The 57,671-nt window shown below is 34.5% G+C and carries 39 protein-coding genes and 5 pseudogenes (2 of these 44 cut by a window edge); 26 read left to right on the top strand and 18 right to left on the bottom strand.

What is annotated here, in order from left to right; genetic code table 11:
* From iolC to L3X37_RS10450, 17 genes are all read left to right on the top strand, one after another.
* A protein-coding gene (gene iolC, locus L3X37_RS10525; protein WP_223552112.1) for a 5-dehydro-2-deoxygluconokinase crosses the window boundary here: on the top strand, positions 1-889 show its 3' portion. The gene continues 125 nt to the left of window position 1, outside the view; only the last 889 of its 1,014 coding nucleotides appear in the window; its start codon lies off the left edge, out of view; the stop codon is at positions 887-889.
* An 86-nt stretch (positions 890-975) separates the two neighbouring features.
* Positions 976-2,451: a CoA-acylating methylmalonate-semialdehyde dehydrogenase gene (locus tag L3X37_RS10520; protein WP_237240132.1), complete on the top strand. Its 1,476-nt coding sequence runs from the start codon at positions 976-978 to the stop codon at positions 2,449-2,451.
* A 10-nt stretch (positions 2,452-2,461) separates the two neighbouring features.
* The gene (locus L3X37_RS10515; protein ID WP_237240131.1) at positions 2,462-3,367 is read left to right on the top strand and encodes a TIM barrel protein; all 906 of its coding nucleotides are present in this window, start codon (positions 2,462-2,464) and stop codon (positions 3,365-3,367) included.
* A 14-nt stretch (positions 3,368-3,381) separates the two neighbouring features.
* On the top strand, positions 3,382-4,416 hold the full coding sequence (gene iolG / locus L3X37_RS10510) for an inositol 2-dehydrogenase (RefSeq protein ID WP_237240130.1): 1,035 nt from the start codon (positions 3,382-3,384) through the stop codon (positions 4,414-4,416).
* 35 nt (positions 4,417-4,451) lie between these two features.
* On the top strand, positions 4,452-6,329 hold the full coding sequence (iolD, locus tag L3X37_RS10505; protein WP_237240129.1) for a 3D-(3,5/4)-trihydroxycyclohexane-1,2-dione acylhydrolase (decyclizing): 1,878 nt from the start codon (positions 4,452-4,454) through the stop codon (positions 6,327-6,329).
* A gap of 78 nt (positions 6,330-6,407) precedes the next feature.
* On the top strand, positions 6,408-7,985 hold the full coding sequence (locus L3X37_RS10500) for a solute:sodium symporter family transporter (protein WP_237240128.1): 1,578 nt from the start codon (positions 6,408-6,410) through the stop codon (positions 7,983-7,985).
* An 83-nt stretch (positions 7,986-8,068) separates the two neighbouring features.
* On the top strand, positions 8,069-8,710 hold the full coding sequence (locus L3X37_RS10495; RefSeq protein WP_237240127.1) for an HAD family hydrolase: 642 nt from the start codon (positions 8,069-8,071) through the stop codon (positions 8,708-8,710).
* A gap of 194 nt (positions 8,711-8,904) precedes the next feature.
* The gene (locus L3X37_RS10490; RefSeq protein WP_237240126.1) at positions 8,905-10,674 is read left to right on the top strand and encodes a metallophosphoesterase; all 1,770 of its coding nucleotides are present in this window, start codon (positions 8,905-8,907) and stop codon (positions 10,672-10,674) included.
* A gap of 266 nt (positions 10,675-10,940) precedes the next feature.
* Positions 10,941-13,907 (top strand): SusC/RagA family TonB-linked outer membrane protein, encoded by a 2,967-nt coding sequence (locus L3X37_RS10485; protein WP_237240125.1) that lies wholly within the window; start codon positions 10,941-10,943, stop codon positions 13,905-13,907.
* An 18-nt stretch (positions 13,908-13,925) separates the two neighbouring features.
* Entirely contained in the window at positions 13,926-15,668 is a 1,743-nt protein-coding gene (locus L3X37_RS10480) for a RagB/SusD family nutrient uptake outer membrane protein (RefSeq protein WP_237240124.1), read from the top strand.
* A 255-nt stretch (positions 15,669-15,923) separates the two neighbouring features.
* Entirely contained in the window at positions 15,924-17,519 is a 1,596-nt protein-coding gene (locus L3X37_RS10475) for an alkaline phosphatase family protein (protein WP_237240123.1), read from the top strand.
* 12 nt (positions 17,520-17,531) lie between these two features.
* Positions 17,532-19,796: a GH92 family glycosyl hydrolase gene (locus L3X37_RS10470; protein WP_237240122.1), complete on the top strand. Its 2,265-nt coding sequence runs from the start codon at positions 17,532-17,534 to the stop codon at positions 19,794-19,796.
* 7 nt (positions 19,797-19,803) lie between these two features.
* Positions 19,804-20,028 carry a glycoside hydrolase domain-containing protein gene (locus L3X37_RS15305; protein WP_262910807.1) on the top strand — a complete coding sequence of 75 codons (225 nt, stop codon included), beginning with the start codon at positions 19,804-19,806 and terminating at the stop codon, positions 20,026-20,028.
* On the top strand, positions 20,021-20,302 hold the full coding sequence (locus L3X37_RS15300) for a glycoside hydrolase domain-containing protein (protein ID WP_369409896.1): 282 nt from the start codon (positions 20,021-20,023) through the stop codon (positions 20,300-20,302). The genes L3X37_RS15305 and L3X37_RS15300 overlap by 8 nt, the downstream gene beginning before the upstream one ends.
* Positions 20,303-20,407: 105 nt before the next feature.
* Positions 20,408-21,550, top strand: coding sequence for an acyltransferase family protein (locus L3X37_RS10460; protein ID WP_237240121.1), 1,143 nt, complete (start codon positions 20,408-20,410; stop codon positions 21,548-21,550).
* A gap of 49 nt (positions 21,551-21,599) precedes the next feature.
* A complete protein-coding gene (locus L3X37_RS10455; RefSeq protein ID WP_237240120.1) occupies positions 21,600-22,526 on the top strand; it encodes a hypothetical protein in 927 nt (308 codons plus the stop codon).
* Between the two features lie 141 nt (positions 22,527-22,667).
* Positions 22,668-25,034 carry a GH92 family glycosyl hydrolase gene (locus L3X37_RS10450; RefSeq protein WP_237240119.1) on the top strand — a complete coding sequence of 789 codons (2,367 nt, stop codon included), beginning with the start codon at positions 22,668-22,670 and terminating at the stop codon, positions 25,032-25,034.
* A 170-nt stretch (positions 25,035-25,204) separates the two neighbouring features.
* Here L3X37_RS10450 and L3X37_RS10445 read toward each other — a convergent pair whose 3' ends face one another.
* The 16 genes and pseudogenes from L3X37_RS10445 to L3X37_RS10375 all read right to left on the bottom strand — a co-directional run bounded on the left by L3X37_RS10445 (position 25,205) and on the right by L3X37_RS10375 (position 45,564).
* Positions 25,205-25,645 (bottom strand): transposase, encoded by a 441-nt coding sequence (locus tag L3X37_RS10445; protein ID WP_237240160.1) that lies wholly within the window; start codon positions 25,643-25,645, stop codon positions 25,205-25,207.
* Between the two features lie 70 nt (positions 25,646-25,715).
* Positions 25,716-26,033 (bottom strand): IS630 transposase-related protein, encoded by a 318-nt coding sequence (locus tag L3X37_RS10440; protein ID WP_237240118.1) that lies wholly within the window; start codon positions 26,031-26,033, stop codon positions 25,716-25,718.
* Between the two features lie 175 nt (positions 26,034-26,208).
* The gene (locus tag L3X37_RS10435) at positions 26,209-28,440 is read right to left on the bottom strand and encodes an alpha-L-fucosidase (RefSeq protein ID WP_237240117.1); all 2,232 of its coding nucleotides are present in this window, start codon (positions 28,438-28,440) and stop codon (positions 26,209-26,211) included.
* Between the two features lie 18 nt (positions 28,441-28,458).
* Positions 28,459-29,178 (bottom strand): annotated as a pseudogene (locus tag L3X37_RS10430) (inositol oxygenase family protein); the annotation flags it as partial.
* Positions 29,179-29,762: 584 nt separating this feature from the next.
* Positions 29,763-30,347 carry a sodium:solute symporter family transporter gene (locus L3X37_RS10425; protein WP_369409895.1) on the bottom strand — a complete coding sequence of 195 codons (585 nt, stop codon included), beginning with the start codon at positions 30,345-30,347 and terminating at the stop codon, positions 29,763-29,765.
* A gap of 343 nt (positions 30,348-30,690) precedes the next feature.
* On the bottom strand, positions 30,691-32,340 hold the full coding sequence (locus tag L3X37_RS10420) for a beta-N-acetylhexosaminidase (RefSeq protein WP_237240115.1): 1,650 nt from the start codon (positions 32,338-32,340) through the stop codon (positions 30,691-30,693).
* Between the two features lie 278 nt (positions 32,341-32,618).
* Positions 32,619-33,068, bottom strand: a complete 450-nt coding sequence (locus tag L3X37_RS10415; RefSeq protein ID WP_237240114.1) for a hypothetical protein — start codon at positions 33,066-33,068, stop codon at positions 32,619-32,621.
* Positions 33,069-33,175: 107 nt separating this feature from the next.
* Positions 33,176-33,472 (bottom strand): fibronectin type III-like domain-contianing protein, encoded by a 297-nt coding sequence (locus L3X37_RS15295; protein ID WP_262910811.1) that lies wholly within the window; start codon positions 33,470-33,472, stop codon positions 33,176-33,178.
* A 72-nt stretch (positions 33,473-33,544) separates the two neighbouring features.
* Positions 33,545-33,751: pseudogene (locus L3X37_RS15290) on the bottom strand (glycoside hydrolase family 3 C-terminal domain-containing protein); the annotation flags it as partial.
* 23 nt (positions 33,752-33,774) lie between these two features.
* Positions 33,775-34,872: pseudogene (locus L3X37_RS10405) on the bottom strand (ISAs1 family transposase).
* A 405-nt stretch (positions 34,873-35,277) separates the two neighbouring features.
* Complete coding sequence (locus L3X37_RS10400) at positions 35,278-36,396, bottom strand: phosphatidylinositol-specific phospholipase C1-like protein (RefSeq protein WP_237240112.1); 1,119 nt, start codon at positions 36,394-36,396, stop codon at positions 35,278-35,280.
* Between the two features lie 676 nt (positions 36,397-37,072).
* Positions 37,073-39,007, bottom strand: coding sequence for a glycoside hydrolase family 97 protein (locus tag L3X37_RS10395; protein ID WP_237240111.1), 1,935 nt, complete (start codon positions 39,005-39,007; stop codon positions 37,073-37,075).
* A gap of 176 nt (positions 39,008-39,183) precedes the next feature.
* Positions 39,184-40,629: a sugar porter family MFS transporter gene (locus L3X37_RS10390; protein WP_237240110.1), complete on the bottom strand. Its 1,446-nt coding sequence runs from the start codon at positions 40,627-40,629 to the stop codon at positions 39,184-39,186.
* A gap of 1 nt (position 40,630) precedes the next feature.
* Positions 40,631-41,806 carry a n-acyl-d-glucosamine 2-epimerase gene (locus L3X37_RS10385; RefSeq protein ID WP_237240109.1) on the bottom strand — a complete coding sequence of 392 codons (1,176 nt, stop codon included), beginning with the start codon at positions 41,804-41,806 and terminating at the stop codon, positions 40,631-40,633.
* 99 nt (positions 41,807-41,905) lie between these two features.
* The gene (locus L3X37_RS10380) at positions 41,906-43,318 is read right to left on the bottom strand and encodes a sulfatase family protein (protein WP_237240108.1); all 1,413 of its coding nucleotides are present in this window, start codon (positions 43,316-43,318) and stop codon (positions 41,906-41,908) included.
* Between the two features lie 32 nt (positions 43,319-43,350).
* Positions 43,351-45,564, bottom strand: coding sequence for a hypothetical protein (locus tag L3X37_RS10375; protein ID WP_237240107.1), 2,214 nt, complete (start codon positions 45,562-45,564; stop codon positions 43,351-43,353).
* 181 nt (positions 45,565-45,745) lie between these two features.
* Here L3X37_RS10375 and L3X37_RS10370 point away from each other — a divergent pair, with 181 nt between their 5' ends.
* The 4 genes and pseudogenes from L3X37_RS10370 to L3X37_RS10355 all read left to right on the top strand — a co-directional run bounded on the left by L3X37_RS10370 (position 45,746) and on the right by L3X37_RS10355 (position 49,898).
* The gene (locus L3X37_RS10370; protein WP_237240106.1) at positions 45,746-46,621 is read left to right on the top strand and encodes an AraC family transcriptional regulator; all 876 of its coding nucleotides are present in this window, start codon (positions 45,746-45,748) and stop codon (positions 46,619-46,621) included.
* A 246-nt stretch (positions 46,622-46,867) separates the two neighbouring features.
* Entirely contained in the window at positions 46,868-47,065 is a 198-nt protein-coding gene (locus L3X37_RS10365) for a hypothetical protein (RefSeq protein ID WP_237240105.1), read from the top strand.
* A pseudogene (locus L3X37_RS10360) lies at positions 47,061-47,321 on the top strand (Asd/ArgC dimerization domain-containing protein); the annotation flags it as partial. The gene L3X37_RS10365 and the pseudogene L3X37_RS10360, both read left to right, overlap by 5 nt.
* Before the next feature lie 186 nt (positions 47,322-47,507).
* Positions 47,508-49,898: a TonB-dependent receptor plug domain-containing protein gene (locus L3X37_RS10355; protein ID WP_237240104.1), complete on the top strand. Its 2,391-nt coding sequence runs from the start codon at positions 47,508-47,510 to the stop codon at positions 49,896-49,898.
* A gap of 7 nt (positions 49,899-49,905) precedes the next feature.
* Here L3X37_RS10355 and L3X37_RS10350 read toward each other — a convergent pair whose 3' ends face one another.
* Positions 49,906-50,862, bottom strand: coding sequence for a M28 family metallopeptidase (locus L3X37_RS10350; RefSeq protein WP_237240103.1), 957 nt, complete (start codon positions 50,860-50,862; stop codon positions 49,906-49,908).
* Positions 50,863-50,957: 95 nt separating this feature from the next.
* Here L3X37_RS10350 and L3X37_RS10345 point away from each other — a divergent pair.
* The 3 genes and pseudogenes from L3X37_RS10345 (at position 50,958) to L3X37_RS15430 (ending at position 54,102) form a co-directional block, all read left to right on the top strand.
* Positions 50,958-53,113: pseudogene (locus L3X37_RS10345) on the top strand (prolyl oligopeptidase family serine peptidase).
* A 78-nt stretch (positions 53,114-53,191) separates the two neighbouring features.
* On the top strand, positions 53,192-53,803 hold the full coding sequence (locus L3X37_RS10340) for an ABC transporter ATP-binding protein (RefSeq protein WP_369409893.1): 612 nt from the start codon (positions 53,192-53,194) through the stop codon (positions 53,801-53,803).
* On the top strand, positions 53,800-54,102 hold the full coding sequence (locus L3X37_RS15430) for a hypothetical protein (protein ID WP_369409892.1): 303 nt from the start codon (positions 53,800-53,802) through the stop codon (positions 54,100-54,102). The genes L3X37_RS10340 and L3X37_RS15430 overlap by 4 nt, the downstream gene beginning before the upstream one ends.
* Here L3X37_RS15430 and L3X37_RS15425 read toward each other — a convergent pair.
* Positions 54,097-55,818, bottom strand: coding sequence for a WYL domain-containing protein (locus L3X37_RS15425; RefSeq protein ID WP_369409891.1), 1,722 nt, complete (start codon positions 55,816-55,818; stop codon positions 54,097-54,099). The two genes, L3X37_RS15430 and L3X37_RS15425, sit on opposite strands and share 6 nt — an antisense overlap.
* A 529-nt stretch (positions 55,819-56,347) precedes the next feature.
* On the opposite strand from L3X37_RS15425, the gene L3X37_RS10325 reads away from it, so the two are divergent.
* Positions 56,348-56,866 carry a tetratricopeptide repeat protein gene (locus tag L3X37_RS10325; RefSeq protein WP_237240102.1) on the top strand — a complete coding sequence of 173 codons (519 nt, stop codon included), beginning with the start codon at positions 56,348-56,350 and terminating at the stop codon, positions 56,864-56,866.
* Between the two features lie 137 nt (positions 56,867-57,003).
* Positions 57,004-57,671, top strand: partial view of an RtcB family protein gene (locus tag L3X37_RS10320; RefSeq protein WP_237240101.1) — the beginning only. 721 nt of this gene lie beyond the right edge of the window; 668 of the gene's 1,389 nt are visible here — the first part of the coding sequence; its start codon is at positions 57,004-57,006; the stop codon falls past the right edge of the window.

Raw genomic sequence — 57,671 nt, 5'->3', positions numbered from 1 at the left:
TAATATAGCAGTGGGTTGTGCCAGATTAGGAGTTAATGCAAGCTTATTAACAGGTGTTGGAAATGATAAAGTAGGAGAGTTTATTGTTAATTTTCTGAATAATGAAGGAGTCAATACACATTGTATACCTACAAAAAATCAGTCAAGAAGTAGTGCTGTTGTGTTGGGTATTGAACCTCCAAATAAATTTCCTTTGGTTTATTATAGGGATAATGCCGCCGATAGTCAAGTATCAATAGACGACGTTATTGACGCACAAATCGAAGATTATAAAATATTATTGATTAACGGAACCGCTTTAAATATAGAGCCTAGTAGAAGTGCTACTTTTTTTGCTACTGAAATAGCAGAAAAAAATGATATAGATGTTGTATTAGATTTAGATTTTCGTGCAGATCAATGGCATGATTACCGTGCATTTGGTTTAACAGTAAGAGCCATTCTTCCTAAAGTTAAAATAGCTATTGGTACAGAGGAAGAAATATTGGCTGCTACAATGAGTAGTGCTTCACAGGTAACAATTAAAGATCAACAAATTTCAGCACCCGAAATTACAGGTGACATTGATGCTTCTATTGAACAATTATTGTCTTCAGGCATAGAAGTTTTAGTTGTAAAAAGAGGAGAAGAAGGAGCAAGTATATATAAGGCAGATGGTTCTAGAGAAGATGTTCCTGGTTTTCCTGTTGAGGTATTAAATGTTTTAGGAGCAGGCGATGCTTTTGCAAGTGGGTTCTTGTATGGAATATTACAAGGGTGGGACTTATATAAATCTTGTAGAATGGGTAACGCAAGTGGAGCCCAAGTAGTAACAAGAAAAGGTTGTGCTAATTTCATGCCCTATTTAGAAGAATCTTTAGAATTTATAAAACAGCGAGGGGGTTTTTAATAACATATTAAAACTAGGTTAGTTTTAAGAGCAATACAAAATGAAATAAGAAAAATAAATTAAGAAAAGAGATAAGTAAAAATAAAATGAAAACATTAAAAAATTATATAAATGGAGCTTGGGTAAATAGTGCTTCAGTAGACACTATTGAAGTTTTAAATCCAGCTAATCAGGAAGTCTTGGCAAAAGTACCTTACGGTAAAGATACAGCAAAGGATGTTGCAGTAGCAACAGAAACTGCATTTAAGGCTTACAAGGAGTGGAGTAAAGTTCCAGTTATGAGGCGAGTTCAAGTGCTGTATAAATTAAAATCTCTTTTTGAAGAGAATAAAGCTGAAATAGCTAAAATAATAACCAATGAGTCCGGAAAAACAAAAGGTGAATCATTTGGAGAAATTCAAAGAGCAATAGAAAATATTGAAGTAGCCTGTGGCACTCCCATGTTAATGGCTGGAGACGTTATAGAAGATATCGCTACTGGTATTGATGAAATGATGATAAGGCAACCTGTTGGTGTAACAGCTTGTATTACACCATTTAATTTTCCAAGTATGATTGTTTTTTGGTTTTTACCATATGCCATAGCAACAGGAAATTCATTTATAGTTAAACCATCAGAGAAAGTTCCTTTAACAATGATAAAGATTTTTGAACTTTTAGATCAATTAGATATTCCTAAAGGATTAATTAGTTTGGTTCATGGAGGTAAAGAGTCGGTAGATGCTATACTAGAACATCCAACAATTAAAGCCATTAGTTTTGTAGGGAGCACGCCAGTTGCTAGATATATATACTCTAAAGGTACAGCAAATGGTAAAAGAGTACAGGCACAAGGAGGCGCTAAGAACCCTGTAATAGTTTTACCAGATGCAGATATTGAAATGTCATCTAATATTATTGCAGATTCAGTATACGGTTGTGCAGGCCAGCGCTGTCTAGCAGCCTCAACTATAATTACTGTTGGTGATGAAAAAAGAGAAATTAAGGATTCTATATACGAAACAGTTAAATCTAGAACTACAGGATATGGATGGGATGATAATATAAGTATGGGGCCGGTTATAACAGTAGAAAGTAAAAGTAGAATTACGGGTTTGATTCAAAAAGGAATTGATGAAGGAGCAACACCATTATTAGATGGTAGAAATACCTCTGTTTCAGGATATGAAAACGGAAATTTTCTTTCTCCAACAATCTTAGAAAATGTGGCATTAGATAAAGATTTAATAAGAACTGAAATATTTGGTCCCGTAATGAGTCTTATTTCAATGAACAACATTGAAGAAGCTTTGCAATTTGTAAATAGTGGGAATTATGGAAATATGGCATGTTTATTCACTAGTAGTGGTGCCAGCGCTAGGAAATTTAGAAATGAAGCAGATGCCGGAAATATTGGAATAAATATAGGGGTAGCTGCACCCATGGCGCAATTTCCTTTTAGCGGGTGGAAAGACAGCTTTTTTGGAGACTTACACGGCCAAGGAAAACATGCAATTGAGTTTTTTACTCAAACAAAAGTAGTGATAGAAAGATGGCCAAACATTTGGTCACGTAAATTTTAATATCTGAAAAATGATCAAGATTGCAAATGCTCCTTGTTCATGGGGAGTCCTGGAGTTTGACTTGGAAGAAAAATCGAAGCAAATGGGTTTTGAACAGGTTTTAAATGAAATTAAAGAAACAGGGTATATTGGTACAGAATTAGGAGATTGGGGTTTTATGCCAACAGACCCAAATCAACTCAGGGATGAAATTCAAAAAAGGAACCTTGAGTTGTTAGGAGCATTCGTGCCTGTTGCACTTGCTAATTTAAATAAACATGATGAAGGAGTTTTAATGGCTTTAAAGGTCGCCGAATTAATGTATAAAGCAGGCAGTAAAGATGCGTTTATTGTTTTAGCAGATGACAATGGTTCGGTATCAGAGCGAACTCAAAATGCAGGTAGGATACAGCTTAAAATGGGACTTTCTGATGACCAATGGAAAGATTATGCCCAAGGAGCAGAAAAAATTGCCAAGGCGGTTAAGGATGCTTTTGGTATAAGAACAGTTTTTCATCATCATTGCGCTGGATATGTAGAAACACCTCAAGAAATTGAAAAATTATTATCGTTAACAGACCCAAATTTGTTAGGGTTGTGTTTAGATATGGGGCATTATGCATTTGGTGGAGGCGACCCAGTAGAAGCATTAAAGCTTTATTCTAATCGAATATGGCATGTACATTTTAAAGATTTTAGTCCAGAAATAGCAAAATCATCAAGAGACGTTAATGGAGATTATTTTGATGCAATAAAAAGAGGTGTGTTTTGTGAACTAGGGAAGGGAATGATTGACTTTAAGACAATTGTAGATTTATTACATCAACTAAAATATGACGATTGGATAGTTGTTGAACAAGATATATTGCCAGGTATGGGGCATCCAAAAGTTTGTGCCCAATCAAATAGAGATTATATAAAAGCTTTAGGTTTATAAATAAAAAGACACGAATGAAGATATTAAAGTTTGCCTTGGCGGGCCTTGGAAGAATTGGAAAAATTCATTTAGATAATTTACTTCAAATGAATAGTATAAAAGTGGTTGCTGCTATGGATCCTGTGGAAGAATCACGAAAGTATGCCGAAGAAAAAGGCGTTTTAAATGTAACATCTACATATGAAGAAATGTTATCGTCAACAGATATTGATGTCGTTGTAGTTTGTTCTCCAACTGATACTCATGCTGATTATGTAGAAATAGCCGCAAAAATGGGAAAACATATTTTTTGCGAAAAACCATTAGACCTCTCCTTACAGAGAATTGTTGAAGTATTAGATGTTGTTGAAGGTTCAGGTGTAAAGTTAATGATAGGATTCAATAGACGTTTTGATAAGGAATTCAAAAAAGTTAAAGCACTTGTTACTGAAGGAGCTATAGGAGATCACCATTTAGTAAAAATTACAAGTCGAGATCCTGGGGCTCCTCCCTTAAGTTATATTGAAAAATCAGGAGGACTGTTTTTAGATATGACTATTCATGATTTTGATATAGCGCGTTTTATTGTAAGCAAAGAAATAGATGAAGTATACGCAAGAGGAGCAGTTCTTGTTAATCCGGCTATTGGAGATGTGGGAGACATTGATACTGCAGTTATAACGCTTACCTATACAGATGGAACGATGGCTATTATAGACAATAGTAGAGAGGCAGCTTATGGATATGACCAAAGAGTTGAGGTATTTGGGTCTAAGGGAATGGTTAAGGCAGAGAATAATTTACACGATTCGCACCAACTATTCACTAGTCAAGGAAGTCAAGGATCTCTTCCTTTACATTTCTTTTTAGAACGTTATGCAGAAGCTTATAAAACTGAAATGAGTGATTATATTAAGAGTTTAAAAAACGGAACTGAAGTCCCAGCTAGTGGAAATGATGGACTACAATCTTTAAAAATAGGGTTAGCAGCAATAAAGTCTCTTAAGGAAAATAGACCGGTTAAATTGTCTGAAATTAACCAATTCCAAAAGATTCAAATGTTAAAATAAATATTTTGATGAAGTTTTACACTAGTTTAGAAATAATGAAAACAATAAGATTAACAGTAGCACAAGCTGTGATAAAATACCTTAATCAGCAGTATGTAGAACGTGATAGTATTGAAAACAAATTTTTTGCAGGATGTTTTGGTATTTTAGGACATGGAAATGTAGCCGGAATGGGACAAGCCATCCAACAACAAAATGATCTAAAATATTACCAATGTAGAAACGAACAGTCTATGGTTCATACTTCAGCAGCTTATGCTAAGATGAAAAATAGGTTGAGTACATTTATATGTACAACATCTATAGGTCCTGGAGCAACAAATATGCTAACTGCCGCAGCAGGAGCTACAATAAATAGATTACCTGTACTTTTAATACCCGGAGACATTTTTGCCAAAAGAAATGTGTCACCAGTGTTACAACAACTGGAATCATCTCAATCTCAGGATGTTTCAGTTAATGATTGTTTTAAACCAATTTCAAAATACTGGGATAGAATTAACAGACCAGAACAAATATTGTTTGCTCTACCAGAGGTTATGAGAGTTTTAACTTCTCCTTCAGAGACAGGAACAGTTACTTTAGCAATACCTCAAGACGTTCAAGCAGAAGCTTTCGATTTCCCAGTAGAATTTTTCAAGAAAAAAACATGGGTGGTAGTCAGACAGAGACCAGATATATCTCAGTTAAAAAAAGCAGTAGAGCTTATTAAATCTAGTAAAAAACCATTGATAATAGCAGGCGGAGGAGCTCACTATAGTGAAGCTTTAGATGTTTTAAAGTCATTGGTTTATCAAACAAATATTCCAGTAGCAGAGACCTTTGCAGGTAAAGGAGCTTTAAAATATGATGATCCACATCAATTGGGTGCGGTTGGAGCTACTGGTACACCAGGTGCCAATATAATTTCTGAAGAAGCAGATTTAGTAATTGGACTTGGAACACGTTATAGTGATTTCACAACCGCTTCAAAAACGGCCTTTCAAAATCCAGATGTCAAATTTTTAAACATTAATGTTACAGAATTTGATGCCGCTAAACATGGCGGTTTAATGCTTCAAGGAGATGCTAAGGCAACATTAGAAGAGTTGTTGGAGCTACTTAAAGATTATCAAGTAAGTGATCATTATAGTAACAGAGTTAGAGAATTTAATCAAACATGGGAAGCCAAAGTTTCAGAAATTTACAATTATAGACATGATAATCTTTTGAGTCAGGGTGAAATCATTGGAGCAGTGAATGAGTTTGCTGATGATAATGACGTTGTTTTGTGTGCAGCAGGAAGTTTGCCAGGAGATTTACATAAATTATGGAGAACAAAAAGCAGTAAGAGCTTCCATTTAGAATATGGATATTCCTGTATGGGATACGAAATTGCGGGCGGTCTAGGCGCTAAGATGGCAGACCCCAGTCGTGAAATTTATGTGATGGTTGGTGATGGCAGTTATTTAATGCTTTCACAAGAGATTGTAAGTTCTATCCAAGAAGGATATAAAATGACGATTGTTTTAATAGATAATGATGGCTATAAAAGTATTGGAGCACTTTCACGAAGTTTAGGGAGTGAAGGTTATGGTACCAGATATTTATTCAGAAATCCTGATTCACAAAAGATAGAAGGTGATGAGGTAGTATCTGAAGCGATCTTACCAATAAATCTGGCTGATAATGCCAGAAGTTTAGGAGCTCATGTTATTGAATGCTCAGATTACAATGATTTAACAGAAGCTCTAAAAGCAGCTAAAAAAATTAATAAAACTACAGTTATTTATACAACTTGCGATAGATATCAAGGTGTTGATGGTTATGGATGGTGGGAAGTTCCTATTTCTGAAGTGTCAGAAATGGAAACTGTGAACAAAGCTTTTAAAGATTTTGTGGAACATAAAAAGAAGCAAAAATATTATTACTAATGTAGTTTTCTAGGAAACTATATCTTTCAAGAAAAAACACGAATTATTAATTTTCAATAACATTAAAAATAATTAGCCATGTATACTGCTTTAACTTTTATAGGCTTTATTGCTTTTGTTGCCATTTATTCATGGTATAAACTAAAAAATGAGAAGTTAGATTCTCAGGATGGATATTTTTTAGGCGGGCGTAGTCTTACAGGCGTGGTAATTGCAGGATCTATGTTACTTACCAATATTTCTACCGAGCATCTTATTGGAATGAATGGTTCTTCATATAAAAATGGCTTCATCATTATAGCTTGGGAAGTCACCTCAGCATTAGCATTGGTTGCAGCTGCTATATATTTTGTGCCTAAATATTTGAAAATGGGACTTACAACAATCCCGCAATATCTTGAAAAACGTTTTGATAATGCTACTAGAACATTAGTTGCACTTTTTTTAATGATTTCATTTGTTGTAACCTTATTACCAATAGTGTTGTATACAGGAGCTATTAATTTAGAAAGCATTTTTAATATTTCAGAAGTTTTAGGAGTATCTCAAGATCAAGGCCTATGGGTTACAGTTATAGGAATTGGAGCAATAGGGTCTATTTATGCTATTTTTGGAGGATTAAAGGCTGTAGCTATTTCAGACACAATCAATGGGTATGGTTTATTAATAGGAGGATTGGCCATACCTTTAATTGCTCTTATAAGTATTGGAGATGGTAATCCATTGGCAGGATTAACAAAGGTATATGAACATAGTCCTGAAAAGTTTAATGTTATTGGAGCTAAGGATTCTGTAATGCCTTTTGGAGTATTGTTTACAGGTTTGATTATTAATCAACTCTACTTCTGGAGTATGAACCAAACTATCATTCAAAGAGCTTTAGGAGCAAAGAATTTGGTTGAAGCCCAAAAGGGGCTTCTATATACTGGAGTTTTAAAAATACTAGTTCCAATAATAATTATTTTACCTGGTGTCATTGGTTTTTACTATTACGGAGATTCCCTTTTTGACAAACAAGATATGATTTACCCAGAACTTATTAAAAAAGTTTTACCTGTAGGTTTAGTTGGTTTGTTTGCCGCTGTGGTAATGGGTGCTGTACTAAGTACATTTAATAGTGTACTAAACAGTGCTGCAACTATTTTCAGTATTGATGTATATAAAAGACACCTTGGAAAGAATAGCACGGATAAAAAATTGGTGAAGGTTGGTAAATTAACTTCCACAATTTTAGCCGTTTTTGCCATTATGGTAGCGCCAATGGTGGCAAACGCACCAGATGGATTGTATCAATTACTCCAGCAACTAAATGGTATTTTCTTTATTCCAATAGCCTCCATAATGTTAGCGGGCTTCTTTCTTAAAAAGATTTCTGCCGCAGGTGCCAAAGCAGCTTTGTTTGTTGGGCTAGCATTTTACATAACAACAACTTTTATCCTTAAAACAGATATCCATTTTATTCATATTTGGGGTATTGAATTCATTCTTAATTTGCTGGTAATGTTTGGAGTTTCCTATTTTTACCCACAGGATAAAGAGTTTAAAGCTAAAGATTTACATATTTTGGATATGAAAGAATGGAAGTACACCAAACATATGTCTATAGCACTTTGCGCTGTAACGCTCTTGATTTATATTCTTTTAGGACAAAATTGATGAAACTTCTTAGGTGAAAAACTTATTGTGCTTTGAAATGATTGTATAGATGTTTTATGTAACAACTAAAATAGTATAAACACATGAAATATAAGTGTGTCATTTTTGATTGTGATGGCGTATTAGTGGATAGTGAAGCTATTTCTTGTATGGTATTACAAGAAATGGCAGACAATTTAGGGTTATCACTTAAATGGAATACTATTATTGAAACGTTTTCAGGGAAATCACTTAGAAATATTATAGAATATATAGAAATCAGAATTAACCAAAAGATTCCTGCTAATTTTGAAACAGAGTTTAGGCAAAAAACTTTTGAATCTTTTAAAAGAGATCTTAAACCTATTAAAGGGATTCACAAAGTCATAAACGAATTAACAGTACCATTTTGTGTGGCTTCAAGTGGACCAAGAAATAAAATAATACTTAACCTGACTACGGTTGATCTCATCCATAAATTTTCTGAAGAGCGCATATTCAGTTCTTATGATATAGGGAGTTGGAAGCCAGAACCTGAAATTTATTTATTTGCGGCAAAAAAAATGGGTTTTAAACCAAAAGAATGTGTTGTTATTGAAGATAGTATCTATGGAATAGAAGCAGCCATTTCCGGCGGGTTTGATACTTATGCATATACTAAAGGGCATAATAAAAAGAAATTCACTGAAATGGGAGCTATGGTCTTTAATGATATGAATCAACTTAATGTATTAATAAGTCATTAAATCGATGAGGTCAGTAGTTTTTGCTAACCTCTTTCTTTATGTTGAAAATAGTAGATTACTAACACTATATTAAGAATTTTAAGAGATTAATTATAAAAAAAAGACGAACAATGATTCGCTATTCAATTTACTTTTTGGTCACTATTGCTATCACTTTTACAGTCCTGTCATGTAAGAAACAGAACGTGGAGAATGTGGCGAAAACAAGAATTGCCTTTATGGCAGATGTTCATTTACATGACGTTCATGCTATCTTTTCTGATATAGATTATAAAGGTGTCAAAAACCCTTCAACTGATAAGTATAATACAATTAGAACTATGGATGCGCAATTGCATTCTACTAGACTATTTAATGAGAATTATTATGCTTTTTTAGAAGCGTTGGAGGATGTTGTGAAACGAGGGATCAAAATAGTGGCACTCCCAGGTGATTTCACAGATGATGGACAACCCATAAATGTTAGAGGTCTAAGAAAAATTCTGGATAGGTATTCAAAGGGACATGATATTACCTTTTTAACTATAACGGGAAATCATGACCCGGTTAGACCATTTGATATAGAAGCTGGGAAGAGTGACTTTTTAGGAGAAGGAGGGCAGTCTCAAGCCATTTATAGTAAAGAAGGCCTCTATAATGGTAAAGGGCTAAAACCAATAATTACAGAAGATATTAAAGAATGGGGATACGACAGTATTTTAAATGAGCTTTCTGATTATGGATTTTTCCCAAATAAGAAATTTATATACTGGGAAACTCCCTATTCTGATTATAAATATGATGACTATACATTTGATAAAGCAGTTAAATCATCAGCGTTAAGTTTGAGGCAATATAATGTTTCTGAAAGATTAAAAGTGCCAGATGTAAGTTATTTGGTAGAACCTATTGAAGGTATTTGGTTATTGGCATTAGATGGCAATACTTATGTACCTGTAAAAGGAGCTGATACTGTTTCTAGTAATCCTAAAAATTACAAAGGAGCAAGTATTGGATATAATAATGTGCTTACTCACAAAAAACATTTAATGCAATGGACAAGTCGTGTAGTGAAAGAGGCTGAGAAAAAAGGTAAACTACTTATGGCATTTAGCCATTATCCTATGGTGGAATTTAATGATGGTAGTTCAGACCTTAAAAAAAGTGTTTTTGGCAGTAATAAAATTCAATTGCATAGAGTTCCAAAAGTAAGTGTTGCTCAAATTTTTGCTGATGCTGGGCTTAAATTGCATATTGGAGGTCATATGCATATTAACGACACGGGCGTTCATAATACAGAAAAAGGAAATGTGTTGGTAAACATACAATCCCCATCGCTAGCAGCGTATCCTGCAGGATATAAGATTTTAACAATTGAGTCTGACGATATTATAGAAGTTGAAACCGTTCAATTGAATACCGTGTCAAGGTTTAATGAATTATTTTCCCTTTACGAATTGGAATATAGTTATTTAGAAAATAATCATAAAGATGTGTGGAATAAGGAAATTCTAGAAACTAAGAACTATCAAGAATATGTCAATTGGCACTTAAAAGAATTAGTTCGTCTAAGGTTTCTTCCCGAAGACTGGCCAGAATCTTTAAGAGAATTGATACTGAAAGAAAATGGAAAAAGTTTATTAAAAAAAGCCACGCAAGGAATAAGCAATGCGCTTATTATAAAAGAGTTAGAAAGCAATGATTTAGGAATTAAAGATTTTGAGGAATGGAATGGTTATGATTTTATATTTGATTTCTACCGCCTACAAAATGGAGATCACCTGTCTTTAAAAGATATTGGAGATAAGAGAATAAAGCAATATAAAATTCTACTAAATTACTTGGCTAAAATTGAAAATTCAGGTGTAAATGATGCCCTAAGAGAGTTTGCTCAGATATTTCAAAAGCATTTTTCTGGAGTTCCGTCAGATCACTTTAAAATAGACCTTAAAAATGGGTTAATAACAGCCATAAAAAAGGACTAATTAAATCCTGTTTTTAGGGTGTTGATTTTGTGTAAATTTTAGCGAAGTTATCTCGCGATTTTTGAAATTGACGTTAATTTAAAATTTTATTAAAGGATTTTTTAAGAAAAATCTCTTTTCTTTTTGTGAAAATGGCATTTATGCAAAGGTTTGCATAGAGTTTTTTGGTCGTTTTTTTTTCGTTTTCAACTTTTTATTCTTGCTTTGAGGTTCAAACAAAACTTATGTTAACTCAAAAGTCTATAAAAAATTAAACTAAAAAACTTATGATTAAAACTATTTTTTACAACTTAATTGTTGCATTTCTATGTGTTCAGGGAGCTGTAGCACAGAGCACAGTTACAGGTTCTGTAACTGATGAATCAGGAGTTCCACTATCAGGAGTTAATGTGGTAGTACAAGGAACTACAAAAGGCGTAGTAGCCGATTTTGACGGAAACTTTTCCATTGAAGCAGCAGTGGGAGATGTTCTTGTTTTTTCTTTCTTAGGAATGACCTCTCAACAAATTACTATTGCGAACTTTGATCCTTTGACCGTAACTCTTTTAGCAGATGCGGAAGAATTAGAAAGTATTGTTGTAGTAGGTTATGGAACACAAAAAAGAAAGGATGTAACAGGCGCTATAAGTTCTATAAAAAGTGAAGACTTTAATAAAGGGGTTGTAGCCAATGCAGGTCAACTTTTACAAGGTAAAGTATCTGGTGTTAATGTAACCTCTGCAAGTGGTGAACCAGGTTCTTCACAAGATATTATTATTCGTGGTGTAGGTACTTTACGTTCTGGTTCAACACCGCTATATGTTATTGATGGATTCCCTATAGATAATTCTGGTAACGGAATGTCTACCAATCCATTAAACTTTATCAATCCACAAGACATTGCAAGTATTGATGTGCTTAAAGATGCCTCTGCAGCAGCCATTTATGGCGCAAGAGCGGCGAATGGGGTTATTGTAATAACCACAAAAAAAGGTAGGAGTGGTAAAACTCAAATGAATCTTTCTGTATCTACAGCATTTTCAACATTGTCAAACAAGGTAGATGTTTTTTCTGCTAGCGAATTTCGTCAGCAAGTTGTGGCTGCTGGAGGTGTATTAACTGATGGTGGTGCTAATACAGATTGGCAAGATGAATTAACACGAACGGCCATTTCCAAAAATATAAACTTTTCAATGAGTGGAGGAACCGATAAATCTACTTATGCAGCATCCTTTGGTGTTGATGATCAGGAAGGGATTTTTAGAAACAGTCATTTAAAGCGTTATTCTGGGCGTTTAAATTTAACTCAAAGGGCTTTAGACGATAAGTTTAAAGTAGAATTTAATTTAACCGGTAGTAAAATTGATAATACCAGACCAGATGCAAACGGTATTGTAAATAGGATGTTGGGCATGAATCCTACCGACCCTGTTAGAACAAATGGAGAACTCACAACTATTTTAACTAATGATATCCTTAATCCTTTAGTACAAGAAAGCCTTTATGGAGATTTTTCTGATAACTACCGTATTTTAGCAAATATTTCTCCCTCCTATAGAATTGTTAAAGGTTTAACTTATAAGATAAATCTTGGGATAGACTATTCTTCTACAAATAGAGATAGACAATGGATTCCGTATCCAGCAGTGGATAATTTTGAACTAGGTTCTTTAGATTCTAATACTACGCAAAATAGTAATACCTTAGTAGAAAATACGATAACTTATAATTTTGATAAGGATTTGCATAGTTTCACATTCTTGGGTGGACATTCCTTTCAAAAAACTGAGGTAAGTGGAAAAAGTTATTATCTAGAGGGTTTTCCAGATAATGGAGTAGAGCCAAGATACCAAACTGAAGCAGCTGGAGGACCAGATGCAAGACAAGGATCTTTTGCAGTTAAAAATGAACTACAATCTTTTTTTGGTAGAGTAAATTATTCGTATAACAGTAAGTATTTGGTGACAGCCACTTTAAGAGCAGATGGGTCATCTAAGTTTGGTGAAAATAACAAGTATGGGTATTTCCCCTCCTTTGCATTAGGTTGGAATATAACTGAAGAAGATTTTCTGTCGTCATCAGAAGTTATAAACAATCTTAAATTAAGAGCAACTTGGGGGCAAACCGGTAATCAAGAAATTCCTTCAAAAATAACAAAAGCTAGTTTTACAGAAAGTATTAGGAATGATGACACCTATCCATTAACCCCTGATGCCACTGACCTAAGTTCTTACCCTTATGGTTCTATTTATACACGTTTGGCAAACCCAGACATCCAATGGGAAGTATCTACGCAATTTAATATTGGTTTAGATTTTTCATTATTTGGTAGTAAGTTAACAGGTACGCTGGATTATTTTAATAAAGTTTCCGAAAATATTTTATTAGAGGTTACACCAGCAGATCCTATTAACCCTACCGATAGATATTGGACTAATATTCCATATATGGAAATTAAAAATAACGGAATTGAACTAGCCTTAGATTATCAAAGCGATCAAAATGGAGATTTCTCATATAACATTGGAGGTAATATTTCAATAACCAATAATGAAGTGATGAACTCACCATTTAAAATATTAACTACTGGTGCAGCAAGAGGATCAGGGCAAACAGATGCCACCATAAATGGAGCGCTTAATGGTGAATCAATAGGCTCTTTTTATACGCTAGAATTTACTGGAATAGGCTCAGATGGTTTAAATACCTTTAGAGATATAAACAATGATGGTGAGATTTTAGATAATGACCGTTATGTTACGGGGCATGCGCTACCAGATTATATTTACTCGTTATATTTTAATCTTAAATATAAGAAGTTTGATCTAGGTCTAAATTTTAATGGTGTACAGGGTAATCAAATTTATAACCATGTTGCTATGACTATATTTAACAAAGGGCAGTTGGCAAACTCTTTCAATACGACTGATAGAGCAGTAGAATTCTTAGACGAAGCTTCTACAAACTCAAATACGGTTTCCACTCGTTATATAGAAGATGGCAGTTACTTAAGGTTAAACAATGCTACACTGGGCTATAGATTAGACCCTGGTTTACTGGGGATTGAAAATCTAGTGAACGACATTCGTCTCTCTATTACAGGACAAAACTTATTTACTATTACAGATTATAGCGGGTATGATCCTGAGATTAACACACCAAGTGCCATTGATGGTATTCAATCTTTTGGTATCGATTACTATAGTTACCCAAAGAGTAGAACCGTATTATTTGGTTTAAACGTAGCATTTTAATTTAAAAAATTCTAAAAAATGAAAAATAAAATAATATATACAATATTAAGCGCCTGTTTACTTATTACTTGGAGCTGTACTGATTTAGAGGAAGAGGTGCTAGATGAATCGTTAACGGGAGTTGGACTAGCAGAAGCTGTTAGTGGAGCTATAGCACCGGCTTATGGTAAAATATCAAGAGTATGGAGACATACTAACTATTTTGGCTTACAAGAAATTGCTAGTGATGAAGCTATTTTACCTTACCGTGGCGGAACAGATTGGTTTGATGGTGGTAAATTTATAGCGACTCATTCACATACCATGACACCAACTAATGGTTTAGTGAAAGATGCTTGGAATAACCTTACACAAAACATTTCTAGGACGTTGTCTGCAATTGAAGTATTAAGGCCTTTATCAGAAGGTGGAGATTCTGAGGCTGAAGGAGCACTGTATGAAATGATTGCACTTAGAGCCTATTTAAATATGTTGATGTTAGATAGTTGGGGACTTGTTTTTCAAAAAGAATCGTCTTCTGAATTATCAACCATACTTCGTGGACAAGAAGCTGTAGATTATATAGAAAGTGAATTACTTTCCGTTGTAGATGTAATTAATACAAATAAAGGTCCTGGTAGATTAACGCAGTCTGCAGTTTGGGGATTCTTGGCAAGACTAAATTTAAATGCTGCAGTTTATCGTGACCCTTATGGAACACCTAATTTTACTTCGGAAGACATGAATAATGTTATTATGTATACTAGTAATATTATAAGTTCGAACAAATTTAGCTTGTCGCCGGAATTTTTTGAGTTGTTTGAGGATGACAACAATAGTAACCCAGAGTTGATTTTTGCATTAGACCAACGTGGAGTAATAAGTAGAGAGCATAGTAGATGGACTTATTGGTCTTTACCAGGTTCATTATGGGGTAGACCTGAATTTACAAGTTCAGATGGGACTGACGGTCCTGCCATGACACCTGATTTTTATCAAACTTGGGTTGATGCTTATGGAGCTGTGGATCCTGCGGATGCTGATAATAGATTCTATTGGAAGAGACAACAAATTCCAGCTGATATGGAAGATCTTACTGGCCTAACACCTTTAAATGATGAAGATCATTATTACTGTACAACGGCTGAGGAATATGAATTTGATAGAGGGATTATACGTGGTATTCCATGGGGGCCAAGAAAAGATTCTGGTGGTGCCTTTTTTACTTGTGATAATGGGTATAGAATTTATCCGGTAAAACAAATAAAAGGAAATGGACCTGATAAAAATGTGGCTTATGTAAATCTAACTCCACAAGTAGATTTCACTAATGAAGGTAGAGCTCACCATGCAGGGTACCGCTATTCTAAATACGCCTTCAGCCGTACATCTCCTAACGCTAATAGTTTTAGCAGTATAGATTTAGTGTTATTGCGTTATGCAGAGATTTATATGATGCGAGCTGAAGCTAAATTAAGAAGTGGTGATAATGCCGGCGCATTAGCTGATGTTAATACAGTGAGAACATCTAGAACAGCTCGTGCACCAATACCAGCAGCGCTTACTTCTATTGATATAGATAGACTTTACCAAGAATATGGTTTCGAATTCTATTGGGAAGGACTTAGACGAACTAATCAAATTCGCTTTGGTCATTATGAGGATACTTGGACAGAAAAAACAGATTCTGATCCAAAACGCAGACTATTTCCGATTCCTCAATCTGCAGTGGACGGAGCGTCAAATGTTGAAGGTTACTTAGATCAGAATCAAGGATATTAAAAAATATAAAAAATATTTTTTGAGTTATGAGTTTTAAATGGTAAAAGCAGGTAAATAAAGCCTGCTTTTACTTTTTTAAAGAGAAGTTGAATTTATAATTGGTGGGCATTGTTTAATTTCATCTTATCAATTTTGTTTTGTGAACTAAATAACCATAGAATATTATAAAGAAATATTAAGTATAATAACGAAATGAAGATAATTAGAAATAAAATAGTCCATATAAATTTATTCCTTTTACTTGTTTTTAACTTTATGTCATGTGTTGAAGAAAGTAAAACAAAAGATTTTAAAGTGAAACATGTTATTATTATTGGGGTTGATGCCATGAGTCCTGATGGAATAATCAACGCAGAAACTCCAATATTGGATAATATGATGGCCAATGGAGCATATACTCTTAATGCAAGAGGCGTACTTCCCACAAGTAGTAGTACTAATTGGGCGTCCATGATATCTGGGTCTGGTCCAGAACAGCATGGGATAACATCAAATGGATGGGAACGAGACGATCATACGTTACCGCCTGTGCTAACAGGGTTAGAAGGTATATTTCCTACTATTTTTGGAGAAACAAGGCAACAACGCCCAGATATTGAAATGGGTGCTATTTATACTTGGGGTGGTTTTGGACGACTGATTGAAAGAAGTGCATTAAGCTTCGATTCAACTCAGAAAGACGATGAGTTGACCCTAGAAAAAGCAACAAATTATATAAAAGATAAAAAACCTGATTTCCTATTCATTCATTTTGATGAAGTAGATCACATAGGGCATAGCTTAGGACATAAAACTCCCGATTTTTATAAAGCCGTTTCCCATGTAGATCAACAAATAGGAGAAATTGTTCAAGCAACAAAAGATGCTGGAATCTTTAATGAGACTGCTTTTATAATTTCTGCAGATCATGGTGGAATTGGATTTGGTCATGGTGGTGAGACTATAGATGAAATTGAAATTCCCTTTATTCTATTCGGAAAAGGTTTTAAAAAAGGTTATATAATAAAAAACAAAGTGTATACTTATGATAATGCTTCAACAGCTGCTGTATTATTGGGTATAGAGCAACCCTATGCATGGATTGGTAAACCTGTAATGTCAGCTTTTAAAGGTATGCCTGAACCAGAACTTAAAAATCAGAAAGTAGCAATAGAAGCGCCAGTTATTTATCCTAAACCAAATTTGTATGATTCAGCAGGAGGACTTTATATCAATCAGGAAGCTGATGTTATTATTGAAGCTGTTGAAAATGCTGAAATAAGATATACTACAGATGGATCTTTGCCAACCAAAAGCTCTAAGCTTTATAGTGGAGCTTTCAAATTAACTGAGAGCACTGTAGTTTTTGCTAAAGCATTTTTAGGTAACAATATGGAGAGCAATATTTCTAGAGCTTTTTATAGATTGGTTAATAGTGACTCTAAAAATGGAATAAACTATAAATATTATCAAAGTAAAAGCGAATGGAAATTTTTACCCGTTTTTGAAACTTTAAAACCCGAAAAAACTGGAACTACCTATGAGTTTAGAATTGATGATATTAATGAAATTGAAGGGCAATATGGAATTCAATACATATCGAATATTCAAATTGATGAGGCCGGTGACTATAGGTTCTATTTAAACTCAGATGATGGTAGTAAGCTCTATGTTAATGGTAGTTTGATAGTGGATAATGATGGTGGTCATGGTACTATAGAGCGTATGGGAAGTGTTTCTTTAAAGAAAGGGCGCCATCAAATTATAGTTGATTACCATAATCAGGCAGGAGGAGCGTGGTTAGATGTTTTTTATAAAGGTCCAGAGATTCCTAAACAAATAATTCCTGCAGATAAATTGTTTATAGAATAATAGTTAATAGTTATGAGATTTAAACAAATTACAATAGGCTTATTTTTTATAATTTCTTTTTTAATAATTGGGTCTGTCAGAGCCCAAAAAAAAGATATAGTAGATTATGTTAACCCTCTAATAGGGACTCCTGAAGCAGGTTTTAAAGAAGGTTTGGATGGAGGAGGCACCATGCCATGTGTGGGACCACCATTTGCAATGACTAATTTTGTAGTTCAGACAAGTGAAAACAAAATTAGTAGAATGCCCTATGTGTATGAAGATGATTCTGTATTAGGTTTTATGGCAACACACCAACCAACTGTTTGGATGGGAGACTATGGCTATGTCTCTATTATGCCGCAGATAGGAGAATTAAGATTATTACCCAAAGAAAGAGCACTTTCTTATTCTCATGATAATGAGGCTTCCAAGCCACATTATTATTCGGTTACTATGGATGCAGGAAATCAAAAAATTAAAGGAGAGATTGCTGCCACTTCAAGAGTGGGTTTCTTTAAGTTTACTTACCCGGAGTCAGATAACTCCCATTTGATTATTCAGGGAATTAATATTACCGAAAACAAAAAACCTTTTCAGGGCTACTTGGAAATAGATGTTGAAAACAAAGAGATTAGAGGTTATAACCCACAGCGCATGTCATCACATTTAGGACCAGATCTTCCAAATTTCAAAGGATATTTTGTGATTAAACTCGATAGAGAATTTAAAGATTTTGGAACATGGAACTCCTTTCGTAATGAGCCACAAATTACGGTTTCAGGGACGGAACAAAAGGGTGCCCGAATGGGAGCTTATATAAGCTTTAAAACTAAAGAAAATGAGCAAATAAAAGTAAAAATAGCCACCTCATTTATAAGTATAGAACAAGCACGGAGGAATTTAGAGATTGAAGTCCCTCATTGGGAATTCGAAAAGGTTGTTAAAGAAACCAGAGCCATTTGGCAGGAGAACTTGAGCAGAATAGATGTAAAAGGAGCTTCCGAAGATCAAAAAAGTATTTTTTATACAGCACTATTTCACACGATGTTGTTTCCAAGGGAATTTTCAGAATATGGACGATACTATAGTGCTTTTGATGATAAAGTACATGAAGGTATATCGTATAACGATTATTCGCTTTGGGATACTTTTAGAGCTCTTCATCCTTTATTACACTTTACCCAACCAGAGCGTGTTAGCCCAATGATACAATCCCTGTTACAGATGTATCAAGAAGGTGGTTGGTTGCCCAAATGGCCTAATCCAACTTATTCTAATATTATGATTGGTACACATGCCGATGCTGTTATTGCTGATGCTTATATAAAAGGGTTTAGAGGTTACGATGTGGAGTTGGCCTATGAAGCCATTCGAAAGAATGCTATGCACCCGCCATATCAAGATACAGAAAAAGTTTGGGGTGATAGAGATGAAGGTAAATTATATGAAGCAAGAGGAGGACTCACTTATTACCATTCACTAGGGTATGTCCCCTCCGATAAAACAAGAGAATCGGTAACCCGAACTATTGAATTTGGAATTGATGATTTTACTATTGCTCAAATGGCAAAAGATTTGGGGAAAACCGACGACTATAATCGATTAATGAATTGGAGTAAGAATTATAAAAACTTGTTTAATAAGAAAACAGGTTTTATGAATGCCCGTTTGTTCAATGGAGATTGGGCCAAAAATACCCAAGAAGGATTTACCGAGGGTGGACGCTGGACCTATTTATTTGGAGCTATGCACGATATTGATGGTTCTATTGAACTTTTTGGTGGAAAGGAGGCTTTTGCATCTAAGCTTAATGAAAATTTTGAAGACAATCATTACCGACATGACAACGAACCTGGTCACCATTATGCCTATTTATTTAATTATGCTGGACAGCCATGGAAAACGCAGGAACTAATTCGTAAGCATACGTCTGTGGAGAACTATAGAAATGCGCCATTAGGAATCAATGGTAATGATGACTGTGGACAAATGTCGGCTTGGTATGTCTTTGGTGTGATGGGATTTTATCCTGTGACGCCAGGAACAGAGATATATGCCATTGGAGCCCCACAATTCCCTGAGCTTACTTTGAGATTAACTAATAAAGGAAAAAAGAATGATTTTAAAATAGTAGCGAATAACCTTTCTGAAAATAATATGTATGTCCAATCTGTTACGTTGGATGGAAAACGTATTACAAAACCATTTATTACCTATTCTCAAATAATCAATGGAAATGAGCTAGTTTTTGAAATGGGCAAAACGGCAAACGCTAATGCTTTTACAAATGATTAAGTAAAAGATGGATAGTAAGCGAGTAAAAGACTTTTACAATGTAGGGAATGAACCCTTATTTTTGAGTCCTAATTTATATCACTGGATAGGACGTCCAGATTTGAGCAATGACCAAATTCATCAAATTATTGATAAAAACTTTAATAGTAGTAGAAGCGGAATTCCTAGGAATGATGATTCGGGAGCCATGTACTCTTGGTTGGCTTTTCACATGATGGGTTTATATTCCTAATGCAAGACAACCTTATTACTTAATTAATGCGCCTTGTTTTAAACAGACGGTTATTCATCAAGAAAACGGAAATGATTTCATTATTAAAGTGATGAACCTTTCCCGTAAGAATAAACACATTAAATCAGTATCATTAAACCGTAAACCATTTGCGAATGCCTTTATCGAGCATCAAGATATTGTTAATGGAGGGGTGCTTGAATTAGACATGGGTAGTACACCTTCTAAAATTTGGGGAACCAAAAAGTTACCGCTTTCAAAATCTGATGAGTAATTATGAATACAATTGAGCGTGAAGTAGAGGATGATATAGAAATATACGACTCTTATTATTTGAAATAGTGGAATAAATTGAGGTAATTTAATACAATTATAAATAATGAAAGAAGCATTAATTCAAAAATCCAATCGATTTTTATCTCTTGATGTATTTAGAGGGATAACGATTTGTTTAATGATTGTGGTTAATACACCGGGAACAGGAGCTGATCTATATCCTTATTTAGTTCATGCTGAATGGTTTGGGTTTACACTGGCAGATTTAGTCTTTCCATCGTTCCTTTTTGCAATGGGAAATGCCATGAGTTTTTCTATGCCTAAGTTAAAAGAAGGAAGTGCAGATGTGTTTTGGAAAAAAATAATTAAACGTACGTTTTTAATATTCTTGTTTGGATATTTAATGTATTGGTTTCCCTTTTTTAGACAAGGAATTGATGGTGCTTTAGAATTAAAACCATTTGCAGAAACCCGTATCATGGGAGTTTTACAACGTATAGCGATTTGCTATTTTATAACGTCGGTTATTTTTTATTATTTAAAACAAAGGGCTGCGTTAATTGTGTCTGTGGTAATTTTATTAGCGTATTGGGCTATCTTATATTTGTTTGGTCAATCAGGAGCAGAACTAGATATGGCAACAAGCGTAGTTACTCGATTTGATTTAGCAATTTTAGGAGATGGTCATATTTATAAAGGAGATAAAATTCCTTTTGATCCGGAAGGGATTTTAAGTACCCTACCAGCCATTGTAAATGTAATTGTAGGTTTACTGGCTGGACAGTATATTCAGAAAAAAGGAAAATCATTTGAAGGTATCGCTAAATTACTTATCGTTGGATTTCTACTTTGTGCTCTAGCACTTTGGTGGGACCTGGTTTTTCCAATTGGTAAAAAACTATGGACGAGTTCTTTTGTGTTATATACCGTGGGAATTAATTTGTCCGTAATGGCTATTTTAATATATTTTATAGAGCTTAGAAAAAGCAAATTTGGGACTGAATTTTTCAATATTTTTGGTAAGAATCCATTGTTTATTTATTTGTTTTCAGAGCTTCTTTATATTAGCTTGAGGTTGATTCCAACCAGTTCAGGATTGGATGTTTTTGAGTGGATAAGCGAAAGTGTTTTTCAAAACATATTTCCTGGAAGTTTTGGGGCTTTTATGACAGCTATTGCTTTTATGTTATTGTGTTGGCTTTTAGGTTGGTGGTTGAATAGAAGACGGATTTACATAAAAATTTAATAATGTCTATGGACAATTATAAGAGGCTATTTAAATAATTACAATATAAATGCAAAATTTGAATTTATTTATCAGATTTTTTCTAATTGCTAATATGTGTTTGCATCCAATTTTAGGTTTTGGTCAACAAGTTAAAAATGTGCCTGAGGCTTTTGAATCGCTAAGTGTCGAGCCAAAAATTATTCTCATAAATAATCAAATTTTAGTGCCAACTGAAGGAGGACATATGCAAGGAGTTCAGGTCATTGAGAAGAACGGTAAGGAAAGACTTCTTATTTCGGGAAGCTCACTTACCAAAGCTTATATTTTGCAGGCAGACTTAACCACTTTAAAAACAGACACGCTAATAATCTTGAGGCAAGAACCATATAGACATGCAGGAGGTATTCAAGCTAGTGAACCTTATCTTGTAGTTGGAATTGAAGATAATGTCATCAAAAAGTCTTCAAAAGTTTGTTTATACAATTACCATAATACTAATCTGTCTAATGCTCAGTCAAATATAACTATTGACCGGGAGGGCGAGGCTAAACATAAAACCGCTGGCGCAACAGGGTTATTAGCTTTGGATAATAATTGTCTGATAGTAGTTAGCAATTGGGATAGTCGCAACTGGGATTTCTACCGCACTAATCCTAAAAAAAATGAATATAAAATGCTAGAGAGTTTTGCTGCTCCTGATGACTGGGCAAGTTATCAATCAATCAACCTTATTATGGATGAGGAGGCCATTTATGCCATTGGATTTTATCGTAAAGAACTTGTTGATAGTGCGGATTTAATTCTTGTTAGTAAACGTGGAACTTTTAACCTGATAATGGAGAAAGTCCTTACCAAAATCTTTAATAGTAAAAATGGTGTCGATTTTGGTACAGCTGCTGGACTTCAAGTGGACAAGAAAGGTAAATTACATGTTTGGGCTACCCAAAGTGATGCGCTAAAGAAAATTACAGTAAACCAGTTTTCTCAACTATAAAATGACTCTATAAATGGCACTTAAAGGGAGAAATATAGATGCAATACCAGTTAAGTGTAACCTTTATAAGCCATTTAGATAGGGTTGTTAGGTAAAATAAATAAACCAATTAATAAAAAAATAACTTTGATTTTAGGCGATATGAAATTGAGAATTAAGAGCTTATTATTAATTATACTTGTACAATCATTGGTGCTTTGTAGTTGCCAAGACATTAACAAAAAGCAAAATGAGCAGAAAGCATCCAATGACCAATTGGATTTTGTTGATCTGGTGTATCCCTTTTTGGATGCAGCCAATTCACGTTGGTTTTATTTTTCATCGGCGAGTCGGCCTTTCGGAATGGTAAACCTAAGCCCTGATATGTCTATTAATGGGGCCTGGAATTCGGGATATCGCTATAAGGAAGACTCCATTAAATTTTTTAGCCATATTCATGCCTGGCAATTATCGGGCGTTCCCGTTATGCCAACAACAGGTGAGTTCAAGGGGCATTTGGGGCCAGATTACTACCAGTCTGTCTATTCACATGACGATGAAAAAGTTTTCCCTGGATACCATCAAGTGAAGTTAAAGGATTACGGCATCAATGTGGAATTGACTTCGACCACGCGGGTAGGTTTTCATAAATACACCTTCGACAAAAATGATCAGAACTCAATTTTATTAGATTTGGGAACGGTATTGGGACCTTCCCCAACAAAGTATGGACATGTCGACCAAATTTCCAACACAGAAATAAATGGGTATGCTTTGATGGCTAAAACCATTCGAAGACCAAAAGACACTTATGTTTATTTTCATATTGAATTAAAAGAGGCATTTAAGACCATGAATTCATGGAAAGAAGGAAAGCTTCTTGGAGAAGCCGATACCTTTGATGGAGAAAAAGGAGGGGTTTATTTGACCCTGAACGATAGTAAAGAACCTGTTTTGATGAAAGTAGGTATCTCCTACGTAAGTGCCGCACAGGCAAAACTGAATATGGAGACCGAATTGAATCATTGGGATTTTGATAAAGTAGTATCCGATTCACGAAAGGAATGGAATAATAAATTAGGGCGTATTGAAATTGAAGGAAATACCGAGAAGCAACAACGTCGTTTTTATACAGACTTATGGAAATCTTTACAAGGAAGAAGAAGAATAAGTGATGCAAACGGGCAATACTGTGATATGACTGGAGAGGCTCCCAGAACGAGGCAAATTCCTCTAAATGCACAAGGAAAGCCAAAGTTTAATCATTACAATTCAGATTCATTTTGGGGAGCGCAATGGACCATAACAACCTTATGGCAGTTAGTGTATCCAGAAGTGGCGGAAGAATTTATAAATTCAATGCTACTTATGTATGAAGATGGTGAGTTTATTCCTCGTGGACCATCGGGAGGAAATTATACGCATGTGATGACTGGAGCATCGGCTACACCTTTTATTGTAGGGGCCTATATGAAAGGTATTCGAAACTATGATATTGAAAATGTGTATCAAGGCATGAAGAAAAATCATTTACCAGGGGGTACAATGGGGAAATCTGGGTATGAACACAACACGATAAAAGGAGGTGGATTAGAATATTATATAGAAAAAGGCTATGTGCCTTATCCCTTAGGGAAAAAGTATGCAGGACATCAAGAAGGAGCAGGACAGACTTTAGAATATGCCTATCAAGATTGGTGTTTAGCACAAATGGCTAAGGCATTAGGAAAAGAAGAAGATTATAAAGTCTTTATGAAGCGCTCAAATAATTGGAAAAATGTATTCGATTCCGAGACGAAATGGATGAGACCTAAAGATCACGACGGAAAATGGCAAATACCTTTTGATCCTTATGAAGTAAAACAAGGATTTGTGGAGGCAAGTTCGGCACAATCGACTTGGTACGTTCCACAGGATATTGAGGGACTTGCTACATTAATGGGAGGTAATGATGCTGCGGCAGTAAAATTAAACGAATCTTTTGAAACATCGGCGAAGTTAGATTTTACTTCAGGAAAATCCCATTCTAGTGAGTTGGATGATACGTATAGAAAAATACCGATTAATTATGGAAATCAACCTTCTATAGAAACAGCTTTTGTTTTTAACCATATTGGTAAACCTTGGCTTACACAGTATTGGTCGAGGGAAGTTGTAAAAACTGTTTTCGGTGATTTAAGTCCTAAACTAGGATATAGCGGAGACGAAGATCAAGGACTAATGGGTTCGCTCTCAGTAATCATGAAAATGGGATTTTTTGAGATGCGATCTGGAGCAGAGATTATACCAAAGGTTGATATTGGAAGTCCAATTTTTGATAAGATTACCATTCATTTAAATAGTGCATATTATGAAGGTAATACTATTGAGATAATCGCCTCGGACAATAGCGATACCAATATATATATTCAAAAAGCGCAATGGAACGGCATTAAACTAAAAAAACTAGAAATGAATCACGGAGATTTGACCAAAGGGGGAGTCTTGAAATTAGAGATGGGAAATACTCCAAACAAATCATTTAGATAAGATCATTGTAGCATTTTGTTTAAAAAAACATTTTTATTACCCCACATTTTATACAACGTTTTGTTAATTTGTTTTTATTAAAATATAAATTCAAAATTAGGTCTACTACTGAAATTAAATCGAAATTTATTGAGGATGTTTATTAAGTATAGTTAAATCAATATAAAACATCATAATTCCGTGTATAAAAAAAGTTCATCAGTATTATACTCGTATTTTCGTCTGATACTTTTTGCTTGTGCCCATTTCTTTTCAATAGGGTTCAAATCTGGACTATATGGGGGCAGGAACTCTAAGAAATGTCCAGCTTCCTGTATTGCTTGTGATGCATCATTTCTTTTATGGAACGTTGCATTGTCTAGGACAATGACAGATTGTTTAGGTGTGGATGGTAGCAGCTCTTGTGTAAGCCATGCATAAAACACATCAGAATTAACATAGGTGTCGAATAAACAGACATTGAACAACTTAAAATCTACTATTGCTCCAATAGCATTTACCCTACCTCTTGCATGCCAATCTTTCTTTGCGTAACATCTTAACCCTTTCGAGCTATAGCCATAGTTTCTTGGTGCATCAACAGCAAATCCACTTTCATCGACATAAACAATAGGTCGTTTTTCAACAAACTCATAATGAAATATTTTGAGTTGAAATATAAGTCTAGATAGCCAATCTACTTTAGGATGAAATAGCGTTTTTTTTATAGCTGATGTTTAATCTTTGTAATGCATAAAAAATAGCACTTTGGCTAACACCAAAAACTTTTGCTCGCTCATATTGATAACGATCCGGGTAATCCTGAACATCTTTTCTTAAAGCTTCCATATCAATCTTTGTAGAAGGCTTATTACGCTTATTTTTTGGCTCTATGCGTTGTTGCCACCTAAAGATTGTTCTTATTGGAATACCAAACCTATCACTTAATTCTTGAAAAGTTAGTTGATCTTTCTGTTTTACTTTGAATACTTGTCGTCTGAAATCTAATGAATATGCCATAACACAATATACGAAAATTATATGACAAATTATAATGATTTGGCTATATTTGATATCATAGACCGTATGAGATGTTCTCCAATAATGTTGCATCTCACAAATATAAAAATTGTCAAACTAAAGTCTTCGTCTTAAGGCGAGGGATTTTCTCCTATTCCCCGAATTAGAAATTAAACTAGTTATTTGTTAAAACACCCAATTCTGCCATAGATAGGTATGCATCACCGTTAATATTGTCTAAACTGGTAAAACGTATGTATTTTGCTTTATATATCTTGCTGAAAAACATCATTTGGTTTATGGGATTGTTTTTTATATTACCAAACTCACCTTTTTTAGCAATTTCCCAGTTTTTACCATCCATACTAACTTCAAAAACATAGCTTTTACAAATACCCCCCAAACCATCATTTCTTGGCAAGTATGTAAAACCAGTTAAATCTAATTCTTCACCTAAACCAACAATTATATCATGTGGATTTTGAGGAGGGTTATCACCCCATTGTGTATGCCAATAAGTTTGAGGATCTCCATCAATTGCCAAAACAGCTTCATGAAGCTTTTGTTCAGCACTAAATGATAAAACTTGCCACTTCGCAGGACAAACACCCAATCTAGCTTCTATAGTTTCACTTTTATTATTCCCTTCATTTACATACGAAACTGCCTTAACAAGACCTCCCTGGTCCATTAAAAATGGCTTTGTATATAGTATTGAATTTTGGTCAGGCTGAGAGCCATCAGTTGTATAATAAATCACTGGGTCGAAAGATTTACAACTAATCGTTACCAAGCCCTCTTTATTTCTTACAATAATAGGGTTAGTTAACATTTCAGGGGCATTATAAATTTCGAAAGCAGCAATTGCAGGACTAACTCGAGATGCTAATATTTTCAATTTTAATTTATTTGTTTTAATAGTCTTAAACCTACTTATATTTTTATATCCAATAGTTGTTCCATTAACAATCTCTTTCCATTCTTCATCTATTTTAGCTTCTATAGTAAATTTTTCTATTCTTTGCCCCAATGTTTTTATACATTCTTGTAAAACAATTCTGTTGACTTCTTTTTCTTCCATCAAAGTAAGTTCCAATTCAGCTTGTTCTTGTCCATCCATTGCCTTCCACGCCGATTCCATGTTTCCATCAATTGCGTTTTCTGGCAAATAATTGTAATCTATGGATGATGCTTTAACACTAGCATTTTTTGATAAATTATAGGCAAAAGCTTCTTTAATAATTTTACCCATACTTTGTAATCGTAAGGCATCCTTTTCAGGTATTAAGCCTCTTCGGTCTGGTGTAATATTTAATAAAAAAACGGTATTACCACCTACAGATCGGTACCAATTATCTACTAGGGTTTCAACCGTTTTAACATATTGCTCATCATCCCTATAAAACCACCCCATCCTTATAGAAGTGTTTGTTTCAGCCGGATACCAATATAAGTATTCAGCATCTTTAATTTTTTCACGACTACCTAAATCATCATCTGTCATATCTGGCCAATCATAATTATCTGGATGAACTGGTAAGGGAACTACACTCCATTCACTTGATCTTGTTTTGCCCGCTTCATTTCCACACCATCTAACATCTGCACCTTTTACAGCAATTGTAGCATTAGGCTGTAATTTTTTTATTAGGTCGTACCATGTCTTTCTATCATATTCCTGACCTAAACCTGGTTTTGGATTTGCTCCATCAAACCATACTTCCACAATGTCACCATATTGAGTTAATAATTCATACAACTGATTTAAAAAAAGAGCATTATAATCATCAACAATATATTCAAATGTTTGACTTGCCGCATCCTTTAATGTTTTGTCAGAAGGAATAATAATACTTTTGGGTTTAGAATGGTTACCATAGGTACCTCCCTTACGTTCTATTTCACTCAAATCTGCAGGGGATAAATAAACACCTACTTTTAATCCTTCATTCCTTGCTGCTTTAACAAGGTCTCCAAAAACATCCCCTTTTCCATCTTTCCACGAAGTGCTTTTTACAGAATGTGGTGTTGTTGAAGTGGGCCATAAACAAAAACCATCGTGATGCTTAGCCGTTAACATTACCATTTTCATGCCAGCGTCTTTCATCACATCCACCCATTGTTTGGGATTAAATTCAGTTGGTTGAAAAACATTAGGATCCTCTTTACCGCTACCCCACTCTACACCTGTAAAGGTATTTGGGCCAAAGTGCACAAAAGCAATAAACTCTAATTGCTGCCAGGCATATTGATTTTCTTTAGGCACTACCAATACGGACTTTTGTATAATATCTTCTTGACTGTCGCCTGAAAGTATTTCAATTGAATTTTGAACTATTTCATTGTTTTTACAGGAAACCAGTAATGTAACAATGATAATTATTGATTTAAAAACTATTCTGCTCATTTTTATAACTTTTTTGATTTACCAGTAAATAGGGCCTTTGCCTAGATATTTTTCTGCAATTGGTTTGTAATAATCAATAACACTTTCCAAACTATATGTTTTAGGGCTTTTGGTGTACAGATCATACTTATTAAAGTCTTTAATGATTTTTAAGTATTCTACGTCTGTTTCTGTCATTAATTCTCTATAACTTCCACCAGTATGCCATGGATAAAATGAGTGATAGCGAATCATAACCATTGCCTCTTTAGGAAGCTTATTTTCTTTGTGGTTTTTAAGTACCTGGTAGAGGTACTCATCATGTCCCCATGCCATCATTAAGTTATCCAATCCGCATCCCTTTTCATAAATCCCTGTGCTAGTGTTATAACGCAAATCACTCATATCAGAGTTTAACATATTAAACTCTGGATAAACACAAGAATCTGGAAGGGCACAGCCTACAACAAAAATATCTCCTACCATACCTCATTGCTCTGCTTGACTTGTTCCATATTCATCATTTCCCCATAGAAACATTACTTTGCCAAGATCATGAATTAACCCTGTTAATTGCATCCAATCTGGACGACCATCTGCACGTATTGCCTCGGCACTCTGTATGAGATGCTGAACATTCGGTAAATCTAAATCGGGATCACTTACATCTACAAGCTCATTTAATCTGCGTATGGCTTCCCATAAATCTAAAGGTTTATCGAAGGTCAAATATTTTTTATGCATACGATTAGCATAATCAAATGTTTGATTTTTTCACATTTTTCGATAATGTTCTTTTACAACTTCAGATACATCTGGAACTGTATAATTTCTAAAGGTTTTTTCTCCCATAATTAAATATTTCCAAAAATTATGTATAAAACAATTGTAAAAACTACTAATATCAAACTAAATGGTTTAACATATTCCCAAGGTTTTAAATCTAAAACGCATTCATCAACGATTTCAAATTTTTTATCTTTTTTGAACAATACCAACACTAAATACATGATTACTATATTGAAAACAAATTCAATACCCCAAATATAAACGAAATAAAGGTTTATTTCAACAATATAATACATTATCACATAAAACATTAACCCGAAAAGTAAACCAATTTTAACACCGCTAGACAAAACTCTGGGAAACAAAAAACCAGCAATAATTACACTGGCAATAGGTATAAAAAATATACCGTTTAATTACTGTAATAATTGATACAACCCTTCTGGAGCATTAGCAACAAAAGAAGCAATGCTTATCGCAAAAATAGCAAAAAATGTAAATGTTAATTTTTCTATGTTAACCAAACTTTTCCCACTTGCAGTTTTATGAATATATCATTTATAAATACCTAGACTAAATACTGTGGCTGCACTATTTAAAGCACTATTAAACGTACTTAAAATGGCTCCCATCATAACGGCTACAAAAAAACCTGTTAACCATAACGGAAGTACTTTTTTAACCAATAAAGGGTAAACACTATCTGGATTATCATACAAACTTTCACCAAAATAATAAAACCCTATAATACCAGAAAAAACAATAATTAGAGGGACTAATATTTTTAACAGACCCGTATAAAGCAATCCTTTTTGTACCTCTTTTAAATTAACAGCTCCAAGTACACGCTGAATAATGGACTGGTGCATCGTCCAGAAATAAATTTGATTAATCATAAGCCCCATAAACAAAACTTCAAAGGGCAATATAGCATTACGTGCTCCTTCCCCGATGCCAGTTTCCCTGCTAATCATATTAAATTTTTCCGGACTATTTTCAAAAACCAATTTTATTCCTTCTATAGGGTTTCCATATCCAATGCTTATTAATGCGAACACCGGAACTAAAAGACCTGCAATAACTAATCCAAATCCATTAATAGTATCTGTATATGCAACCATTTTTAAGCCTCCAAAAATGGCACAATTAAGAGTGGTTCACAAAAGTGGTAATTGGAATAGAATCATTGAATTATGTCAAAATGCTGCTTAAAAGGGAAATTTGTCGTGCACCCGGCAAGATTTCGGAGGGCTGTGATTTAATATAAATAAATTTGCTATAGAGCTATTACTTCCTTAACTTCAAACTCTCATTGCTTATAACTCATCCATAATTTTATATCCAATAATATCGACTCTAAACAAGGTTTATCAAACTCAATACTTTGACTTTAGGCAATTTAACACAGCAGACCGTACTTAAATAACTTTTTCAACCTGTATGGCAAATCATTATCATTATTCATGAATTTTTGCCTAATAGTTATTGTAAATAAAATTCGTCTTGTGCCAACTCCTTCGGTTCTCTAAAATTTATACCTTTCCGTTCTAATATCTGTAAATTGCTTCTAAGCCTTGACTTAAAACTATTCCATTCTCTATTTTCCATTTCTGTCCATCCCGCTTCAACTAAAGCCATAGCTCTTGGGAAGGTCATATAAAATGCTCTATCTATATCTTTAACATATTCGCCCCAAATAGTTGCTTCAACACCAATTATATGGGCTTGCTCCTTTTCTGGCAATCCATACCCTGGGTCAAGTTTATACACTTGCTCTAATGGCAAATAGTTCATCCAATCACAAGTTTCTTCTCCTTTACCTTGTGGATAATCAAAATAGGCATGTTCTGCTGGGGAGCATATTAATTCATAGCCCATTTCTCTAGATTTTTCAATAGTTTTTGGAGTTAAACCACCACGCCATGTATACATGGTACTGGCTTTTGGATAAAATGGCACATCTAACTCATACCATATTTGAGGCGTCTTACCTTGTTTTGCCAAGGTATCACTTATCCGTTCAAAAAAATAGCTCATTAGATGCTGAGGACTTTCTAAATTATTATCCTTAATCCTCTTCTGACATTTGGGACATGCTTCCCAGTGATCCAAAGGCGCTTCATCTCCACCTATATGAAACTTTTCAGCAGTAAAAATAGGGGCTAATTCTTTATATACGTTACCATAAAACTCAAATACTTTTTCATTACCAGCGCATAACAAATTTTTGGATACTCCTGGCGTAGTTCTAACTTCAAAGTTATCGGGAAAACAAGTTAATTCAGGATAGGCTACAAGCATTGCCTGACTATGTCCTGGAACATCCAACTCTGGAATGACTTCTATAAATCGTTCTTTGGCATAGGCTACAATATCTTTTAACTCGTCCTGAGTATAATAGCCCCTATGTGGCATGCCATCGCCATCCGTCTCTTTTCTTACAGTCGCCAACTCCATTAACTTGGGATATTTTTTAATTTCTATGCGCCAACCTTGATCGTCTGAAAGGTGCAGGTGTAGGGTATTAAATTTATAAATAGCAATGGCGTTAATATATTTTTTTATATCCTTAACTGGCAGAAAATGCCTTGCAGGATCAAGCATCATGCCCCTATATGGCAATCGTGGTGTGTCTTTAATGTCCAAACACGTAACTTCTACTGTATCATTATTATTTTCAAGTGGCAAAAGTTGCCTAAATGTTTGTATCCCGTAAAACAGACCTTTAACTGTTGCGGCAGAAAGTAAAATATTTTGACTTCTTATTTCTAATTGGTAGGACTCGTTGGTAGGAAAAGATTCATTTATTTTAGGCTGAATAAGAATAATTCCTCGTTCTGGGACTTTAGAATATCCCTGTAACGACAGTCTTAAACCTGTATGTTCAAAAATTATATCTTCAACTATATCTGCTTGTTTTTTTAAATCTTGATTCGATTCAGGATAATAAACAACCGTATTCTCATTTATAACAAATTTTTCGCTGTATGTCTTTACAAAATTTGGTTGCGGAATTAAATTGAGTTTTACTTCAGCACTAGTAAGGTTTGGCTGTTTATCTTTACAGGCAAACAAAACACAGACAGAAATTAACAAGATGCTTCTCTTAAAAAATATTTTTAGGGTATTCATTCTTTTAAATTATCTTTTTTTATTAAAAATTTCATGAATTTTTATTTTGGACTATAAAAATTTATCTAATAATAAGCCTTTGTAATTTTTGGGTTAAATTACAAATATATTATTCGAAAGTAAGATATTGAAAAACAAATCTTAGTTATAACAAAGAATTAGTTATCAACATAAATCTTTAAAGTTCTAAATACTTCATGGCAAGTTGTTAATTTCAACTAACTGCAATGAATCATTATTTTTAGCTATTAAAAGGCCTCTTATGCCATCATTAAGTCTTATGCTTTTAATTTAATATTATATACTGTTTTAATATAATACACATTATCTTGTAATAATGCCCTAACAATTATCTCTCCCTCATTAATATTGGCACTGGCACGAAAAACATCGATAATCGTCTGTTGGCTTCCCGAATAATCTATTTCTATATTCGCAAAGTTTATAGATAAAGGATAAGGCTTATCCCAACTTGGGGGCAAATCAAGTTGGCGGGATGTTTTTCCTGTTTTGATATCAATTCGTGCAAGTTCTTTGTCTTCTTTAGTATCAATCCGCGCATCATAAACATCGTTTTTGGCTAACCTTAAAACAATTTGGTTATCCTTTGCATATAGTAATGAATGTAAATCTCCATTCCCTTGTATAACTGCATCTTCAACAGCAGAATCTAACTTATCCAATGTGATTTTTGCCTGTTCTAGCATTTCGGGAAATAGGAATATCATTACCTCTAAAGACTTTTTATTAGATTGAGCAGTACAACCCAAATATAACCCCAATAAGCAATATAATCAACACCTTTTATACTCACGGGCATTCTCATTCAAAAGGCCTATTTAATGTAAACCGATTTGGTAAGTGTAATGTCTTTGGATGAGCTTCCAACCATAATTTCAAATTCGCTTGGATCAATTACGTATTCCATGTTTCTGTCCCATAGACCTAATTCTGAACAGGGTATCTCAAACTCAATGACTTTAGATTCTGATGAGCTAAGCTCAACTTTTTTAAAGGCTTTTAATTTTTTAACTGGCGTTGCCACCGAACTTATTTTATCATTAATATAGACCTGTACCACTTCCTTGCCTGCCTTTGTTCCTGTATTCTTTATGTTTATTGAAAGTTTCATGCTTTGTTCTTTGGATATTTCATTTTGTTCCACTACCAAATCTGAAAATTCAAATGTTGTGTAACTTAGCCCATATCCAAAAGGATATAGTGGTTCAGTAGAGCTAAACACATAATCGCGCTCAGGTTTTTCAAGTGTTCCGGGTTGATGGTAAAACCCCCTTCCTGATGGCTGGTGACTATAAAATACAGGTACATGACTAACACTTTGAGGATATGAAACAGGAAGCTTACCTGATAGATTAACATCACCAAAAATTATATTTGCCACGGCATTCCCTCCTTGTTCCCCTCAGGGCAAACTCACACTTTATTTCCAAGTATATCTAATAAATAGTTGTTGTCGTAGGCAGTTTTAAGTCTTTTTCCTTTAATACCTTGTTTAGTTATGGTGTCTTTTTTGAGTAGGGTTAAAGCCATTTTCCCAAGTATAGAGAAGTTTTGCGCAGCATTTCCTGTTCTTTTTCTAGAGGCATCTTCACCAAAAGCAAGATCTAGCACCCAATGCAATTTATTTTCAATTCCCCAATGTAGTCTTATTGCTTTTTGAAATGATTTAGCATCGGTTTTTAGACTTGAGATGTAATATCGTGTAGCTGTTTCTGTTGGTTTATCAGAGTTTTTAACTCTATTTTAATAATGCTTTGTAAAGCATCCCATTTAGTATCTTGTTGAATGAACTTAAAATCTGTAATAACACTACAGGTTCTTGTTTCTATTCTACCATGACCTAAATCTTGATGTGTGTACTTTTCTATGTTCTTACCAAATCCAAATTCGTCTTGGACATCTTGATGTAATTGCTTTTGATTGTCTTTTACAGCCAAGATATAGTCTGCCTCTTGTTTTATGATAGCCCGTGCAATATTTTCTTGGCAACCCATAGCGTCAATGGTTATAATACAACCTTTAATGGTTATGAGTTCTAACAGTTTTGGAATGGCAGTAATTTCATTAGATTTTTCATTAACCTTTACTTGTCCTAAAACCATATTGTTTTTACTTGCCCAAGCGCTCACCATATGAAACGGTGATTTTTTACCGTTAGACTTAGCACCTCGTAAGGTTTTACCATCTATTGGAATAATTTCACCGCCAGTTAAATCTATCCAATCAGAAACCCAATCTATAAAGCAAACTTCAAATTGTTCTGAATCAATCGATGAAAAGACACGGTTAAAAGTATCGTCGGGGGATACCATTAGGCAAATCTAGGAACGAACGTAAAAAATCTTCTTTTGCCTTGGCGTATGTCTCCATATCTTTCCAAGTATCTGCTGCACAGATTACCGAAATTATGCCAATAAGAAGGATGTCATCTAATTGATGAAGTTTGTTTATATCGCTTCTTGGGTCGTCTATTTTGCCGAAAATAGACTTAAACTTATTTGTTGTTTTCAAAACACATAAAATATTGATTATCAATATAATATACAATATTTTGATATAAAAAACAACAATTAAATCATTGATTTTTAGATAAATAGTGAGCCACTATACTCAATTAAATTCTAAACAAAAAGTATGAGTTTGCCCTGACTGATATCATAAATAATAACTTCAGATCAAAAGGCATATTAAAGGATCATATTGTATTAGATAAATTGAAAAACATGCATTAATTACGCCTTTTTATAAACACACTTCAAAATTTTTAATAAAATTTTGAAATCTAAAATACGAACCTCTCCCTCAAGTAAATATTATATTATAAACCACAATTTTGATATAGCAGAGGTTAAAGACTTTATTACCTAAAGAGTGGAACCAAAAATAAATTCAAAAAGCCTTAAATCAGACCCTATTTTATTCCAAATCTACGTTTAAAAATGGTTTTACTAGTAAAACGGGGTTACAGCGCCCAACAACACCATTAGGCATTTCAATCTCGTAATTTGTATTTAGACTTTTATCCTCTTGGTAATAATCGGTACTTATATAATGTGCTCCGGAGTTTAATGCTGCTTTAAACTTAGTATAGTCACCGGTTCTAGCTTCCCTGGTATCTGCATCAGCACGTGTACGCACTAAATATCCGGCTCTAACCAATGCTTTTATGGAATCTTGATACTTTATTGGATTATTTACAATTAAAAAAGCTGCTTCTGGTGTTCCAGGTTTTGAATTGGTAAAAAACAACCTTCCTTTTAAAGACGGATGTCCTTTGATATAAACATCACGCTTTTCCCCTTCTTCATCTAAAACTAAAATAATCTTTCCTCTAGCATCCTCTAATGTAGGCCAATTATTGGCTTTTACAGCTTCCTCCAGAGTATAAAAATCACCCCTTACATCGTCAGGTGTAATGAGTTTGGACCTAGGCAATTCCGATAGGATTTCTCTTTCTAAATCATTAAATACTTTAGCTGTAAAAGGAAGCAATTCTTGAAAACCTTCAATTTCTAAATTTTCAGTTTTAGCATTAAATGTTATAGCAATTGGTAAATGTCTTGGATGCGCATCAGACCAGGCTTTAATTTCATTCAGGCAGTCTACCAAGCGATAGCAAGTAGTTCTAAAGTCAAGATCCGGAATGTGTATCACCTTAAACCCTTTTGTGTTTAGCAATCCTAAAGTATCGTATGGCTGTGGTTCAATTTCGTTTTGTTTTAAAAGTTCAATACCAACCGGGTTGGCAAACTTTCCTCCCTCTGTATCAACAACAACATCAATTTCCAGATTTCTTAAGCCGTAATTGTTTAGCTGCTCTGTTAAAGAAACATGCGAATATTGTAGTGCTTCAACAGATTTAGTAACGGTTTGTTTCGCTATCTCAAGTAGTGCTGGTTCAATACTTTTCTTGTAACTATTGTGACTACCTATTACCTGAATATTATTAAGTTTTAATTTAGCTGTTGGTTCTAATGTATTACAACTAATTATAAAGTGTATAGCAATTAATGCAATAAGATTTTTACGCTTCATTTTTTAGAACTTTTCATTTACGGGCACTTAAGCTCCAATGGTTATAATTTTTTTTAATTCTCTATCATTCTGCAAGTTTCGTACAAACCATTCCGCACAAAACATTTTTTCCCTTAACAGGATTCAAATCAATTGTTGGTAGTTCTTTGCTTAACAAATCTAAATCAAATTCCATTTCGCAATAACCCTGGTTAAATTCTCTCTTTGAATTGCCGAACAATAGAATCAGTATTTTGAAATTTAAAGTAATATGGTCTATCAACAATAGTAGAACCTTTTTCCTGCCAAAAACAGGCATTTCATTGTTCCGATTTGTTTAAATATAATTTCATTAAAGAACTCAATTACTATTATTTTTAGCTTTCCAAAACACTTCAATCATCTACTTTCTCCTGTTGTTTCCGGCTCATATTATAATAAAAACATGGTTGCCAGCAAACACACATTTCCACAATTTTCAAAGAAGGCTACAATCCTTCCAAAGATTGGATTAAACACCAAATAAATAGCAGCTTATTATTTCCAACATCGTTTGTTCAACAACAGAAAAGTACAATTAAAACAGTAATTAGACTTGTATTGGGTCTTAAATCTTAAGATCCGAATACAAAATTTTAATACTAGTTAAAAATCAGGATAAAAAATGTTGTTAATAAACTGCGCATATTCGTTGTGTTTATATTTTTCTGATAATAATTGTAAATCCAGAGTTTTCAACTAAATCTCTTGATAAAATAGTTTCGCTATTGACATCCATTGTTTCAATGCTTACTTTGTTTTCTTTCAAATCCGCTACATTCTGAGAAAATACTTTGGCTTCGTAGTTTTCATTTTCATCCAGAAATGACAGCGGGATTTCAACTTTCCGCGTCTGATTTGAAGTCAATGATCCAACAAACCAAGTGTCTCCATTTTTCCGTGCAATGGTAGCATATTCACCAATCTCACCTTCCAGAACTTTTGTTTCATCCCAAACCGTGGGAAGTGCATCATAAAATGCCAACTCTGTACTCTCGTGGATTACTGACTCTGTATCACCGGCACCGCCTTTTTTCACAGGCGATCCTTCGGGGCGATCGTACCAATAGACAAATTGCCACGGACTGTAAAGCATTACAGCTTTGGCCATTTGTCCCGCTTTGCCTCCCATCTTTTCAGATACGCGAGTAGCCAAAAAGCTGTTAGTATTGTCTGCTGCGCCGGCAATCATACGGGTGAAAAGGGTGATCAAAGTATGTTCGGTGGAAGGGCTCAATTCGTCACCAAGAATTCCTTCCTGAGAAATTAAGTTTGGATACGTTCGTGAATAGCCGGTTGGACGATACTCATCATGTACATCAACCATAAGTTCATATTCTGCTGCTTTGCGAACTGCATCGTGTAGCCACAAAGTCCATTCCTGTGGTCCCACATTTACAAATCCGTATTTTAATCCTTTTATGCCCCATGATTTATAAAGAGGTAAAATCTCATCTAGTTGCTTTTCCAATGCTCGTCGATTAACGTAAAGTATTATTCCAATTCCCTTTTGTTTGGCATAATCGATTACTTGATGTAAATCGAGAGGTCCCGGAGATCGATTTGGATCAACAGTAACCGTTGTTGCATCCGATGCATCATCGTATTCGTTACCATACCAACCAGCATCAAATTCCACATACTGAAGATTATGCTTTGCTGCAAAATCGACACAGGCCAATCCGCCTTTTGTGGTCAGGGTAACTTCACGTATTACTTTCCCGGGTTTAATCCACGATACATCTTCCAGTTTATTGGGCTCATTCAGGTTTTCAATGAAGTGGTTGTTTTCCAGTAATTCGCAAGGAGACTTCCCTACCATTACATACCGCCATGGAGTAATGTATTTTGCTTTTTTGATATCCACCTTGCTTGACAAATCAACCTGCAGAGACAATGAATTTATTGAATCGCGTTTGAATTTCATCCGGGCAAAATCAACCAGAGCAGCTTCGCCGATAGCCAAAAAGGAATTTGCGTTCTTTTTAACAACAAGCGGACGTTCGCAAACCACATCAATTTTGCTGATATTTTCTTTTTTGTAAACGCCCTGCGCATATTCTGAAACCCAAGTTTCATAATCACTATCAAAGTTGAAGGCTGTCAGCTCTTTTGTAAGCAACTGATCACTGATATTTTTTTCATCGAATAAATATCGAAAGGCCATGCCTTCGTCATACAGGCGACATAAAAGTTTAAGTTCTTGGTTAGCAAGACTACCGGCAGTCAGGGTTAATTCAAGTTGATTATATCTGTTGCGAACAACGTTTCGTTCACCATAAACCGGATTCCACTCTTCATCAAACAATGTTTGCTTCACTTCGCTGATTCGATCAAACTTAAGGCTGTCATTTTTTTCAAAAACAAAGCTCCCAACATTTACAGTTAGAATTGGTATTTTTGAATCATACAGACTTAATATTAAATCCGACTGATTTTCAGAAATTTTCACTTCTAATTTTTCAGAAGGGCTTTTAATTTCCAAGTCGCTTTCTGTACATGAAATAGTAAAAATGCACAGAAAAAAAACGGATACTAAAAGATATTTATTCATCTCCAATTTAAGTTGGTTTAGTTTAACTAATTGTTTCATATATATTTTAAAACGATTGAAGTAATTTTTGCATTATTTTTCTTGCCGTCGGATTTGAATGAATCCTATTTTTTAATTGGAGTTGACAAATCCAGCAAACTCCTTTACGCACAATAAAACTCAAAGATTTATGCCACTCTAACAAAAGCATATATTACAAATATAGGGGTTTAGTTTTAAAATTCATTTTTTGATTTTTGTTTTTGTGCTTCTCCTACGTTATCCCAATGGACTTCAATCTCCTCCAAACTTTTCCCTTTGGTTTCTGGAACATATCTATAAAAGAATATGGTTGCTAACAAACACATTGCCGCAAAGGTGAAAAATCCAGCTGCCATTCCTATTTTGGCAACATACCATGGGAAAATAAATGCCGTTAGGAAATTGATTCCCCAGTTGGCAAAGGTGGCAATCGACATAGCCCTTCCTCTTATTCGGGTTGGAAATATCTCGCCGATTAACACCCAAATAACCGCATTGATCGAGATAGCAAGACTTGCCATATAGATGCACAACATTATTACAATCCAAATACCCGAAGTTTGCCCTATCAAGAATTGTGTTGCAATGATGAATAATGAAACGCAGACAGATGCCATACCCCATATAAGTAGAGGACGGCGCCCCCAACTATCTATTTTCCAGAGAGCAATAACGGTAAAGATCAGATTAATAATTCCTATTGCCACCTGAAACTGAAGGGCACTGTCCAGTTTAAAACCAGCACTCTCAAGAATGGTAGGGCCATAATAAACAATAATGTTTACGCCTGTAAATTGTCCAAAAACCGATAAGCCTACACCTACAATTAAGGCAAGGCGTAAACCGGGTTTTATCAATTCACTTATTTTCCCTTTTACATGATTAACCGTTTGGCGGATTTCTGCTAATTCAGTTTTCGCAATTTTAACTCCACTTATTTTCAGAAGGATAGCGTAGCCTTTATCATGAAGACCATTTTTTATAAGCCAGCGAGGACTTTCAGGAATTAAAAACAGCAAAATAATAAAGAGCCCGGAAGGGAGCATTTCTGAACCAAACATGCCCCGCCACACTTCAGAAATCAAATATTTATTAAATACTCCCGTACCACCGTTAAATGGCTCGCTGGTTTGAGATACATCTAAGAGCAGCCAATTGGAGAAGTATGCTAATAAGATACCTATAACAATAGAAAGCTGATATAGGGCAACAAGCCTGCCTCTTATTTTTGGTGGAGCAACCTCAGAGATATACAAAGGTGCCAATACTGAAGCCATTCCAACACCAATGCCACCAATGAGCCTCGCAACTATAAGAGCTACAAAGTTATGGGGAATGGCCGAACCAAATGCAGAAATAAAAAACAATAAAGCAGCCACTATTAGAACAGGCTTTCTACCATATTTATCACTTAAAGCTCCTGATATGGCAGCACCTGCAATGGCTCCCACCAGAGCAGAACTGGCAAACCAGCCCACTTCAATTTTATCTAGCGAAAAATAGCTTTCAACAAAAGTAAATGTGCCGGAAATAACGGCTGTGTCAAAGCCGAAAAGTACACCTCCCAATGAGGCCACAAAACATATTAGTGCTAGAAAGCGTTTATTCGCCTTTTCTGAGTATGTGGTTGTGTGCTGCATATTATTTATTGTTTTTGTTAATTTGATTCAATGTGTTCCACCCTTGATACAAGAAACGTGGGGTATGAAAACAGCCTTTCCACTTTCCGCCTTTTAATGGTAACAAAACCCCTCCTTGTCGATTCAGGTAGCCAAACCACTCACCGTACTTCTTATCGGCAAAGTGCTCCCAGGTATAATCATGAAGTTTCCTGAACCACTCCCAACATTTTTCATTTCCGGTGTAAGCATAGCCTTTTAACATAGCTAAAATAGCCTCTTGGTGTACCCACCATAGTTTTTGATCCCAATCAAGACGATCAGGCGGATTACCCAACAAGTCTTTAAAATAAAAGATGCCACCGCACTTCTGATCCCAGCCAAAATCAAGAATATTAAACGAAATATCAACGGTCTTTTCTACCAGCTTATTATCTCCGTTACGCCTTCCAATATCCATCATAAACCACATGGATTCGAGCCCATGTCCGGGATTAACCAACCGCCCATCAAAAGTATCCATAAAGCTACCGTCGGCTGCCACGGTTTCCACAATTAAACCATGTTCTTTTCGGTAGAATATATCCATCACTTCTTTAGTAGCAAACGCTATGGTTTCATTTACTAGCGAAACATCGAGCACATGCTCTAACTCCAGCACCAGATTTGATAAAATCATAGGCAGGGCAAACCCTTTAGCTGGGCGTGTTCCGGGAAATGATTTCTCATATTTCCCTTTCGGATTTTCCTTTCTGCCAAGAATATTCAGAAATGTTTTTTTCGCCAAGTTACTGTATGCTTCATTTCCTGAGGCTTTCCCCAACTGTGCAAAAGCCATAGCCGCAAAACAATCCGAAAAGATGTTGTAGGGTTGAACAAGAGGCTTGCCCTCTCTGGTAAGTGAGAAATACCAGTTACCCGCCTTGTCCATTCCATTATTTATTAGAAAACGGGCGCCATGTTCTGCTATTTCCAACCATTCCTGCCTAGGCTCCATATTGTTATACAACATTGAAAACAACCACACTTGACGGCACTGAAGCCAGATAAACTTATCGGTATCATACACTTTACCTTCCCTGTCGAGACAGGTAAAATACCCCCCATGTTTATGGTCAAGAGAGTGGTTCTCCCAAAACGGAAGAACGTTTTTTAATAGTGTGCTTTTGTATAAAAAAGCATATTCTTCAATATTCATTGTTTTCTTGTAGCATTTAAGTTATCTATTACGCTTATAACCGTGTACTTAAACAAGCACTTTTCCCACACGATTTTCACCAGAATTATCTGTAAAGCTTTAAGGAATAATTCCTATGGTCTGTCTGTGCTTTCTTAATTCTTCTTTCATCTCCTCAATAATTTCCAGGTTTTCTGCTTCGTTATACACATTTTTTAATTCCTTCGGATCATCATTAAGGTTGAAGAATTCCCAATACTTGCCATCGCCATAACCTGGGAAATGATGAAGTTTGTAATTCTTTGATCGAACGCCATAGTGTTCCAGCACACCAGGATAAGGATAAAAATGATAGTATGTTGTTTTTCTCCAATCTCCCCTTTCGTCTTCTTTTAAAAGTGGTACAATAGACCGTCCGTATAAATCGCCTGGTACAGAAGCATTAGCAATATTTAAGAAGGTTGGTGCAAAATCCAGAATATTGACCAAATCATCATTAACCGATTTTTCTCTTACTACACCCGGCCAGCGAACAATTAATGGAATTTTCAATGACTCCTCATATATCCACATTTTATTGAACAAGCCGTGATCCCCCAAAAAGAAGCCATTATCAGACGTGTAAATTACTATTGTGTTTTCGCGAAGACCTGATTCATCTATATAGTCCAATAATTCTCCAATATTCTCATCCAAAGATGCTATGAGTCTCTTGTAACCTTTTATCATTTGCTGATAGACCACCGATGTTCTGGCTTGCTTTTCCTGTGGAGCACTGGCCATTAATTCTCTGTATATATCTTGTTGCCAATGACAATTAATCAACTTGGTGCTTTCACAATCACCAAGTTTTAAAGGATCACGAGATTTCCAATCATCATGAATAGTTTCGGGCTCAGGAATAACCTCATCGTTAAAAAGACGTGCATGTTTTTCTTCATGGATATCAGGACCGTGGGGCGCTTTATGCTGCACCATTAAAAAGAAGGGGCGATCCCCTTTTTTATCTTCTAACCAATCGATGGCACTATTCGTAATAATATTGGTTAAGTAACCTGTTTCTCTATGTCTCTCTTTTCCTTTCTCTATAAACTCAGGATCAAAATAAGAACCATGTGCATCCAATACCTTGTAGTAGTTAAAACCAGTTGGAAGGCTTCTTAAATGCCATTTACCAATAATGGCCGTTTCATAACCTGAAGCCTGCAAAAGTTTAGGGAACGTCTGTTGAGAACCGTTAAATACCTCATTATTTTGCTTTACGCTATTGTTATGACTGTGCTTACCGGTTATTAGCGCTGCACGGGCCGGACTACATAATGAATTTACCCCAACAGCTTGCGTAAAACGCATACCCTCATCTGCTATTCGGTCTATATTAGGGGTCTTTATGATATTGCTCCCATAGCAGCTTAAACCATGAGCTGCATGGTCATCGGCCATGATAAAAATTATATTGGGTTGTTGCTGCTCAATAGTACAAGCAGTCATTATGAAAATTGTGATTATACTAAATAAAATCTTCTGAATCATCGTTAATAATTTACACGTGAATATTAAATTTATTAATGTGCAACTCCTGGTAGCATTTGGCTCCATATTTCATCCATATTGCTACCAATGCTTGTTTCTTTGGTAATATCCCAGAAACTTGTTTCTTTTAGTTTTAAAGCCAGTGTTGTGGTAATAAAACTCTGTGTCCAACCGGTAAGCGTTCCCCAAGCTCCCCAGCCATGGTCGGCATTGGAACCGTAATACTCCCAGTTTTCGTAATCGAAAGCCCGAAACCAGCACCCATCAAGGTCGGCACGTCCATCAGTCGTAGATTGTATACGCACCAGAAAATCTGCCAACTTATCTACGGCTGCCAGATATTTTGGATCTTGTGTTGCTTGAGCTGCTTCGTTCAAAGCAAAAAAAGCAAAGTTGGTGGTATAAAGCATGTCAGCCACAGGCTCCCCATTTGTCTGAATAAGCGGTGCTTCGGTTGATCCGTAATGGTCATTGCTTTTGGGAGCACCGTATTTGCCATTTCCACCAATTCCCAGTTCTTCTTGCAATGCGCCGCAAGCTACCTGGTTTATTAATAAATCATCGCACATCTGCTTTAACCAGACTCTATTCTGAGGTGTATCTTCTGCCCGTACTAGCCACGACAGGGGCAGTATCATTCTTGCACGCTCCTGCTGAAGTCCATTGGTCCATAACCAGTTTTCTGAATAGTTATCCATAGTGATCTTTATCCCTATTTTTGCTTTATCGAGTAATGGTTGGTAGCCCGTTTTATCGTACAACCAAAGGTATGTAGCCCAAAGCCACGATTCAAAGTGAGGAGCAACATTCTCGAGGTCTCTTTCCATTAATACCTGCCAGCTTAGCTCGTTTATATCATCACCTTCCAAACGGTTAGTTCGGAATCCTTTTTTGCCTGAAGTACGGAAGTTAGCTAAGATCAATTCGGTAATTTGATCATCCCAACGGCTGTTTTCCAAAGTCATTGATGCTAAAATTGATCCTAAAATAACACGTGCGTTGTCATCTCCGTAGTAACGATTAGGGTGTGTGTCGGCCCATCCTATCAGCCCATAGGAAGATTTTGCCGGGTCTTTACTACTAGCAGTCTGAAAAGTGTTTGTATTAAACAGGAAATTCATCAGGTTGGTAGCAACATCCTGATATTGTGGATTTCCTTTAATATCGTTTGCTATGGCATAGGTCATGGCAGACTCAGCCACACAATCAGCCCGCAGCCAGTAACGGTACTGCTGGCTTCCATCCGGGTTAATCCAGGAATAGTGCCCTTCCATGATTCCTAGCGAACCATCTCCGGAGGGTAAGGATAAATCCATGGGTGGACCAACTGGCAATTTCTGAATATCTATTTGTTTCCAGGCATCCTTCCACTCAGGATGAATCAGGAATCGTGATTTTTCGTACCAGGCTGCGCCCCGGTCGATTGCATTTTGGTAGGCGTTTACGGTCAAAGCATCCTCTGGACCATAGGCCGGCTTTACCAATGGCTTCCATTTGATATCTTCTTTTTCCATACCAATGGAGAGAATGGAAAGAATGCCACCTAAGACATTTCTGTAATTGTCGTAAGGGGTATAACGGCTTTTCACAAAATCACTCAGTTTTGTTGTTGATATTAACACCCCATTGTCTTCAAAAAGTATCGGAAAGTTGGGTGTGTCCTCAAGGCCGTAAATTGCATCTTTAAAACCGGCTACTTTTGCGCCTTTCAGATGACACTCCCTATTGGGTACGTTAACATACGAATATAGACCAGCATCAACGATGCTCAAATTATGCGCTTTACCCAGAAACGTTGAGGTAACAACAATCCTTTCTTTTTTTGTAGACTTGATTTCTCCAGTTTCTCCCGATGGTAAACGGTCAGGGAATTCCACAAAAACCTTTAGGTTCTTTTCTTTGGCCTTGGTATAAAAATCGACAGGAAGTATTGTTTTTTTAACCGGATAGTCGTTGGCCAATACCAAAAGGGTTTCATTGCCCGGACTAGATTCCAGAGCCTCGGTTATATCATCGTATCGCTGGCAAACCTGTTCTCTGGTTTTTACTAGCTGATACAAATCGTTATTTTCATCACATATAACAATTACCCTGTTTTTCCCAATAATATTTGTAACGTCATCTTTATCTGCTACTGCTTCTTTACATGAAATACTTAAAACACAAAGAAAAAGGAAGATTATCAACCCATATACTTTGCGCATTTTAGTAATCAATTTATTCTCTAATTTAATATTCTTTGTCATTATTATATTTTTAAAATTACAATTATTAAACGTTTAAGAAATACTTTTGCAAGTTGTCTAATTCATTATTCTACTAAATTCAGATCGAATAGTATTGTGTTATTATTTTATAATTCTAATCAAATCTACAAAACGTATAAAATAATATTGTTATATTTAATGCTTTAGCATTCTTTTATACATGAAGAAATTTGATCGGACAGAAACAAAAAACAGAAAAATACTTGATCTAGAAAAAATAGGATTTGATGATTTTTATATCGCTGGATTTCAGAAAATCAAATCAGTAGAAGATAGCAAGGAAATGCAGACACATACTGATATGATTGAAATTCTTTATATAGATAAAGGCCTTCAGTATTATAAATTAGGGCAAAAGGAGCTTATGCTTAATGGTGGGGATATATTAATAATTCCACCAGAAAAGAGACATGGTACGAATAACCATCCAGAAGATACGGCAAATCTTTTCTGGATCGCTTTTAAGATTCCAAAAAATAGAAACCGTTTACTCAATTTGCCTTTAATTGAGACTAAACACCTTATCAATACCTTTCTTAACCTGCCTAGTTGCCATTTTAAGGGAAATGCAAAAATCGCAACAACCTTTTCAAAGATTTTCGAATACTATGACCTTAACGAAAAGGTAAATTCAAAAATACATTTGACTAGTCTTTTTCTTCAACTGTTACTAATTGTTATTGATGCATCCCATAAAAACAAGATGGATAATTCTCCCTCACAGGAAATAAGCAATATTGCAAATTACATAAAAAATAACCCCAGGAAAGAACTGTCAATCAGCTATCTTTCTGACCTAATAAATTTATCTGAGTCGAGATTTAAACATCGCTTTAAGAAAGAAATTGGAATTCCTCCAGGAGAATTTATTATGAGGAATAAAATCAATTATGCAAAAGAAAACTTTAGCAACTATGATTCCATTCAGGATTTAGCATTTGCACTTGAGTTTTCTTCGTCGAATTATTTTGCTTCTGTATTTAAGAAATATACAGGTAGTACACCAACAGAATATTGTAAAGATACATTAAGTTAAGTGTATCCTGTTTATAGAAGACGTTTTTTGATAAATTTAATTATATGGTGATTGTTTTAATTTATAATGAATTGATTTTAAAAAATTAAACTTCTTTTTATTAGAACGTGCATTGGCACATTAGTAGCCTTTTTTCAGACATTCTTTTTTATTTGATAATACTTCACTCAAATTATTCAATAATTCGTAATTTAAGACCGTTGCAAGGGATTAACAATATTGATCTAATTGGTTACCTTTCTGAGAATGGAAAAAACATCAGTCCCAACCCTAGCAGATAGTATTTGTGATCTTCGCACGAGAAAGATCAAACGTGCTTTTTTCACTCAAATAAATACATTACTGGATTGGTCTGCTATTGATCAATTAATAAAGCAGCATTATAAAAAAGAAAAAGCGCAACTGGGAATACCAGTTATAGAGGCCTTTAATTATTTAAAATGATTTTGATTTGTCTGATGTTAGAAAACTTTTGCATGAAACTTCGGGTGTTGTAGTTCAAGATAATACCGATACAAATACTTACCCAATGCCAATATATGCACATGATAAAGATGATGTTTTTGTGGGCAGAATTCGTAGAGACGAAACCCAACCTAACACCTTAAACATGTGGATTGTTGCCGATAATTTACGTAAAGGTGCAGCAACTAATGCTGTACAAATTGGCGAATATTTAATTGAAAATAATTTAGTGTAGTTTTTTAACTTAAAATTATAATTAGTCTTAAAAAGTCCTTGTAAATTTACAAGGACTTTTTTTATATCAATAAATTTAAGTATCTTATAAATAGGTTTTTACGAAAAAATAAACCTGATGCGCAGCCTAAAAAACGGCATGATTTTTGTAGTATTATGGCTACTGTTTAACCAAAAAAATCTTCTCATGAAACCACTCTTCAATACTTTAAGCGCTGTATCGATTAATTTCGTTTTTATTTTAACATCATTATATGTTTTTTCAAGTAATAATACGCTATTGGCTGATGGTAATCCATCCAAAACAGATATTGTTTTAAAAGAAAAAATATACATTCATTTTGATAAAGCTTTTTACAATCAAGGAGAAAATATTTGGTATAAAGTATACTTGGTTGATGCCATAAACCATGCGCCTGAGACTTTAAGTAAAGTGGTTCATGTCGATTTAATTGGTCCAAACCAAGACATCATAGAAAGTAAAACCATAGAAATCTCTGAAGGTGTGGGTAAAGGCGATTTTAAACTGGCTAATGCTTTACCAAATGGCGCATACACCATTAGAGCATACACCAATTTTATGCGTAACTTTGATGACTCCTATTTCTTTACAAAAAAAATTCTTGTCAATCATTTAGATGCTGATGGTGGGTTTAATACAGATGCTGCTAACCCTAATATTAGCTTTTCTCCAGAAGGTGGTAACATTATTGGTGGGTTTTTAAATAGAATTGTTGTTAAAGCTACAAATCCTTTAAACCATGGTGCTATAGTTTCTGGTGAGATATTAGATGATGCTAACACTAAAATACTCGACTTCGTAACCTCTAAATTCGGACTCGACAGCTTTCAGTTTATCCCTCAAAAAGGTAGATCTTATACTGCAATCGTTTACCATAACAACGAAAAATATGCTTATCCGCTGCCAGCAGTTAAGGACTATAGTGCCACTATGAGAATTGATGAAACCTATCATGGGTACAGAGTTAATGTTTTTTCTTCTTTAGCTAACGGCACAAATAACCTAGAGTTAATAGGGTTGCAAAAAGGCGAAGTGGTTTGTCGCGCTAAAATAAATGGTGAAAACACTCAAGCCGCTATCGATTTGCCAAAATCTGATTTAATGCATGGTTTAATTCAATTCCAGCTTTTAAATAAAAATGGTACAGTTTTAAGTGAAGAACTTGCCTTTATTGACGCTAATCATTTAGAAGACAAAGTAACGGTTACACCTTCTAAAAAAGTTTATGATAGTAACGAACAAGTGGAACTTGAAATTGATTTTAACAAGCTGTTTCAACAAAACTTAAAAGCTAATATGTCGGTTTCGGTTACCCAAGTTAACCCTGTAATAAACCATGTTCCAGATTTAGATATCACATCGCATTTGCTTTTAAACTCTGAGATAAAAGACAACATAGAACAATTTGGTGCGTATTTTGATAACGATTCCATTAGAAAAAAAACCATTCATCAGGTATTAATCGCTCAAGATAGTAATCAGCATTTGTTTAAAGAAGATATTAAAACCCACAAATTACAGTTTACACCAGAATCCGGGTTTAAACTAAGTGGTGTGGTAAAAAGTAAAAACAAAAAAAAGCTTGTAAAAGCTAATGTTTCGCTGTCTTATAAAAACGGTAAAGAAATGGGGTACGACCAAACTACAACGGATAGTTTAGGGCGGTTTAGCTTTAACAACCTTAATTTTGATGATAGAACTTTTGTAGCACTAAAAGCTAAAAGTTTGAGTTCTCATAAACACAAAGGGGCTTTTACTATTGAAATAGATTCAGCTTCAAAAGCTCAATTTAAATCAAAAAAAGCTATTGGCGATGAAAACATACAAGTTACCGACTCTTCAACAAAATATAACAGAAATCTTGAATTTGACCCTCAAGAAGGAGAAGTCAAATTAGAACAAGTGGATATAGCTGCTGAAAAAAAAAGGTTAGATAGGTTTGCCAAAAAAAGAAAAGCGTCATTATACACAAGACCTAATCATACCTTAGATTTTGAACGGTTACGTGCTTCCCCTTCAGCTAGAGATGCTATTCAAGCTTTACAAGGCTTATTCCCAGGTGTGAACATTATAGGTAATGGAACAGGCTATAATGTAACATTAAGAGGAAGACGTTCTTTAAATGGAAATAATCAGCCTTTATTTCTACTTGATGGTGTTCCTACAGATATAGACATGATTCAATCTATCCCAATTTTTGATATAGATTTTATTGATATTATACAAAGCTCGGGTACCTCAATCTATGGGACAAGAGGTGGTGGTGGTGTTATAGCGGTTTATACTTTAGATGGGACTGAAGCAAAAGATGAACAAAATAATAAGAATGGAATGGTTAGCTTTTATCACCCAGGGTATTACCAAGCCAGAACATTTAATCCTAATGCTAATAATTCATCAACACTTTATTGGAATCCAGATTTAAAAGTAAACCCTTCTGAAAATACCAAAATAAGATTTAATGCCACTAAATCTGGCACCTATAAAGTCCTGCTAGAAGGCATTACTTCTAACGGAATACCCGTTAAATCTGAAGCTTATTTTGAGGTGAATTAATTCTTTTTTAATCTTGCTTAATAAACGCCATTTTATAATCTGTTGAGGCGAGCGTCATAATGGTTTTAAATATATACTCGCACACCTGTTTTTGACCTTTAAAATTTATTAAATCAACCGTATCCTCAGGTGTATGATATTGTCGGTGTCCGCCAGTATGCATCCCTAAAACCGAAATGCTTTTTTTATAAAACGACACATGGTCTGATCCACCAACAGAACCCGCATGCACAATAGGGGTTAGGTTTAAAGATTTGCCTAAAGTTTTCATAAAATCTACCCCATCAGGAAAAGTGCCTGCACCACCCATATACACATGTTTCTCTTTGTTCATCCTACCAACCATATCCATATTAATCATCAATTTAATTTGTGATAATGGTACTAATGGATTTTCAACAAAATACCTGCTTCCTAATAAGCCTTGTTCTTCGGCTCCAAAAGCAATAAAAATAATACTGCGTTTTAATACGTGTTTTTCACTGGCTATTTTTTCGGCTATTTCTAAAAGTGCTGAAGTTCCGCTGGCATTATCATCAGCACCATAATGAATGGTATTCTTTTTTTCAGATTTAGATGATGGGCCACCAAATCCTAAATGGTCGTAATGCGCACCCAAAACAATGTATTCGTTTTTAAGTAGCTCATCATTGCCTTCAATAAACCCAACCACATTGCAGGTTTTTACAATAGGTTTTTCTTTAACCCCTTTTTCTACTCGAAGTGCAGCTTTAAAGTTTTGTTTGTAACCTACCTCAAAAGATTTAATTCCAATATTTTTAAATGCTTTCTTTAAATATTTAACAATGCTTTTGTTTGTTTTTCCTCCTGGGTATCGACCAGCGTTTTTATCTGAAGTTAAAAATAAAATGTGTTCTTTTAGTTCGTTTTCAGTGATTTCAGATTGCGAAAACACACATAAATTAATCATCCCTATCAATAAAAACAAAAAAATATTTTTCATAGACCACCTCTTTTTCAATACCCTCAAATATATAACATGTAATTTAATCTTTAAATCTGTTTTACTTATTTTCGAAGATTAATAATTTACCTGTTATGAAAAAAATAATACTTAGTTTTTTAACTCTCGCTACTATTATGGCGTGCAAAAATGATAAAGAAGAAAAAATATTATTGTGAATTATCCTGAAACAAAAACGGTAGGTACCGTTGACACATATTTTGATGTAGAAGTTAAAGACCCGTATCGTTGGTTGGAAGATGACAGAAGTGAAGAAACCGAAGCTTGGGTTAAATTACAAAATAAAAGTACCTATGCATATTTAGATAATATTCCGTTTAGAGATAAACTAAAAGAGCGTTTATCGAATCTATGGAATTACGAAAAAGTAGGTGCGCCGTTTATTGAAGGTGAGTATACTTATTTTTCAAAAAATGATGGTCTGCAAAATCAAAATGTATACTACAGAAAAAAAGGCGATGAAAAAGCCAAAGTGTTTTTAGACCCAAATACCTTTTCTAAAGATGGTACTATTTCATTAGGCGGTGGCTTAAGTTTTTCTAAAAACAGCGACATGTTAGCGTATTCTATTTCTGAAGGTGGTAGTGATTGGAGAAAAATTATTGTTGTAAATCCTGAAACACGAGAGATTGTTGAAGATACGCTTAAAGATGTAAAATTCAGTGGTATTTCGTGGTACAAAAACGAAGGCTTTTATTATTCAAGTTACGATAAGCCAAAGGGTAGCGAACTTTCGGCTAAAACTGACCAGCATAAAGTGTATTATCATAAATTAGGAACGCCTCAAAAAGAAGATGCTTTAATTTTTGGCGGCACACCTGAAGAAAAGCATCGTTATGTATTTGCTAGTGTAACCGAAGACAATAATTATTTGATTATTTCAGCTAAAGTTTCTACATCGGGTAATAAATTATTTATCAAAGATTTATCAAACCCAGAAAGCCAACTTATTACCATTTTAGATCATACAGATAGCGACACCTATATTATTGAAAATGAAGAAAGCAAACTGTTTTTAGTTACTAATTTAAATGCACCAAACAAAAAAATTGTAACTGTTGATGCATCGAAACCAATACCAGAACATTGGGAAGATTTTATACCTGAAACTGAAAATGTTTTAACCCCATCAAAAGGAAGTGGATTCTTTTTTGCTAAATATATGGTTGATGCTATTTCTAAAGTAAAACAATATAACTATAACGGCGAATTAATAAGAGACATTGAATTACCAGGGTTGGGAACTGTAAATGGGTTTAATGGTAAAAAGAAAGATACTGTTTTGTATTATTCGTTTACAAACTATAACACGCCTTCTAGCATTTATAAATTTGAACCTGAAACTGGTAAAACTGACTTATATTGGAAACCAAGCATTAATTTTAATAGTGATGATTTTGAAAGCAAACAAGTGTTTTATACCTCAAAAGATGGCACTAAAATACCTATGATAATTACCAATAAAAAAGGCTTAGAACTCAACGGAAAAAACCCAACTATGCTTTACGCATATGGTGGATTCAATATCAGTTTAACACCTTCTTTTAGAATTACAAACGCTGTTTGGATGGAACAAGGCGGTATCTATGCTGTCCCTAATTTACGTGGTGGTGGCGAATACGGAAAAATATGGCATGATGCAGGTACACAAATGAAAAAACAAAATGTGTTTGACGACTTTATTGCTGCTGCAGAATACTTAATTGAAAACAACTATACATCATCTGATTATTTAGCTATTCGGGGCGGATCAAATGGTGGCTTATTAGTTGGAGCTGTTATGACACAGCGCCCATATTTAGCCAAAGTAGCATTACCTGCTGTTGGTGTTTTAGATATGCTTCGTTACCACACGTTTACTGCAGGAGCAGGTTGGGCTTATGATTATGGCACTGCCGAACAAAGTAAAGACATGTTTGAATATCTTAAAGGCTACTCACCCGTGCATAATGTTAAACAAGGTATTGAATATCCTGCAACTTTAGTAACCACTGGCGACCATGATGATAGAGTTGTTCCCGCACACAGCTTTAAATTTGTAGCCGAATTACAAAGTAAACAAACAGGAAATAACCCAACTTTAATACGCATTGAAACTGATGCTGGCCATGGTGCCGGCAAACCTGTTAGTAAACAAATTGAAGAACAAGTAGATATTTTTGGTTTTACACTTTATAATATGGGATTTGATGTATTGCCAAGTAAAACCAAAGAAAAAATAAAAGGATAACCCTCCTTTTTTGTCCGTTCGAGCGCAGTCGAGAACTATTTAAGAATCCCGACTGTGCTCTATGTAACAACATATTATATGCTTCAAGTTAAAAACATATCTTTTTCTTATAATAAAACTCCTGTTTTAAAGAGTATTTCTTTTAAGGTAAACCCTAGCGAACACTTTTCCATTATTGGCGAAAGCGGTTCTGGAAAGAGCACCCTTTTAAAACTATTATACGGAACATACGATTTAAACAAAGGACAAATTTTTTGGAAAGACAAAGAAATTTTAGGCCCAAAGCACAATCTAATAGTTGGTCCAGAATACATGAAATATGTGGCACAAGAATTCGATTTGATACCATTTATTACTGTTGCTGAAAATATTGGGGAATTTCTTTCTAATTTTTATCCCGAAGAAAAACAAGAACGTATTGATGAACTTTTAGAGGTTGTTCAATTAAAAGATTTTGCAAATACCAAAGTAAAATTATTAAGTGGTGGACAAAAACAACGTGTTGCCTTAGCAAGGGCTATTGCAAAACAACCTGAAATTATTTTATTAGACGAGCCTTTTAGCCATATCGATAATTTTAAAAAGCAATCCTTACGCCGAAGTTTATTTAAATATTTAAAAGAAAAAATATTACCTGCATTGTGGCTACACACGATAAGAATGATGTTTTGCCCTTTTCAGACAATATGATTGTTTTACATGATGCTCAAATTATAGCAAACCATAAGCCTCAATATTTATACAAAAATCCTCAAAACAAATTAATTGCCTCTTTTTTTAATGAGTTTAATGTTATAAATGGTGAAATAGTTTATGCACAACAACTAAAAATTGTCAATAAATCAAATTTAAAAACCACCGTAAAAGAAAGTTATTTTAAAGGTAATAATTATTTAATTGAAGCTAATTTGGATGGCGAAAAGGTGTTTTTTGAAAGTAAAATCCCATATGCTAAAAACAAAGTGTTGTTTCTTGAGATAGTATTATAAATCTTCTCTTTCGGCATACTCTAAATGATTTGGCAATTCAATTGAAGAAAACTCAAAATGCAATACGCGTCGTCTTTTTTGGACTTTAGTTTTAGATGAAGCATGCAGTAACAAAGGCTTTATTAACTGAACGCCACCAGAAGCAACTTCGCTTGTAAACGGAATGGAGTTGGTTGTTATCAATTTAATTTCATCATCATTTAACCGTTTATTATGCGAACCCGGAATCACTTTTAAAGCGCCATTTTTTATACTGGTGTCGTCTAAGTGAATCCGCATTGAAAAGGTTTTTTTAGATATATCTTCTGTCGGACAAACACTTATAATACCCTTTTTATTTGTCCAAGAAGTAAACCCTTCTGTATCTATTTTTTTTGAAACATTAATAGGCACATCTTGATGCCACGTTACATACCAATTATCTTGTGGTGATTTGTCAAAATAAATAGCTTTAGTTAAAAACACATCTTTATCGATTGACTTTATTAGCTTTTTAAAGTTTCTATTAAACAGAATCTCTTTAAGCTCAGGCATTTTTTTAAGCACTTCGCGCATACCAAAAGCTTGCTCGTTATGCTCTCTTAAATATTTATCTAATCTTGCTTTTAGTTTTCTAATATCGCGCTTTGTATAAACATGATTTAAAATCCCAAAACCTTTATACTCCAAACGTTTTGCAATGGTTCTTAAATTTTTATCATTAATTTCAGTTTCATAGGCATCAACAGCATCATACAAACGCTCTTTTATTTGACGTTTTAAACGCTCTGGTGCAATTACTTTTATGCCCTCTCCAAGTCCTAAAATTTCTTTTTCCAACTCAAAATTAAGCTGCACATTTAAAGAAATAGTTACGCCATAATTATCTCTACCCACTTGTTTTTGTGAGTGATGAAAAGGCTTTGTTAATACATAAGGCGCTTGTTTATGGTTAATATAAAGCAATACAGTTTCTGGTTCTAAATTTGGGCTAACAGAAACTCCAATAGCATTTTTATAATACGTTTCGGTGTCAAAAGTATCATCAAAAACAAATGTTTTAGCACTTTTTTTAATTGAAATTATACGATCTAAAGCTAAATTCATTACACCTTCATTTTGCTTTCTTTTACCAATAACAAACCATCGGTTTCTAAACTCTTTTAGTAAATATGGGTGGAACGTAAATGTACTTTCTTGTCGTGCTTTAAATGATTGATATGTAATTTCAATAGCTTGTTTTTTTAGTATGAATTGATACAATTTGTCTAAAAATTCTAAACCTTTTAAATTATCGTTTTTTTCAAAATCAATTAAAGGTTTTTCTTGTGTTTTTTGAGTATAAATGTGGTCTTCTAATTTTTGGACCATGCTTCCTAATTCGTTAAAATGCGAAAACCCTTGAAACTGTTTTAAAAACGAAACCGCTTCAGATAATTTACCCAAATCTTGATTAGAAATCGGGCTGTTTGTTATGCTGTAATCTACATCGTCGTACTTATAAAATTTCCTGTCGTAAACCACAATTGGCGCGTTATATCCCAACTTGTCGCTACGCATCATTTGCAAATCTAATTGTACAGTACGTTTGCTAACATCAACATCTTTTCCTTCGTACTCGTAAAGTGCATCAGAAACCGCTTCAATCAAATCATTAAGCGTCCATTGTCTATAATTATTTTGCAAACATTTATCAATGGTTTTATATCGTATTAATGCGTTTTTATTGACTGCCATTTTTGTGTTTTTTTAAAGCTGAAATAAAAGTAATAAATTACTGCGCATTAGTTATGCGTAGTTTATAAAAATGATGAATTTTAAAGCATTTTAGATTTATTTTTTGCTTTTTTCAAAAAAAGTTAATACTTCGTATTAAGGCCTTAAATTTTTAGAGATTGAAAAAATAAATTTTGAAAAGTCAAAAATAAATCTAAATCTTTGCAGCGCATTTTGCCATACCAATCTCGGTCGAAGTAAAGCAAGTTAAATTAAAAATTAGAAACTATGAGTTTATTTATAACATATCAAAATTTCCCGAAAGGCATATCGCCTTTTGTGATGCTTCGTGATTATCGTTAGATAAACTTTTCAAAATTATAAATGAAAAAATCCGAAGCAATTAAAAACTGTTTCGGATTTTTTGTTTTCAGTCGTTAGCAAATCTGCTAAACATTTTCCAAAACAGTAATTACAAAAATTAACAATCGTGATGTCACACTGAGCGCAGTCGAAGTGTTTCAAAACGAAATTATTAAAACAAAAAACAATGGACACGAATTTGTTAAACAATTACGTGCTTAAAGCTATAGATGCGTATCCGTACGACTTAGAAGAAACCGTTGAAAACCTAAATTATGCATTGTCTTACGAGGCAAATAATATATATGCCTTATACTTAATGGGGCGTTTGCAAGCAGAACAATTAGGGGATTACGAAAAAGCAAAGCAGTATTATGCTGAAGCTTTGGCTAATAAAATGGATTTTGTAAAAGTGTATCCTAAATACATTTCTGTGTTAATATGGAATGAAGATTACGATGAAGCTAAAAAATTAATTGAATTTGCTTTTACCGTAAAAGGATTAAATAAAGGCGAAGTTTGGTTAAAACAAGGTCATCTTTTTGAAAATCTTCAAGATCATAAAAAAGCGATTAAAGCACTTAAAATAGCAAAATCATTTGGATTTAACAACGATTTTATAAGCTATATTGATAATGAAATTAGCAGAATAAAAGCCAAATTAAAACCAAAGCGCAAGAAAAAAAAGAAGAAAAAGAAGAAATAATTTTAGTACGCAAAAACATTGCGCAATAGTGTAAAATATTTGCAGAGTAATTAATTAGAAGTCATTTGGAATCAGGCTTCAATAAGTAGCGCTCCACCAGACGAGGAAGCTGGTGGGGCTTAATAAAAGAAAAAATTATGAAAACAAAAATAACAGGACACGATTTAATCGCATTAGGTTACAGACAAGGAAAATGGATGAAAAACGCTATTGATCATATCAATGAAAACAATTTAGAAAATGATGCGATGACATCATATTTAAAACGGTTCAAATTACCAGAGCCAATAGAATTACATGCAAAACCTATTGACTTTTCTATAAACATTAAAGCAGAAAATGAACTCGAAGAAGACAATGTCACTAAGGTCATTAATTCTATGCAAACGTTGATGAAAACACCAACATTGGTTGATGGTGCAATTATGCCAGACGCCTGCCCTACTGGTCCAGACGGAACTATTCCTGTAGGTGGTGTTGCCGTTGCAAAAAATGCTATTCACCCTGGCATGCATAGTGCAGATATTTGCTGCTCTGTGATGTTAACCGATTTTGGTAAAGCACTCCCAAAAGACGTCTTAGATGTAGCACATGCCAACACGCATTTTGGACCTGGGGGAAGAGATAGAAACACGCAGTTTAGATTTCCGAAGGAATTATTGGATGCTTTTGAATCTAATTATTTATTAAACGATGGACAAATGATTCAAATCGCAAGATCGCATTTAGGAACACAAGGTGATGGAAATCATTTCTTGTTTGTTGGAATCTCAAAAAAAACGGGAAATACCATGATGGTTACTCA

The sequence above is a fragment of the Wocania arenilitoris genome (assembly GCF_021728535.1).
Lineage (GTDB): Bacteria > Bacteroidota > Bacteroidia > Flavobacteriales > Flavobacteriaceae > Wocania_A > Wocania_A arenilitoris.
The sequence above is the reverse complement of the archived record's forward strand: the minus strand, read 5'-3'. Positions and strand labels throughout refer to the sequence as shown.

Excerpts from the sequence above, each read along its gene's own strand:
- L3X37_RS10500 (WP_237240128.1), top strand. The coding sequence starts at position 6,408 with ATGTATACTGCTTTAACTTTTATAGGCTTTATTGCTTTTGTTGCCATT.
- L3X37_RS10480 (WP_237240124.1), top strand. The coding sequence starts at position 13,926 with ATGAAAAATAAAATAATATATACAATATTAAGCGCCTGTTTACTTATT.
- L3X37_RS10420 (WP_237240115.1), bottom strand. The coding sequence starts at position 32,340 with ATGAATACCCTAAAAATATTTTTTAAGAGAAGCATCTTGTTAATTTCT.
- L3X37_RS10515 (WP_237240131.1), top strand. The coding sequence starts at position 2,462 with ATGATCAAGATTGCAAATGCTCCTTGTTCATGGGGAGTCCTGGAGTTT.
- L3X37_RS10440 (WP_237240118.1), bottom strand. The coding sequence starts at position 26,033 with ATGGCATATTCATTAGATTTCAGACGACAAGTATTCAAAGTAAAACAG.
- L3X37_RS15430 (WP_369409892.1), top strand. The coding sequence starts at position 53,800 with ATGATTGTTTTACATGATGCTCAAATTATAGCAAACCATAAGCCTCAA.
- L3X37_RS10400 (WP_237240112.1), bottom strand. The coding sequence starts at position 36,396 with ATGAAGCGTAAAAATCTTATTGCATTAATTGCTATACACTTTATAATT.
- iolD (WP_237240129.1), top strand. The coding sequence starts at position 4,452 with ATGAAAACAATAAGATTAACAGTAGCACAAGCTGTGATAAAATACCTT.
- L3X37_RS10380 (WP_237240108.1), bottom strand. The coding sequence starts at position 43,318 with ATGATTCAGAAGATTTTATTTAGTATAATCACAATTTTCATAATGACT.
- L3X37_RS10365 (WP_237240105.1), top strand. The coding sequence starts at position 46,868 with ATGGAAAAAACATCAGTCCCAACCCTAGCAGATAGTATTTGTGATCTT.
- L3X37_RS10395 (WP_237240111.1), bottom strand. The coding sequence starts at position 39,007 with ATGAAACAATTAGTTAAACTAAACCAACTTAAATTGGAGATGAATAAA.
- L3X37_RS10435 (WP_237240117.1), bottom strand. The coding sequence starts at position 28,440 with ATGAGCAGAATAGTTTTTAAATCAATAATTATCATTGTTACATTACTG.
- iolG (WP_237240130.1), top strand. The coding sequence starts at position 3,382 with ATGAAGATATTAAAGTTTGCCTTGGCGGGCCTTGGAAGAATTGGAAAA.
- L3X37_RS10415 (WP_237240114.1), bottom strand. The coding sequence starts at position 33,068 with ATGATATTCCTATTTCCCGAAATGCTAGAACAGGCAAAAATCACATTG.
- L3X37_RS10470 (WP_237240122.1), top strand. The coding sequence starts at position 17,532 with ATGAGATTTAAACAAATTACAATAGGCTTATTTTTTATAATTTCTTTT.
- L3X37_RS10385 (WP_237240109.1), bottom strand. The coding sequence starts at position 41,806 with ATGAATATTGAAGAATATGCTTTTTTATACAAAAGCACACTATTAAAA.
- L3X37_RS10390 (WP_237240110.1), bottom strand. The coding sequence starts at position 40,629 with ATGCAGCACACAACCACATACTCAGAAAAGGCGAATAAACGCTTTCTA.
- L3X37_RS10370 (WP_237240106.1), top strand. The coding sequence starts at position 45,746 with ATGAAGAAATTTGATCGGACAGAAACAAAAAACAGAAAAATACTTGAT.
- L3X37_RS10350 (WP_237240103.1), bottom strand. The coding sequence starts at position 50,862 with ATGAAAAATATTTTTTTGTTTTTATTGATAGGGATGATTAATTTATGT.
- L3X37_RS10520 (WP_237240132.1), top strand. The coding sequence starts at position 976 with ATGAAAACATTAAAAAATTATATAAATGGAGCTTGGGTAAATAGTGCT.
- L3X37_RS10450 (WP_237240119.1), top strand. The coding sequence starts at position 22,668 with ATGAAATTGAGAATTAAGAGCTTATTATTAATTATACTTGTACAATCA.
- L3X37_RS10355 (WP_237240104.1), top strand. The coding sequence starts at position 47,508 with ATGAAACCACTCTTCAATACTTTAAGCGCTGTATCGATTAATTTCGTT.
- L3X37_RS10375 (WP_237240107.1), bottom strand. The coding sequence starts at position 45,564 with ATGACAAAGAATATTAAATTAGAGAATAAATTGATTACTAAAATGCGC.
- L3X37_RS10460 (WP_237240121.1), top strand. The coding sequence starts at position 20,408 with ATGAAAGAAGCATTAATTCAAAAATCCAATCGATTTTTATCTCTTGAT.
- L3X37_RS15295 (WP_262910811.1), bottom strand. The coding sequence starts at position 33,472 with ATGAAACTTTCAATAAACATAAAGAATACAGGAACAAAGGCAGGCAAG.
- L3X37_RS10495 (WP_237240127.1), top strand. The coding sequence starts at position 8,069 with ATGAAATATAAGTGTGTCATTTTTGATTGTGATGGCGTATTAGTGGAT.
- L3X37_RS10455 (WP_237240120.1), top strand. The coding sequence starts at position 21,600 with ATGCAAAATTTGAATTTATTTATCAGATTTTTTCTAATTGCTAATATG.
- L3X37_RS10475 (WP_237240123.1), top strand. The coding sequence starts at position 15,924 with ATGTCATGTGTTGAAGAAAGTAAAACAAAAGATTTTAAAGTGAAACAT.
- L3X37_RS10485 (WP_237240125.1), top strand. The coding sequence starts at position 10,941 with ATGATTAAAACTATTTTTTACAACTTAATTGTTGCATTTCTATGTGTT.
- L3X37_RS15305 (WP_262910807.1), top strand. The coding sequence starts at position 19,804 with ATGGATAGTAAGCGAGTAAAAGACTTTTACAATGTAGGGAATGAACCC.
- L3X37_RS10325 (WP_237240102.1), top strand. The coding sequence starts at position 56,348 with ATGGACACGAATTTGTTAAACAATTACGTGCTTAAAGCTATAGATGCG.
- L3X37_RS15425 (WP_369409891.1), bottom strand. The coding sequence starts at position 55,818 with ATGGCAGTCAATAAAAACGCATTAATACGATATAAAACCATTGATAAA.
- L3X37_RS10340 (WP_369409893.1), top strand. The coding sequence starts at position 53,192 with ATGCTTCAAGTTAAAAACATATCTTTTTCTTATAATAAAACTCCTGTT.